Origin of the sequence: Actinomadura luzonensis (assembly GCF_022664455.2) — a bacterium.
GTDB classification, from domain to species: Bacteria; Actinomycetota; Actinomycetes; order Streptosporangiales; family Streptosporangiaceae; genus Nonomuraea; species Nonomuraea luzonensis.
Window position 1 is genome coordinate 2396207 of record NZ_JAKRKC020000001.1, and the last position, 53684, is coordinate 2449890.

A 53684-nucleotide genomic window follows, 5' to 3' on the forward strand; every position below is an offset into this window, starting at 1 on the left:
CTCGTTCGAGTCGCTGCGCGCCGAGCAGAAGAGCATGGGCAAGTCGGTCTCCAAGGCGCAGGGCGAGGAGAAGGCCGCGCTGCTCCAGCGCGCCAAGGACCTCGCGAGCCAGGTCAAGGCCGCCGAGGCGGAGGCGGAGAAGCTCGGCGCCGAGCTCGACGAGCTGATGCAGTCGGTGCCCAACATCGTCGAGGAGGGCGCGCCCGCCGGCGGCGAGGACGACTACGTCGTGCTGGAGACCCACGGGCAGCCGCGGGTGTTCGACTTCGAGCCGAAGGACCACCTGGAGCTGGGCGAGGCGCTCGACGCCATCGACATGGAGCGGGGCGCCAAGGTGTCCGGCTCGCGGTTCTTCTTCCTCAAGGGCGTCGGCGCGCGGCTCCAGCTCGGGCTGCTCAACATGGCGATGCAGCAGGCGATCGAGGCCGGCTTCACCCCCATGATCACGCCCGTGCTGGTCAAGCCCGAGACCATGCAGGGCACCGGCTTCCACGTGGCCCACGACAAGGAGATCTACCGGCTGCCCGAGGACGACCTCTACCTCGTCGGCACCTCCGAGGTCGCGCTGGCCGGCTACCACGCCCAGGAGATCCTCGACGCCGGCGCGCTGCCGCTGCGCTACGCGGGCTGGTCGTCGTGCTTCCGGCGCGAGGCCGGCTCGTACGGCAAGGACACCCGCGGCATCATCCGCGTCCACCAGTTCGACAAGGTCGAGATGTTCTCGTACGTGCGGCCCGAGGAGGCCCACGAGGAGCATCAGCGGCTGCTCGCCTGGGAGAAGGAGATGCTGGCCAGGATCGAGGTGCCCTACCGGGTGATCGACACCGCGGCGGGCGACCTCGGCATGTCGGCGGCCCGCAAGTTCGACTGCGAGGCGTGGATCCCCACCCAGGGCCGCTACCGCGAGCTGACCTCGACCTCCAACTGCACCGAGTTCCAGGCGCGCAGGCTCGCCGTCCGCTACCGCGACCAGGACGGCAAGCCGCGACACCTGGCCACGCTCAACGGCACGCTCGCCACGACCCGGTGGATCGTGGCGATCCTGGAGAACCACCAGCAGGCCGACGGCTCGGTGGTGGTTCCCGAGGCGCTGCGCCCCTACGTGGGCCTGGACGTCCTCACGCCCGCCAGGTGACCCCGGGGTCCGCCCGCCCGTCGGCGGGCGGGCCCGCGGCGGCGGCGTCCCTCCTGATCAGGATCACGTCCACGGCCAGGACGAGCGCCGTCAGCAGGGCGGCCACCGCGACGGCCGTCCAGTATGTCGCGAAGGCGCCGCCCGCCCAGCCCTCGAAGGGCGTGTAGACGGCCAGGTAGACCAGCGGCGCGCTCAGCACGCCCACGGCGACGGGCGCGGGGCGCGCCCGCCCGGCGAAGAGCAGCGCGACGCACACGCTGAGGCCCGCCGGGATCATGAGCACCGCGAGCAGCCTGAGCAGCGTCAGGAGGCCGTCCACGGCGGCCAGCGCGTCCGTGACGGCCGGGTCGTCGGAGAAGGCGACCACCGGCACGCTCAGGCAGGTCGCCGCCGCGAAGCCCAGGTAGGCGCGGTGGTAGCGGCGCAGCCCGGCCCCGGCGGCGCCGAACAGCACGCAGCCGGCCAGGAAGATCGCGGCGGTGAGCTCGGAGCCGAGGTCCAGCGGGGGCGCCTGCTCGCCGGGCCAGCCGAGCCGCCGCCAGGAGCCGTGCTCGTCGCGCAGCAGGATGCCGTCGAGGCCGTTGGCGACGACGATCACGTGCCCGCCGCGCCAGGCCTGCACGGCGAGGCCGCTGGAGGCGAGCGGCCGGTCGCCGAACTGCCGCGACAGGCGGTCGCGGTCGTCGGCGGACGGCGACCACGCGGGGCCCCACGTCCTGCTGCCGTCGTCGGACTGCTCGACCGCGAGCCGGCCGGGCGTGACGCGGTAGCAGCGGGTCGCCTGGTAGGGCACGCACATCGCCGAGCGGGCCCGGCCGGCGTCGTCGGAGGAGCCCGTCCTGGTCCAGGTGGCGCCCCGGTCCGTCGTCTCCCACGCGTACGAGGCGTCGGTGCGCACGACGACGCGCTCGCCGCGGACCTCGACGGAGACGGCCGCGGGCGGGCCGGGGGCGGCCGAGGTGGCGGTGACCGCGAGGACGGCCAGCGGCATGGTCAGCAGGACCCGGGCGCGGGCGGTGGAGGGGGCGGTGGAGGGGGCGGCGAGGCTGCGGCGGCGGACCCACCAGGCGAGGGCGAGCGCCGGCAGTGCCAGGAGGTCCGTGGGATCGTCCAGGACGCGCGAAGGCCCCGCCATGAAGGTCCAGACATGGGAGGCGGCCTCAGCGCCCGTCTCCGTCGTTTTCACGAGCGCGAAGAGGATGCCGGTGACCGCTGTGGCGGCCAGGTCGGCGCGGCGCAGGAAGACCAGGGCCAGCAGCGGGGGCGCGACGAGGAGCCCGGCCACGTCGCTGAGCTTGCCCGTCACGAACCCGGGCCAGACCTGCTTGAGCAGGTGGTCGTTGACCAAGAGCACGATCACCCCGGCAACGGTCACGGGATGACATAACCACGCGTACCTCATGTAGAGGTCGATGACGGGGGGAGCCGGGGGGTTCGGCGGGCGGGCCACCCGTGACCAACCCGGTACATGCGAGAGCCGGAGCCCGCTGGAGGCGGACCCCGGCTCTCTACTTGCTAACTGTCAGGTCAAATGGCGCGGACCTGGGAGGCCTGCGGCCCCTTCTGGCCCTGCGTGATCTCGAACTCGACCCGCTGGCCGTCTTCAAGGCTGCGGTAGCCACTGCCGACGATCTCGGAGAAGTGCACGAACACGTCCGGCGCACCGCCGTCCGGGGCGATGAAGCCGAAGCCCTTCTCGGCGTTGAACCACTTGACGGTTCCCTGAGCCATAAAAGCTCTCCCTCAGGATGTGAATCTATGGGACCCACACCTCGTGGGTCCCGGTGTGTCGTACAGCAAGCACCCGGGGTGGCTCAGACAAAGTCATGCTGGTTTTCACTACGGGATCAGCTAATACAACGCCATCACATCTAACACCATTCTGGCGCGTCGGTGTTCCCGTCCCATCGAAGATTTCTGTCAGGAGGCATCACCGGGCAAACTGGAACCTGTTATGCACAGCCATCCCGCACCCCGTCTTGTGGCCACCGACCTGGACGGGACCGCCCTGCACCGCGACGGAACCGTGTCTCCCCGGACCGTCGCCGCCTTCGCCCGCGTCGAGGAATCCGGCGCCACGCTCGTGTTCGTGACCGGCCGGCCGCCCCGCTGGATGGGGGGTGTGGCGAGTGCGGTACGTCACCGGGGGCTCGCGATCTGTGCGAATGGCGCCCTGATCTACGATCTGCATACCGAGCGGATAGTGGAATCTCACCTGATCGCCGTGGACGTCCTGGAGGAAGTCGTCGCTCAGCTACGAGCGAACGTGTCCGATCTCGTATTTTCGGTCGAGTATGAAGCCGGTTTTGCGCATGAGTCCGATTTCCTGCTGGGCGGCCTGGACCGCCGGGCCGGAGCCGCGCCCCGCGCCGACTCGGTGACCGCCCGCCCCTGCGCCAAGCTGCTCGCCCTGCACCCCCGCATGGGCGCGGACGAGCTGCACGCCCTCGTGCACGACCTGGTCGGCCACCTGGTGACCGCCACCCACTCCAGCAGCCGCGGGCTCATCGAGATGAGCGCCCAGGGTGTGACGAAGGCCACAGCCCTCGCGGCGCTCGCCAAGGAGCAGGGCATCGACGCGGCCGAGGTCGTGGCGTTCGGGGACATGCCGAACGACCTGCCCATGCTGAGCTGGGCAGGCACGTCGTACGCCGTCGCCAACGCGCACCCCGACGTGCTGGCGGCGGTCGATCACGTGACCGCGGCCAACGACGAGGACGGTGTCGCGCAGGTGCTGGAGAAGCTCTTTTAGCCGCTCCCCCTACAGGTAGGGCCCGGAACCGCCGTGCGGCCGGCCGGACTCGTCCAGGTTGGCCTGCGGAACGCCGGGCAGCGCCCTGCGCATCTGCTCCAGCTGCGCCCGGGCGGCCATCTGCTGGGCGAACAGCGTGGTCTGGATGCCGTGGAAGAGCCCTTCGAGCCAGCCGACGAGCTGGGCGTGCGCGATGCGCAGCTCGGCCTCGCTCGGCGGCGTGCCGTTCTCGTCGGTGAACGGCAGGGACAGCCGCTCCAGCTCGTCCACCAGCTCCGGCGCCAGGCCGTCCTCAAGCTCCTTGATCGAGGAGGCGTGGATGTCCTTCAGCCGCTTGCGGCTGGCCTCGTCGAGGGGAGCCGCCCGGACCTCCTCCAGGAGCTGCCTGATCATGCTGCCGATCCGCATCACCTTCGCGGGCTGCTCGACCAGCTGCGTGACCGAGCGGTCCTCTTCGCCGCTATCGCCCTGACCTCCCTGGAAGTCGGGGCCCACCACCACGATGTGGGGGGTGTTGTTGTCCTCAGCATTCATAACACTCACCGTACTAGCAGGATCTTGCCGACGTGCTCGCCCGAATCCAACATACGGTGCGCCTCGGCGGCCTCCGCCATGGGCACCTCCGCGTACACGACGGGACGCACCGCGCCCGCCGACACCAGCGGCCACACGTTGTCGACCACGCTCCGCACGATGACGCCCTTCTCGTCCACCGGGCGCGCCCGCAGGGTGGTGGCGTGGACGGAGGCGCGCTTGGCAATCAGCGCGCCGAGGTCGATCTCGGCCTTGGCGCCGCCCTGCAGCGCGATGATCACCAGCCGGCCGCCGGTGCGCAGCGCCTTGATGTTGCCCGCGAGGTACTTGGCGCCGATGATGTCGAGGATGACGTCGGCCTGGACGTGCTCCGAGAAGTCCTGCTCGCGGTAGTTGACCACCTCGTCGGCGCCGAGCCGCCGCACCTGCTCGGCCTTCTCCTCCGTGCCGACGGTCGCGACCACGTGCGAGCCGAGCGCCTTGGCGAGCTGCACGGCGAACGTGCCGATGCCGCTCGCCCCGCCGTGCACCAGCAGCGTCTCGCCGCGGCGCAGCCGGCCCAGCATGAAGACGTTGGACCACACCGTGCAGGCGACCTCGGGCAGCCCCGCGGCCTCCTTCAGCGGGACGCCCACGGGCGCGGGCATGACCTGCTGCCAGGGCACGGCTACGCGCTCGGCGTAACCCCCGCCGCCGAGCAGCGCGCACACCTCGTCGCCCGGCTTGAACTGCTCGACGTCCGCCCCGACCTCGGCCACCACCCCCGAGACCTCCAGCCCCGGGTACGGCGGCGCGCCGGGCGGCGGATCGTAGTTGCCGTTGCGCTGCAGCACGTCGGCGCGGTTGAGCGCCGAGGCGGTGACGTCGATGAGCACGTCGCCGCGCTCCACCCACGGGTCGGGCACCTCGTGCCACTCCAGCACCTCGGGGCCGCCCGGCCTGGTGATCTCAATGGCTCGCATGCGATCCACGGTAGCCGGGCAAAGAACTTGTGGGTTGCCGGGCTGCGCGGTGACCGAGGGCGTTAATCTGCAAGGTATTTGCTGCCCCTTTAGACCCACCCGAGGGGGAACACGGTGGCAAGACACGATCGAGAGGAATCTCTCGAGGAACAGTTGGCCTGGCTCGACGCGATCAAGGAGACCGACGAGGCCCCGGTCTCCGTCGGGGCCTCCGCCGCGGCGGCCGACGAGCCGGTCTCGCCATACCCCCAGGACCCGTGGTCGCTGGTCCCCGCCCAGCCTGAGGCGCCTGCGCCCACGTTGTTCCGCGCGGCCGCCGACGCGGTGTCGGCCCCCGACGCCGTGACCAGTGACCCCGTGACCGGTGACGCCGTGACCCGTGAGGCCGACGCCGGGTGGCTCGGCGAGGCCGCCACGACGGACATCACGCGGGAGGCGCTGCGGGAGCTCCACCGCGACGAGCCGCCGGCGCCCGTCGCCGAGGACCCGTTCCACGCGCCGCTCAAGCCGCTGCCGCGGCCCGACGACACCGACTCCTACGGCCTGTCGTTCACGTCGCCGCCCGCCGAGCCGGCCGGCACCGCGGAGACCGCCAAGGCCGGAACGGCCGCCGAGACTCCCGAACCGACTCCCGAACCGGACGAGCGCGCCGACGCCACCTGGCCGCCGGCCGAGTGGTCGCGTCCGGCGGAGCTGGGGGGCTGGCGGCGCGGCACGTACGAGGAGCCGGCGCCCGCCGAGGCGCCCGAGGCGGAGGAGGAGCCCGAGCCGTGGGCCGCCACCCAGCCGGGCAACGAGCGCCCGAGCTGGCCCGAGCTCCACCTCGACCTGCCCGGCCGCTCCGGCGACGAGCCCGCCCCGCAGCCGCCCGCACCGTCCAGCCCGCAGTCCGGCCCCCAGCCTGGCCCCCACTCCGGCCCGCAGTCCGGCCCGCAGTCCGGCCCGCAGCCGGGCGCGCCGTCAGCTCCGCACGCGAGCCCGGAGCCCCCGCTTGAGGCCGACCGGCACCGCGCCGGGCTGCCCGAGAGGTCCGGCGAGTCCGCGACGTCCTCGGCGTTCTCGACATCCGCGACGTCTTCGGCGTCCTCGGCGTCCGAGCCGGCCGTCACGTCCGATCTGTCCCGCCGCCCGGAGCCGGCCCAGGAGAGCGACCCGTTCCCCAGGTCCGAGCCCGCCGCCTTCGGCCAGGAGCCGGCCAAGCCCGAGCCGCCGAGGGCGGAGCGCCGGCCGGACCGCCCGCAGTGGACCGAGCAGCAGGAGTGGCGCCCGGCGGAACGTGACATCCCGCCGATCGCCCGCCGCCGCCCGGCCCCCGTGCCGGTGTTCACCGCCCCGCCGCGGCCCCCTGTCGCCGGCCGGCCGACCGCCGACAGTCTCGACCCCGACACCCTGCTGCGCGGCCGGCGCAACGCCCCGTCCAAGGGCTGGCGCCGCCTGGTCTACAAGGCGTCCGGCGGCTGGATCAAGCCGGGCGAGCCGCCGGAGGTGCGCCGCCGCCGCGAGCTGATGAACCGCGCCCGCACCCCGGTCACGACCGGCCACCACCGGGTGGCCGTGCTGAGCCTGAAGGGCGGCGTGGGCAAGACCACGACCACCGTCGGCCTCGGCGCCACGCTGGCCCAGGTGCGCGGCGACCGCGTCATCGCCGTCGACGCCAACCCCGACCGGGGCACGCTGTCCGACAAGCTGGTGCTGGAGACCTCCGCCACCGTCCGCGACCTGCTCAACGAGCGCGACCAGGTCAAGCGGTACGTCGACATCAGGGCGTTCACCTCGCAGGCCCCGTCCCGGCTGGAGGTGCTGGCCTCCGACCGCGACCCGTCGGTGTCGGAGGCGTTCAGCGGCGCCGACTACCAGGCGGTCTCGCAGGTGCTGGAGAGCTTCTACTCCATCTGCATCACCGACTGCGGCACCGGCCTGCTGCACTCCGCGATGGGCGGCGTGCTCGGGCTGGCCGACCAGATCGTGCTGGTCAGCTCCCCGTCGGTGGACGGCGCGAGGGCCGCCTCGGCGACGCTCGACTGGCTGGAGGCCCACCACTACGGCGACCTGGTGAAGAACGCGACCGTGGTGCTGTGCAGCGTCCGGCCGCGCTCGAAGTCGGCGGTGGACATCGGCAAGCTGGAGGCCCACTTCGCGGCCCGCTGCCGGGCCGTGGTGCGGGTGCCCTACGACCCGCACCTGGAGGAGGGCGCGGAGATCGACCTGGACCGGCTCCAGGACGCCACGCGGGAGGCCTACCTGCAGCTCGCCGCGCACGTGGGCGACGGGTTCGCGAGCCTTCGCGACTGAGCGGAGGGTGTGGGATTCGAACCCACGAGGCCATCGCTGACCTGGCCGCTTTCAAGGCGGCTGCACTCGTCCACTATGCGAACCCTCCCGTGCGGGAACCACGATAGCGGCTGTGGTGCGGCCGGTGTACGTTCAGGAGGTGGCGGATCTCGACGTCGAGGTGGAGCGCGGCGGCTCTCGCGCGCTCGTGCGCGTGATCGGCGACCTCGACAAGCTCACCGCGCCGTTGCTGAAGGAGAGCCTGACGGAGCTCTTCGCCGAAGGCCGGATGGATGTCGTGGTCGACGCGTCCCTGCTGGACTTCTGCGATTCGAGCGGCTTATGGGCGTTGGTGGAGCATCAGCGCAGGGTGGCGGCGCACGCCGGCTCGCTCAGCCTGGTCGGCGTGCACGGCGTCCTGCAGCGCGTGCTGGAGGTCACGGGGCTGAAGGCCGCCTTCGACGGGGTGGCGTTAGCCGAGCTGTGACAGCAGCCACTTGGGGCCCATGGTCTCGGCGCCCAGCTCGCCCACCCGGTCCCGCAGCCCCCGGTCGGCGGTGACGACGACCACCCGCTCGCACGTCCTGGCCCGGCGCACGACGTCCACGATCGTGTCGTCGCCGCTCCCCGCGGCGGGCACCACCTCGATGCCGGGCACCTCGGGCACGCCCCTGGCCGCCCCTTCCACGACCGCGACCACCCGCGGGAACCACTGCGCCAGCACCGGGTGCCGCAGCCGGAGCCCGGCCACCTGCTCCAGCAGCCGCGTCGCGGCCCCCGCCCGGTCGCGCCACCAGCCGTGCTCGGCCCGCGCTCCGACGATGTTGGCCACGTCCAGGACGATCGTCTCGGGCCGCAGCGCCGCCTGGATCTCGCCCCACGTGGCGGCGAAGCCGGGGTGCAGCTCGCGCTCGGCGATCTCGGGCAGGGCGAGCCAGCGCAGCTCGGTGCTCTCCCGGTTGGCCGGGGCCGCCGCGAGCCGCTCGCGCGACTCGGCGATCACCGTCTCGAACGCCCATCCGCCGTGGTCGTCGAGGTAGACGCCCTGGACGCGCAGGCCGTCGGCGCCGAGCGCGGCCTCCTCGCGGGCCTCGCGGAGGGCCGTGGTGACGGCGTCCTCGTGGCTGTCGCGGGCGCCGCCGGGCAGCCCCCAGGTGCCGCCGTGGTGGCTCCACCAGACGCGTTTCTGCATGAGCACGTACGGCGTGCCCGCGGGGTCGTGGTGCACCAGGAGAAGCCCGGACGCGCCGTGCAGACCCCAGTGCCGGTGGCCCTGGGCGCACTCGGTCCAGCCGTCGCCGTCCTTGTCCGCCATGGCGTGATTCTCTCAGCCTCCGCCCTTGGAGAAGTGTTGCAGGTCCTTGGTGCCGGACCAGTAGCCGCCCCACTCCCAGCCGACGGCCGCGAATGCCTTGACAACCTTGTCACCAGGATTAATAACACCTTTACCCTTCATTGGGCGCTTGGTGAACTTTTCAGCGTTTTTGTGGGCTGTGCTCCCACTTGCGGTGACATACGGGTTCTGGCGGGGATTGATGTCGATTGCCGCGCCGTACGCGTGATTGGACCAATTGCTGGACCCGGTCGCGTTGCGGCAGTTGAAGGCGGAGGTGTTGTTCGCGTCGATGGAGGCGTAGTCGTCGGCCTTGAACGCGTCGACCAGCTTCATCTGCTGGATGGGCCAGCGCCAGTCGTAGAGCTTCCTGAAGACCGTCGTGATGTCGTCGGTGACGGTCTTGCGCACGACCAGCTCGCCCGTGTGCGGCGCGTCGTCGAACCCCCAGTACGACAGCCGCACCAGCCGCAGGTCCCGGTAGTGGACCGGGCAGCCGGGCCGCCAGGAGTAGGGCAGGCGGTCGCGGGACACCGCGGAGACCTTCGCGCTGAACTCCGGCGGCGCGGTGGGGCTCGGCGTCGCCTCCGGCTCCCCCTGCGCGGGCGGGGAGGTCGCGGGAGGCGCGGAAGTGGGTTCGGCCGAGGACGCCGGCGACGCGGCGGGCTCCGTCGCGCCGCACGAAACGGTCGTGAGCACTGCGAACGCCATGGCGGCAGCACGTCTCATCCCGCCACCATATGCGACGTCACCCCTGGTCAGGGGACTATCAGCACGGTGCGCCGCGCCCGCTTGGCGAGCGTCCCCGCCACCGAGCCGAACCGGCTGTGCCGCGAGCGGCCCACCACGATGGCGTCGGCCATGTACGTGCTGGCCAGCGTCTCCAGCTCCCTGGCCGCGTCGCCCCGGACGCTGACGAACTGCCACGGCACCCCGATGCCCCGCAGCTCGTCCTTCAGGTCCTGGGTGAGGTCGGCCGCGGTGTCGGGGACGATGGGCGAGCCGGCGAAGAACCACAGGGTCTCGCTGGTCAGCGACTCCACGAAGGCGATGAGCAGCGCCGCGTTGTCCCGGCGGGCCAGCCCGGCCGCGTACGCGAGCGCGTTGCGGCTCGGGTCCGACCCGTCGAAGCCCACCACCAGCAGGCCGGCGCCGTCCTTGCCGATCTCGAACTCCCCGGCGGGGAGCCTGCCTTCCAGCGGCTCCCCCTGGGGATCCGTACCACCGCCGAACACGGCAGGTCTCGCGTCAGCTCTCGGCGTGCTTGCCGCGGCGGGCCAGCTCGCGCAGCGCGTCGGCCGCGTAGATCACGAGGGAGACGAACGCGAGCGCGGCGAGCCCGCCGCCGACCCACAGGTCGTTGACGGTCGCGTCGACGTACTCGGCGCCCCTCGGCTGGTAGCCGACCGCGAACGGGGCCGCGACCAGCCACAGGCCGCCCAGGAACAGCAGCACGAGGGCGCTGACGCCCAGCTTTGCCTTCATCGGTTCTCCTCCACTCCCACCAGGGTGGCCTTGCCGTTCTGGCGGTGCTCGCCGCCGGTGCGGTCGGTGCGGTTGATGTCCTCACGAAGGGCCTCGACGAGCGGGGCGAGCAGGGTCGCCAGCTCGGCCGAGGACGCCTGCGGCGCGGCCGCCACGGGCTCGGGCTCCGGCTCGGCCTTGCGCGGCTTGACGACCACGAGGCCGCGGGTCACCAGGTCCTCGTAGATGGCGAGGGCGAAGGTGACGGCGCCGATCAGCCCGACTACGGCCACGCCGAGCCCGGTCCAGAACTCGGTGGTGGTCGGGTCGGTCCAGTCGGCGTTCTCGGGCTGGGTGCCGAGGGCCCAGGGGGCGATCATCAGCCACAGCCCGGCCAGCAGGGCCAGGGCGGAGGCGACGGCGCCCACGAACTTGCGAATCATTGCGAGATTCCTCCTGTGACGAGGTCTTTCTGTGGTGGCGTGGCCTGCGCGAGCAGGGCACGCGAGGTGGGCCGCAGCACCGTCTGCGCGACCGACCTGGCGCGCTCGCGCTCCGGGCGGGCGTCCGGCGGGGCCATCTGGGCGACCGCGGTGAGCAGCGCGGACCGCTCGCCGTTGGCCCGCTCGACCCGCTGCGCCACGAGCTCCAGCAGCAGCCCGGCGAGGACGAGGTCGTCCTTGCTGAGCGGCATCGGCCCCGCGGGCGGCGTGGTGGCGCCGCGGAGCGGGAGCTCCTTGAGGAAGAGCGTGGCGATGAAGCCGAGCAACGCGATGGGCACGCCCACCATGAACACGGTCTCCAGACCGCGGGTGAACGCCTCCAGCACGATGTTCTTGATCGGTGCCGGGAGCTGCTGGATGGCGCTCGGGCTGCCGAGCTTGATGTCGCCGCCGCCGGCCGCCTTGATGTGCGCCTCGGCGAACATCGTGGCGATCTCGTCCTTGAGCCGGTTGGTCAGGATCGCGCCGAAGGCGGCCACGCCGACCGCGCCGCCCAGGGAGCGGAAGAACGACACGCCGGACGTGGTGGAGGCCATGTCCCGCAGCTCGGAGCCGTTCTGCGCGGCCAGGATGAGCATCTGCATGGAAAGGCCCAGGCCGACGCCCAGCACGGCCACGTCGAGGCCGATCAGCCACTCGCTGGAGTCGACGTGCAGCCGCGACAGCAGGAACAGGCCGACGGCCACGATGAGCAGGCCGGCCACCGGGAAGATCTTCCACTTGCCGGTCTGGGTGACGATCTTGCCGGAGATGACGCCGGCCAGGAACAGCGCCACCACCATGGGCAGGGTCATCAGGCCGGAGTTCGTCGGGCTGAGGCCCTTGACGATCTGCAGGTACTGCGGCAGGTAGATCATCGCGCCGAACATCGCCATGCCGACGAAGAGCGAGGCGGCGCTGGTCAGCACGAACGTGCGGTTGCGGAACAGCCGCGGCGGCAGGATCGGGTTCTTGGCCGTCCGCTCGGCCAGCACCGCGAGCGCCAGCATGAGCAGCGCCATCGCGGACAGGAAGTACGTCCAGAACGAGTTCCACTCGAACTCGTTGCCGCCGAGCGTGAGCAGCAGCATGAGCGAGCTCGCGCTCGCCGTGATGGTCGTCGCGCCCCAGATGTCGATCGAGGTGCTGCGCTTGGCCGGCGGCAGCTTCAGCACCTTCTGGATGACGATGAACGCCACCAGCGCGAACGGCACGACCACGTAGAAGCACCACCGCCAGCCGAGCCAGTCGGCGTCCACGATGAACCCGCCGAGCAGCGGTCCGGCGACCGTCGAGATGCCGAAGACGGCTCCCATGTAGCCGGAGTACCGGCCGCGCTCGCGGGGCGAGACGATGTCCCCCAGGATCACCTGGGAGAGCGCCGACAAACCGCCCACACCCAGACCCTGCACGGCACGGGCCGCGATGAGCTGTCCCATGTCCTGCGAGAGGCCCGCCACCAACGAGGCCGACACGAACAACCCCAGCGCCGTCTGGAAGAGCAGCTTGCGCCCGAACAGGTCGGACAGCTTGCCCCACAGCGGCGTGGAGACCGTCATCGTCAGCATGGTGGCGCTCGCCACCCACGAGTACTGGTCCTGACCGCCGAGCTCCCCCACGATCGTCGGCAGAGCCGTGCCCACCACCGAGGTCGAGATCATCGACGTGAGCATCGCGAGCATCAGCCCGGACATGACCTCGAGGATCTCGCGGTGGGTGTAGGTCCGCTTCGCAGGGGGAGCGGCGGCGTGCGCCTGGGCTACCAAGACACCACATCCCCTTCTTACAGTTTTATCCGTGTTGAGTATACGTATGTTTACTAGCCGAGCGGCAAGTGGGGTCCCCTTACCTTCGCTTGAGTAGAGTGCGGGGCATGGAGGCCCAGGTGACTGAGGGCAGGCCGCGCGGGCGCGAGGCCACGCGCGAGCGCATCCTGCAGGCGGCGCGCACGCTGTTCGGCGAGTACGGCTACGAGCAGGTGACCGTGCGCATGATCGCCGCGGCGGCGGAGGCGAACATCGCCCTGGTCGGCCGCTATTTCGGCTCGAAGGCGGGGCTGTTCGGCGCGGTCCTGGAAGGCGAGCCGACGATCAGCTGGCTGCTCGGCGGCGACCGCGAGGGGCTGCCGCGCCGGCTGGCCGAGTACGCCGCGGAACGCATGCAGCACCCGCCGGACAGCCCCATCCTGCGCGCCCTCGAACGCTCGGCCCGCGACCCCGAGATCGCGGACGTGGCCCGCGAACGCCTGATCACCGCCGTGCTCCAGCCGCTGGAGGCCCGGCTCGGCGGCAGCCCCGGCGCGCTCGCCCGGGCCAGGATGGCGACCGCCGTCGTGCTCGGCATCGGCGCCATGCGCCGCCGCCTCGGCCCCGAGACGCCCACCGCCGCCGACGTGGACCGGCTGACCGCCGTCTTCGAGGCCTGCCTCGCCGAGTGACCCGGTGAAAGTTTCACCTGTCGCGGCCGCTCTGGCCTGCGGTGATGCGCGCGTCAGCGATCGGAGGTCTTTGAGCGGGCGGGAAGCGCTCCCTAGCATCCGGAATGCCGGTGGGAGCGCTCCCACATGACCAACGGAGTGATTGCATGTCTCGCAGAAGGCCCGTGTTGACGGCATTCCTCACGGCTGCCGCCGCGGTCGCGGCCGGAGCGGCCGTCCTGTCCACGCCCACCGCCCAGGCCGCCGACTCCGCTTTCTACGTCGATCCCCAGACCAACGCCGCCAAATGGGTCGCCGCGAACCCCGGCGACAGCCGCACCCCCGTCATCAGGGACCGCGTCGCCGCCGTGCCGCAGGGCCGCTGGTTCGCCAGCTACAACCCCTCGACCGTGCGCAGCCAGGTCGACGCCTACGTCGGCGCCGCCGCCTCGGCGGGCAAGATCCCGATCATGGTCGTGTACGCCATGCCGAACCGCGACTGCGGCGGCGCGAGCGCCGGCGGCGCCCCCGACCACGCCTCCTACCGGTCCTGGATCGACCAGATCGCGCTCGGCCTGGCCGGCCGCCCGGCCACCGTCATCCTGGAGCCCGACGCCCTGGCCATCATGACCAACTGCATGAACGCCTCCCAGCAGGCCGAGGTGAAGGCGTCCATGGCGTACGCGGGCAAGAAGCTGCGCGGCCAGGCCAAGGTCTACTTCGACATCGGCCACGACGCCTGGCTGTCGGCCTCCGAGGCCGCCTCCCGGCTCAACGGCGCCGACGTCGCCAACAGCGCCGACGGCATCGCGCTCAACACCTCCAACTACCGCGCCACCTCCGGCCTGGTGTCGTACGCCAAGAACGTGATCTCCGCGACCGGCGTCTCCCGGCTCAAGGCCGTCATCGACACCAGCCGCAACGGCAACGGCCCGGCCGGCAGCGAGTGGTGCGACCCGGCCGGCCGCGCCACCGGCACCTGGAGCACCACCAACACGGGGGACTCGGCCATCGACGCCTTCCTCTGGGTCAAGCCGCCCGGCGAGGCGGACGGCTGCATCGCCACGGCCGGGCAGTTCGTGCCGCAGCGGGCGTACGACCTGGCCATCGCCGCGCCCCCGCCCACGGACGGCCCCACCCCGACCGTCACCCCGACCGTGACGCCCACCGTCACCCCCACCTCCACCCCCACGAGCGGCCCCGACGGCTGCACCGCCACCTACCGGATGACCAGCCAGTGGCAGGGCGGCTTCCAGGGTGAGGTCACCGTCAAGAACACCGGCTCGGCGTCCATCTCCGGCTGGAAGGTCGGCTGGACGGTGCCGAGCGGCCAGACCATCACCCAGCTCTGGAACGGCACCCTGTCCGGCTCCGGCTCCGTCACGGTCACCAACCTGTCCTGGAACGGCAACCTCGCCGCGGGGGCGAGCACCACGTTCGGCTTCCTGGCCAACTCCAGCGGCCAGAACGCCACCCCGTCCCCGGTGACCTGCACCGCGTCCTGACCGTCCTTACCGTCCGAACCGTCCGTCGCCGGGTCCCGCCCAGGGGCCCGGCGAAATATCCGCGCCGTCGTTGCTGTTGCAATCAGCCGGATCACCGACGAAAGGCGCGTACCCATGGCTTTGCCGCTGTCCATCCTTGATCTGGCGCACATCGGCGAGGGCGAGACGGCCGGCGACAGTTTCGCCGCCAGCGTGGCCCTGGCCCAGCGCGCGGAGGAACTTGGGTACAAGCGCGTCTGGTACGCCGAGCACCACAACATGGACAGCATCGCGTCGTCCGCGACCAGCGTGCTCATCGCGCACATCGCCGCCCATACCCGGACGATCCGCCTCGGGGCGGGCGGCGTCATGCTGCCCAACCACTCGCCGCTGACGATCGCCGAGCAGTTCGGCACGCTGGAGACCCTGCACCCGGGACGCATCGACCTCGGCCTCGGCCGCGCGCCCGGCAGCGACCAGAACACCATGCGGGCCCTGCGCCGCACCCCGTCGGCCGCCGACACCTTCCCCCAGGACGTGCTGGAGCTCCAGGGTTACCTGACCGGGGAGACCCGCATCCCCGGCGTGCACGCCACCCCGGGCAAGGGCACCGACGTGCCGCTCTACATCCTCGGCTCGTCCCTGTTCGGCGCGCAGCTCGCCGCCGCGCTCGGGCTGCCGTACGCCTTCGCCTCGCACTTCGCCCCGGCGGCGCTGGAGGAGGCGGTCACGGTGTACCGCACCGAGTTCAAGCCGTCCGCGCAGCTCGACCGGCCGTACGTGATCGCCGCGCTCAACGTCATCGCGGCCGACACCGGCGAGGAGGCGCGCGAGCAGTTCCTCGCCGCCAAGCGGCTGCGGGTGAGCCGGTTCCTCGGGCGGGGGCGCACGTTCACCCCGGAGGAGGCGGACATGATCCTCGACTCGCCGGCCGGGCAGCAGCTCCTGCAGATGATGAAGTACTCGGCGGTCGGCGACCCGGCCGAGGTCAAGGAGTACGTGGACCGCTTCGCCGCGCACGCCCGCGCCGACGAGCTGATCGTCGCCTTCGCCGCGCCCGACCGCAAGGTGTGGCTGCGCTCGGCCGAGCTGCTGGCGCAGGCCTACGGGCTCTGACGTTTGTCGTGCTTGTCCTGCTTGTCGTGCTTGTCATCGGGACGGGGGCGCGTGCCGACCGCGTACGGGCCGGTGGTCTCGGAGATCGGCACCGGTGACAGCCCGGCCGCGACGAGCTGGGTGCGCAACGCGACCACCGTGCGCTCCAGGGCGCGGATCTGCGCCTGGAGCCGGCGGATGTGGTCGCGCATCGCCGTCGAGCTGCTCTGCTCGGCCAGCAGGTCGGCGCTGAGCTGGGACGACTGGGTGTGCACGCGCTCCATCTGCCGTTCGAGCTGGCTGAGCGCGTCCTCGTAGATGCTCTTGGCGCGGAGGAACGCCTCCGCGTCCACTTTCGACCGCTCCAGCTCCGCCTGACGCTCGGCCTGGAGCAGCGCGGTCTGCTGGGTCTTCTTGTTGGCGTCGGTCGCGGACCGGAAGGCCAGGTACGCCACTCCGAGCGGGACCGCGCCGATGGCGATCTGGACGAGCACGTCAGCGATACCGGACATCTCGGCCTCCTCCCAAGGGCCGGATGACGCCGGTGTAGGTGATGCCGTCGTCGGTGTGCCAGGCGTTGATCGTGAGCGAGATCGGGAACTCGGTGCCGTCGCGGCGCAGCCCCACCAGGGGGATGACCTCGCCCGCCAGGTCCGACTTGCCGTTGACGCGTACCCGGATCAGCCCCTCGTCGTGCTGGGAGCGGAAGCGGGCCGGCATGAGGACCGTCAGCGGCTGGCCGACGGCCTCGTCCGTGCTCCACCCGAACAACCTCTTGGCCTGCGGGTTCCACGACAGGATGGTGCCGGAGGCGTCGGCGACGACGACGGCCGCGCCCTCCGCGCCGGGCAGCCGGGTCACGTGCGCCGCCTCCGGCCACGTGGCGATCAACGCGATCCAGCCGCCGAAGGCCAGCCAGACCGCCCCGGCCACCCAGCCGCGCGGATTCTGTCCTGTGAAGGTGGAGGACAGGAAGATCAATCCGTACAGCAGGACCAGGGCGGTGGCGGCGGCGAAGGCGATCCTGTCGGACCGCATGAACGTCTGCACGAGGCATAACACGCCGAGGGCGAACCAGGCGACGGCCCAGACGGCCAGCGGGGCGAGCGAGGCCAGCACGCGGAAGCCCGGTGTGGCGAGCTGCTCGGGGCCGGCGATCACCAGGGAGGCGCCGATCACCAAACTGAGCAGCCCGACGAACGCCAGCGACGCCCCACGCCGCCCGATCCTGCGCAGCCACCGGGCCGCCAGCTCGTCACCCACGGTGGCAAGACTAATGCATTGCGTTAGCGGTCAGCCGGGAGAGAAACAATTTCGCCTTCTTCGTCTTCTTTTCGGGTGACCCTTTAGCCGCGTCATTTCAGCGCTCACGCAAACGTTTGTGGGGTGCGCGACGCGGCCCGGTCGTCGCGCCTGACGACCGGCACGTATCCGCCTCTGGCCCGCCCCTCCCCGGCCATGATCGTGAAGTCGCACGTGGGGAACCGTTTGTCCACGACCGCCACCACGGCGCCGCCCGCCCGCGCCACGAACCCCAGCCACGCGAACCGCCCGTCGGCCTCGTCGCGGTGCCCGATGCCCTCCACCATGAGCCGGAACCGGCCCGGCCCCTCGATGAGGCAGAACGTCACGCCAGGCGTGATCTCATAGCCCGGACAAGCCGCCGGTCTGCCATTTCCGACCAGCCGGAACCGGGGGAGCTGCACGACGGGCTCGGGCGAATACAGCACCATCGCGGGCAGGGCGCCGCCGAAACAGCGGACGTCCTCGCGGGGGATCCAGGACGGCACTCCCCGAGTATGCCATCCGTGACCGGACGGTCACGCTGCGAGAGTAAACGGTTATGGCGGGCCGCCGAGGTCGACCGCGCGGGCCCAGGACGGCGGCCCGTCCGGCACCCGGTCAGGGTCGTCCTCGTCCCATGACCGGCCGGCCCGCCCCCGAGGGAACAGGCCGACGACGGTCCGGCACGGCGGGCGTACCTGGGGCCAGGGCGTCTGCCCGTCGGTGAGCGCCACGACGACGTCCGGCGCCGGCCGGGCGCGCAGCGCCCGCGCGAACCCCCGCCGCAGGTCCGTCCCGCCGCCGCCCACCAGCGTGATCCCCTCGGCCCGGCACAGCGGCCCCACCACCCGGGCCGCCGCGTCGCACGACAACACGCTGACCAGCTCCCGCCGGCCGCCCACGGCGGCGACGATCGCGGCGACCTCCAGCAGCGCGGTGCCCAGCTCGGCGTCACTGACCGAGCCGGAGGTGTCGACGATCACGGCGACCCGGGGCGGCCTCCGGCGCAGGCTCGGCAGCACGACCCCCGGCAGGCAGGCCGACCGCCGCGACGGCCGGCCGTAGGTGTAGTCCTCGCCCGCGCCCGGCCCGGACACGGCCGCCCGGATCGCCGCGCCCAGCAGCTCCCGCCACGGCTGCGGCGGGTGGAACGCCTCCTCCGCCCAGCGGCGCCACCCCTGCGGGACGCTGCCGGGACGGCCGGTGATGCCCTGCGCCACCCGGAACCTGACCGCGTCCCGTTCCTGCTCGGTGAGGCCGTTCGCGCCACCGGGGCCGAGGTCCCACGCCCGTTCCAGCCCGTCGGCGCCGCTGCCGCAGTCCAGCCAGACCAGGCCCTGCGTGTACGGCCCGAGCCGGAACAGCCGCAGGTAGTCCTCCATCAGCTCGCCCTCGGGCAGCCCCAGCGTCGCCGGCTCGACCGCGCCCTCCGGCCGGGCCAGCCCGTCGCCGAACACGTCGTCGTTGATCTCCAGGTCGGCGGCGATGTTCATGCGCAGCCGGTCGCCCCGCCCGGTCAGCCCGCTTTCCCCGGCGACCCGGTCGCTGCGTCCGTGGTGGTCGCGCAGCAGGTGGGAGACCTCGTGGACCCACACCCCCGCCAGCTCCTCGACGGGCGTGCGCGCGACGAAGGCCGGGGAGACGTAGCAGCGCCAGTGCCGGTCCACGGCCATCGTCGGCACCTGCCGCGACTCGACCGGGTGCAGCGCGAACAGCGCGGTGGCCAGGTAGGGCCGGGCCCGGGCGGCGTGCAGCCGCGCGGCGAACAACTTCTCGCTGTCCAGCGTCCCCGCCGTCATCGGCCTCGCCCCGAGGCGGCCACGCGCGCCGCCGCCCGGTCGGCCCGCCTGCTCAGGGACACGATCCCGGCGACCCGCTCGATCGCGGGCGGGATGTCCCAGCCGGCCTGCCGCAGCGCCGCGAGCGTGGACGCGGGCACGACCACCAGGTCCGGCGGACCGCTCTCCAGCGCCCGGCCCAGCAGCACCCACGCCGCGTCCCAGCGGGCCTGGTCGGGCCGCCGCCGCACCGCCTCCACCACGCCGTCGAGCACGGCCTGCCGCAGGTCACCGCGCTCCGGCAGCTCGGCCGCCGCCGGGTCGGCCAGCACCGCCTCAGGGTCGGGCAGGTCCATCCGGTCCATGGCGGCCAGCAGCTCCAGCCCGGGACCGTCCCCCACCGTGCCTCTGACCAGCATGGACAGCACCTCCCGCGATGTGCCCGCCGCCGTCGCGAAGGCGACCAGCCGCAACGCCATCTCCCAGCTCCTCGGCGAGGGCCACGGCCCGCCCCGGCGGGCCTCGTTGTCCGGCAGCAGGTGCACGAGAGCGGGACGCGCGGCGAGCAGCCCGCACACCGCCCGCCGCGCGAACGCCACGGCCTCAGGCACCCGGTCCTGGTCGAGGCGCGGCAGCGAGGCGCGCGGCCAGGTGCCGCCCAGCCCCCGCACCACCACGTCGTGGTCATGCTTCCACTGCAGGTGGACGAAGCGGTTGGCCAGGGGCGGGCTCAGCTCCCAGCCGTCGGCGGCGGACGAGCGCGGGTTGGCCGCCGCGACGATCCGCACCCCGGCGGGCAGCCGCAGGGCGCCGACCCGCCGCTCCAGCACCAGCCGGAGGAGCGCGGCCTGCACCGCCGGCGGCGCCGTGGACAGCTCGTCCAGGAACAGCAGCCCCCGCCCGGCCCGCGCGAGCCGCACCGCCCAGTCCGGCGGGGCCATCGGGACGCCCTGCGCCGCCGGGTCGTCGCCGATCACCGGCAGCCCGGAGAAGTCGGACGGCTCGTGCACGCTCGCGATCACCGTGGTCAGCGGCAGGCCGAGGGAGCCGGCGAGCTGCGTCAGCGCGGCGGTCTTGCCGATCCCCGGCTCGCCCCACAACAACACCGGCAGGTCGGCGGCGACGGCCAGGGTCAGCGCCTCCAGCTGCGGATCGGCGCGCGGCTCGGTCGCGGTGTCGCCGAGCAGGGCGATCAGCTCCGCGGCCACCTCCAGCGGACTTTCGGACACGACGGACACGACGCATACGGACATGGCATCACCTTCAGGGGTCGAGGTTCGTGGTTAGTGGGTTCCGGCGTGGTGACCGGTCAACGGGACATGGCGTGGCGCGGGCGCCCACGGCCGGGGACGCGCTCAGGAGATCGCCGGACGGCGCGGGGGCCCTGCCCGGCGTCGTCCAGCCCCGCACGGAACAGCCCGTGGGCGACCCGCCGCCGCGCCGCCGCCTCCAGCTCGTCCCGCAGCCGGCCGCCGGGCACGGACGCGCCGGGTCCGAGCAGCCGCTCGACGGCCGCCAACGCGCCGTCCACGTCCCCGTGCCGCAGCCGCGCGCGGACGTCGTCGAGCGCGGCGGGATCCCGGTGCGCCTCGTGGATCACCCGCAGGCAGGGCATCGGGACGCCGCCGAGCGCCGCCAGCAGCTCCTCGCGCCGCACCTCGCCGGGGTCGTGGTCGAGCGGTACGAGGACGCCGTCCACCAGGCCGAGGCGGTGCCGCTCGCCCCGGCACTCGACCGTCCACGGCTCGCCGGCGTCCCCGGGCGTCCCGCCGGCCGGGTGGCCGGGCGCCAGCACGGACGCGACCAGCGGATGCAGCCGTTCCACGGGGATCAGCCCGGCCCGCAGCAGCGCCAGGTCGGGCAGCGCCCACGTCGCCGCGTCGGGCAACACCGGCACTCCGGCCGTACCGCGCCCGCCCCGGACGGCGGTGACCCGCACAGCCGGCCCTCCGCCGATCGGCCCTCCGTCGATCGGCCCTCCGCCGGCCGTCCCCTCGCCGGCTGGCTCCAGCACCAGGCGCCGCCGGCCGCCGAGCCGGACGGCGACCGGGCCGTCGTCGTCCCGGCCTTCGGCGCGCAGCAGCAGCCTCGCCTCGGCCGCCCACCGGTCCACGGCCCAGCCGCGGCCGTCGTCCACGTTCCCGGCCCGTTCACGCAGCTCACCGGCCCTGCGGACGTCCCAGAGATGGCGGTGCAGGTCGAGCCGGAAGCACCGGTGCGGACGGGGATGCGGATGCGCCGCCGCGCCCCCGTCCCACAGCGCCACGCTGATCCGCTGCCCGCCGGCCGCCCGCGCCGGAGGCGTACGGGCCACCAGCCACACCCCCGGCAGGTACCGGGCGAGCGGGACGGTCAGCCCCGGCCGCAGCAGCCCGTCGGGCGCGATCCGCGGCAGGTGCCAGCGCAGCAGGTCAGGAGCCAGATGCCGGAGGTCGTCCCGCAGTCGCGCGGCCATCTCGTGCCCGTGGGCGCGGGCCGCGGAACGCGGGTGGAGATCGACGTCGACGCGCGCCGCGGCGCACGCCCCCGCCCAGTCACCGACGGCGCGGCGAGCGGCGGCACGTTCGATCATGGAAGGCGGCACGGCGAACTCGCGCACACGCCGCCAGAACAGAAGGCGGGATTCCTCGTTCGCGGTCATGGAGCGCATCAGCACTCACCTTGCGCGAACGGAACCCCCAATCCACTGCAGGAGTTGTTCATCACGATCAGCATACATCCGACATAGGCTGCCTGCCGTGACCGAAACGACGGTGTCCGAAGTGCTCGCCGAGCTCGCCGCCCTGGAGGACCCGAAGATCCGCCAGGTGAACGAGAAACACGGCGACGACCACGGCGTCAACCTCGGCAAGCTGCGCGCGCTCGCGAAGCGGCTGAAGACGCAGCAGGACCTCGCCCGCCGGCTCTGGCGGACCGGCGACACCGCGGCCCGCCTGCTGTCCCTGCTGATCTGCCGCCCGAAGGCGTTCGAACGCGACGAGCTGGACGCCATGCTGCGCGAGGCCCGCGCGCCCAAGGTGCACGACTGGCTCGTGAACTACGTGGTGAAGAAGAGCCCGCACGCCGAGGCGCTGCGCATGGCCTGGTCGGCCGACCCCGACCCGGTGGTCGCGAGCGCCGGCTGGGCGCTCACCACCGACCGGGTCGCGAAGAAGCCCGACGGCCTCGACCTCGCCGGCCTGCTGGACGTCATCGAGTCGGAGCTGCGAGCCGCTCCTGACCGCCTGCAATGGGCGATGAACCACTGCCTGGCCCAGATCGGCATCGAGCACGCCGCGCACCGCGCCCGGGCGATCGCCATCGGCGAGCGGCTGCAGGTGCTCAAGGACTACCCGACCCCGCCCGGCTGCACGTCCCCGTACGCGCCCACCTGGATCGCCGAGATGGTGCGCCGCCAGGACGACAAGGGGAGCTGACCCCGCCGCCTGACGTCGCAGTGCTCGCCGATCGGGGTCTTTCGGCCCTGCTCGGCGGGCGGCGGCAGGCGTACACCGGGGGCATGGCCGGTCCGCCCCGGCGGCAGGAGGAGATCACGATGACCGTCCACGACCAGGCCGCGCGCCACCACCTGATGACGGAGTGCGGACGCGAGATCGTCGTCGGCCGGTTGCCCTTCGGCGGCGGCGCGCACCCGGCCGGCCGGGTGACGCTCGACGTCGGCCTCCGCGACTACGACCGCGACGAGGCGTGGCTCAGCCTCACGGCGGCCGAGAGCCGCCGCCTCGCCGCGCACCTGCTGGCCCAGGCCGCCGCCGTCGAGCGCCGGGCCACGCCGCCGGCGGAGGTCATCGAGGTCGCCCACGCCGGGGGCGAGGCGTACGCGATCGCCGTCCGGCAGCACCCCCTGCTCTGCGACCAGGGCCCCGACCTCGACGGCGACGACAGCGCCGGCACGCCGACCGAGCTGTTCGTGGCCTCGCTGGCCGCCTGCGCGGCCTTCTACGCGGGCCGCTACCTGGACCGGCACGGGCTGCCGCGCGACGGCCTGCGGGTGACGGCCGGCTACATCCTGGCCGCCGACCGGCCCGCCCGCGTGGCCGAGATCCGCCTGCGGGTGTCCGCGCCGGGGGTGCCGGAGCAGCGCCGGGCGGGCCTGCTGGCGGTCGCCTCGCACTGCACGGTGCACAACTCGTTGCGGCAGCCGCCCGAGGTCACCGTCGAGCTGGCCTGACCGGCAGGGGAAAAGGGACGATCGCCCGAAAGCTCCGGGACCTTTCCCGCTGCTCCACAAGGCGGGCGCGAGCGAGGCTGGAGGGTGGCCGTCTGGAGCGAGCGGCCCCGGGCCGGCCTGCCGGCGGAAGGCGCACGACGACCGACGGCCGTCACGCCCCGCCGGCGGCCGCTACCGGCGCCGCGACTGCGCCCTTACGGAGGCTGCCATGTCCGAACGTACGGAACTGTCCTTCGACTCCGGCGGCGTCCGCTGCGCCGCCGACCTCTACCTGCCCGCCGAGGCCGCCGCCGGGCCGGTGCCGTGCGTGGTGATCGCCCAGGTGCCGATGATCGACGGCCTGCGCCGCGGCCGCACCCTGCGCCGGCGGCTGAGCCCGGAGGTCACCGCACGCACGCTCGGCTTCACCGCCGCGGCCGTCCGCGACCTGCTGCGGGCCCGGCGCGGCGAGCCGCCGTACTACGTGCCGGTCGTCGCCCCGCCCGGCCGGGTGGCGGTCTTCACCGAGCCGGACGCCCGGGCCGCCTTCGAGGCGCTGGGCGGCGAGGCGTGCGGCTGGCGCAACCAGCTCGCTCCCCGCTTCGTCCTCGACCTGCCCCGCTACGTCCGGGGCACCGCCGAACGCCTGGCCATGCCGCTGCTCATGATCGTGGCCGACCGCGACCTGCAGGCCTCACCCCGCTTCGCCGCCGCCGTCGCCGCCCGCGCCCCGTACGCCGACCTCCGTCACTACCCGCTCGGCCACTTCGACGTCTACACCGGCACGCCCTTCGAGCAGATCAGCGCCGTGCAGGCCGCCTTCCTCCGCACCCACCTGCTCACCGGCACACCACGCCCCGCGCCGGAACCGCTCACACCGATGCCCGGTGCCGCATGAGCCCCGGAAACGCCGAAGGCCCGTCATCAGTGTTCCCACTGGTGACGGGCCTTCGCGTGGTGCGCGGCCGGAGGTACTCGAAACCCCAACCTTCTGATCCGTAGTCAGATGCTCTATCCATTGAGCTACGGCCGCTCGCTGCGTAAGCAAGCATAGCGGGTTTTGGGTAGTGCCTCGAACCATAAACGCGATCTCGGCGGCGGCGGGCGGGTCGTCGCAGGTCAGCGCGGGTGTACGGGCCGATTCACGGGGTGGGGTACGCCGAAGGGTGTAGGGGGAGGCCGGTCTTGTGGAGGAGGGTGGGCGGGGGGTGAGGTGGTGGGATGGGGGCATGAGGCGGGCGGCGTTGGGGGCCGGGCTGGCGTTCGTGGTGGGGGTGTTGCTCATCGCGGGCGGGGCGCGGCTGGAGCGGGGGGTGCCGGACTGGGTGCTGGCCGGGCCGCTGGCCGTCGCGTGCGCCGGGGTGGTGGTGCGGCGGCGGGCGCCGGTCGGGTCGCTGGGGCTCGGGGTCGTCGCGGTCGGGCTGGACGCGGTCGTGGGGCCGTCGCTGGGGACGGTGCTGGTGTTCACCGACAACCTGTACGCGGCCGCGCTCTACGGGCCGGCGCGGCTGGCGCGCGGGCTGCTCATGGCGACGGCGGTGCTGGCGGTCGCCGGCGGGGCCGGGGCCGGGTTCTGGGCGGCGGACTGGCGGCGGCCGGCGGTCATCGGGGTGCAGGCGGCGCTGGTGCTGGTGACGCCGGTCATGACGGCGCTCGTGGTGCGGGAGCAGCGGGACCGGGCGGGGGCGGAGCGGCTACGGGCCGAGCAGGTGGCGCGGCTGGCGGAGCTGGACCGGCGGGCGGCCATCAGCGCGGAGCGGACGCGGATGGCCCGGGAGCTGCATGACATGATCGCGAACCACTTCAGCGCCATCGCCATCCAGTCCACGGCCGCTTTGTCGCGGGCGGACCTGGATCCGGGGACGGTGCGGAAGGTCATGGAGTCCGTGCGGGAGAACAGCGTCAAGGGGATGGCGGAGATGCGGGCCATGATCGGGCTGCTGCGGCAGGAGGACGGCGAGCCGGATCAGGGGGACGGCGGCCCCGGGCAGGGCGATGGCGGCTTCCGCGGGGAGGTCGGGGAGGGGGAGGCGACGCGGCCCCGGCTCGCCGACGTGGAGACGCTGGTCGAGCGGGTGACGGCGGCCGGCATGGAGGCCGGGCTGCGGGTCGAGGGGGTGGCGCGGGAGGTGCCGGCGGCGGTGGATCTGGCGGGGTACCGGATCGTGCAGGAGGCGCTGACCAACGCGCTCAAGCACGGCCGGTCGCCGGTGGAGGTCGTGGTCGCGTACGAGCCGGATCGGGTGGTGCTGCGGGTGTGGAACGCCCTGGGCGGGAAGCGGACGGGCCTGCCGGGGGCGGGGGCCGGGCTGGTGGGGATGCGGGAGCGGGCGGCCCTGGTGGGCGGCGACGTGCAAGCCGGTGAGGACGCAGAGCGGGGAGGGTGGCGGGTGGTGGCGGCGTTGCCGACCGAGGACGAGCGCGCCGACACCAGCCCGGGCGGGCCGGGCGGGCCGGGCGGGCTGGGCGGGTTCTCGTCCCAGGTCGTCGGCCTGATGTTCCCGAGGGAGACGGGCTCGTGAGCGGGCGGCCGCGGATCCGGGTGCTGGTGGCCGACGACCACGCGGCCGTCCGGGCCGGGATCGTGCTGATCCTCGGCGGCGTCCCCGACGTCGAGGTCGTCGGCGAGGCCGCGGACGGCGAGCAGGCCGTGACCATGGCCCGCGAGCTGCGCCCCGACGTCGTGCTCATGGACGTCCGGATGCCGCGGCTCGACGGCATCTCGGCGGCCCGCGAGCTGGCGGGCGTCAGCGACGTGCTGATCCTGACGACGTTCGACCTCGACGAGTACGTCTTCGGCGCCCTCCGCGCCGGCGCCGCCGGGTTCCTGCTGAAGAACACCGACGCCGAGTCCCTGGTCGAGGCGGTGCGCCTGGTCGCCCGCGGGGACGGCCTGATCTCGCCGTCCGTCACCCGCAAGCTGATCGCCGCGTTCGCGACCCGGCCGGAGCCGCGGCCCAGGGACCGCGAGCCGGAGGGGCTGACGCCCCGCGAGCGCGAGGTGCTGGCCTGCATCGGCCGCGGCCTGTCGAACGCCGAGATCGCCAAGGAGCTGGACATGGCCGAGGCGACGACCAAGACGCACGTCAGCCGCGTCCTCGGCAAGCTGGGGCTGAAGAGCCGTGTCCAGGCGGCCATTTACTACTCAGAGGGCACTTAGGACCGTAATGTGTCCGGGGTGAGCAACCCACCACCGCCGTTCCCGCCGCCACCGCCGCCGGGGCGGGAGCCGCGGAACACGGGACTGATCGTCGGGCTGGCGTTCGCCGGCGTCTTCGGCTACCTCCTCGTCAACCTGATCGTCGGCATCGTCGCGCTCAGCGTGCAGCACACCGCCGCGATCGTGGTGGCGGCGGTGTTCCTGGCGTCGCTGGGGCTGGGCGCGGGGGTGACGTTCCTGCTGCTGCGCAAGTCGTGGTCGATCGGGCTCGGGCTCGGGCTGATGCTGGGGTGGGCGCTCGCGTCGATCGTGTCGGCGGGCTTCTGCACGGGGCTCAACCCGGGCCTGTACTCCTGACCCGCGCCGACCGCGATGCCCCCCTACCATGAGATCTTCGTCGGGCTCGGCGTGCTCGCCGCCTCCGTCGTCTTCGTCCGCGAGGCGCGCCGCCGCGGCGCGCTCAACGAGCACTCCCTGATGGCCGTGACCGGCGCGCTGGTCGGCGGCGCCATCGGCATGCGGCTCGCGGGCTGGCTGGAGACCCTGGACCTCAAGGACCTCTGGCTGTACGGCTCCCGCAGCATCCTCGGCGGCCTGACCGGCGCGTACGCGGGCGTCCTGGTCGCGAAGAAGCTCAGCGGCTACCGCGAGCGCACCGGCGACCTGTTCGCCCCCGCGGTCGCCCTCGGCATGGCGATCGGCCGCATCGGCTGCCACCTCACGGAGGCGCCGGGCCGTCCCACCGGCCTGCCCTGGGGCGTGCACGCCTCGCCGGCGACCCCCGAGTGCCCCGGCTGCCTGACCGGCCAGGCCATGCACCCGTCGTTCCTGTACGAGGTCGCCTTCCAGCTCGCCGCCTTCGCCGCGCTCATGTGGGCGCGCCGGCGGCTCACCCAGCCGGGCGAGCTGTTCACCCTCTACCTGGCCGGGTACGCCGCCTTCCGCTTCCTCGTGGAGTTCACCCGCGCGAACGAGATCCTGTGGCTCGGCCTGACCGGGCCCCAGTGGTTCCTGGCGGCCGGGCTGCCGCTGCTCGCGGCCCGGGTGACGATCGGCTGGCGGCGCGGCTACTACACACCCCTGATCCGTCGAAAGGTCATGACATGAGCGCAGGGATGGGTCTGCGGGGCGACCGCATCCTCAGGTACGTCAACGCCTTCTGCCCGCACTGCCACGACGACGGCCGCGACCTCGACCGCGTCGAACGGCTCAGCGGCTACCTGGCCGAGCGCGACGGCCGCGTGTGGCTGGAGCGCGGCTGCCGGGCGCACGGCCTGGTCCGCACCCTGTACGACGAGGACCCGGAGATCCTCGCGTACCTGGAGGAATGGACCGCTCCCACCAAGCAGCACGTCCCGGACGTCCGCGGCAACTTCGCGCCGATCCCGCTCGCCTACCTCGACGGCCTCCCCGAGCTGCAGACCCAGCACACCTGCATCCTCCTGGAGGACATCGCCGAGACCTGCAACCTGCGCTGCCCCACCTGCTTCGCCGACAGTTCGCCCGACCTGTCCGGCGTCGTCCCCGTCCCCGACGTCCTCGCCAACGTCGACCAGCGCCTGGAACGGGAGAACGGCAGGCTCGACGTCCTGATGCTGAGCGGCGGCGAGCCCACCCTGCACCCCGAGCTGAAGACGCTGCTCGCCGAGCTGTCCGCGCGGCCGGTCACCCGCATCCTCATCAACACCAACGGCGTGCTGATCGCCAGGGACGACTCCCTCCTCGACCTGCTCACCGAGCACCGCGAGCGGGTGGAGGTCTACCTCCAGTACGACGGCGTCTCGGCCGCGGCCTCCAAGCACCACCGCGGCGGCGACCTGCGCCACCTCAAGGCCCAGGCCCTGACCCGGCTGTCGGAGCGGGAGATCTTCACCACGCTGGTCATGACGGCCGCGCTGGGCGTCAACGACGGCGAGATCGGCGACGTCGTCCGCCTCGCCCTGGACACGCCCTACGTGGGCGGGGTGTCCATCCAGCCCCAGTTCGGCTCGGGCCGCTCGGCCGCCATCGACCCCATGGACCGGCTCACCCACACCGGCGTGCTCAAACGCCTCGGCCCGCAGACCGGCGGCCTCGTGACCTGGCGCGACCTCACCGCGCTGCCCTGCTCCCACCCGCACTGCTGCTCGGTCGGCTACCTCCTGCGCGACGACGCGGAGCAGTGGCGCTCGCTGACGGCGCTCATCGGCCACGACCGGCTCAAGGCCAACCTGGGCCTGGTCTCCAACCGCATCGCCGACAGCGAGATCCCGCGCGAGCTGCGCCTGGCCGTCCAGGAGTCGCTGCTCGGGCTGCTGTCTGAGCAGTCGTCGCTGTCCCACCCGCAGGTCGGCGACCTGTGGCGGAACATCTGCGAGAACTGCGACCTCGGCATCTCCACCCTGCTCACCCTCGCCTCCTCGGCGTTGCCCGGCCGCCGCAGGAAGCTGCGCAGGATGCTGGCCGAGCGGGTGGTGCGGATCACCGTGAAACCGTTCATGGACGTCCACACGATGATCGAGGAACGCCTCACGCAGTGCTGCGTGCACGTCGGCACCCGCGAGGGCGAGCGGGACCAGTGCGCGCCGTTCTGCGCCGTCCAGGCCTGGCCCCAGCTCTCCCGCCAGCGGCTGTCGGCGGTGGCGCGATGAGCGGCAAGGCCGAGCCGTACGACCCGCTGCGGCTGTGCGTGTACGCGACCGTCGCGCTGCTGGCGTGGCTGCTCGGGCCGTGGGCGGTGCTGGGGTTCGCGGCGCTGGGCTTCACCGGGTACTGGAGGGCGCGGCGGGCCGGGCTGACCCGGAGCAAGTGCCTGCTCCGGGACACCCGGCTGGTGCTCGGCTACCTCGCGCTGCTGGCGATCGTGGCGGCGGTCGCGATCATCCGGTGACGGCGAGCAGGTCGAGCACCGTCCACTCCTTCTTCGGCGGATCCGCGTCCCCCCAGAACAGGGCGGTCACGGTCGCCGTCACCGACAGGAGGCTGCCGGTCACCGGCCTGGCGGCCGTCGCGGACGTGCGCGTGCCGAGCCCGGCCCTGGTGCCGGTCTCCAGGTCGTAGAGGACGGCGAGCGGCCCGCCCGCCTCGGGCTCGCCGGTCGGGGCCGTCAGCGCGTACCGGCCGGCGTACGGCGGCCGCACCGAGTACATCCTCAGGTCGGGTAGCACGTGGCGGCCGGTGCCGTCCGGCCGTTGCGCCACCAGCCGGCCCTTCAGGTCGCCGACGCACCAGCGCCCGTCACAGCGCAGGAAGCGCGTGCCCTCCGGCGCCCGGACGTCGTACGAACGGCCGCTCGCCAGGTCGGCGACCCGATCGTCGTTGGCGAACGTGTTCCGGTCCCGGTGCGTCGCCCAGGGCCAGGCGGTCAGCGTGAGCCCGTCGCCGCCGGGCACCCGCGCAGGCTTCCCGCCGGTCAGCGGCATCCGGTAGACGCCGCCTCCTTGGGGCGACCACACCAGGGCGTCGGCCGTGACGTCGAAGGCCGCGACCGGGCCGGGCACCGTCGCCACCCGGGTGGCGGTCCCGCCGGCTCGCGGCGCGATCCAGAACGTGGTGGACTTGTCCGTGCCGCCGTACCAGGCGACGTGCCGGGGGCCCACCGCGACGCCTCCCAGGCGGGTCGCGCCCTTGATCGCCGACAGCTCGGCGATCGTCGCCGTCGTCGCGCGGCGCGCGATGTCGTAGACGTCGAGCCGCGCGGGCTCGCCCGGCACGAACAGCAGCAGCTCGGTCGGGCTCAGCGCGGTGACCGGGAGGATCAGCGCCCCCGTGGCGCGTCGCGCGGCGACCGTGGCCATCGCCCTCGGCCACAGCTCCTCCGCCGGGCGCGAAGCCTGCGGGGAAGGGCTGGACGACGGGCTGACGGTCGTGGCGGGCTGGACGCGCCGCGCCTCCCCGGACAGCGCCGCCGTCGTCCCTCCCGCCACCGCCACCACCGCGGCCGCCGCGAGCGCCACCGTCGCCCGCCGCCGGCCGCGCCGGGCCCGGCGGCGGGCCGCCACGCCCCCCGTGAGGTCGAGCGGCTCCACCTGGTCGGCGGCCGCCCGCAGGGTGCGGACCAGGTCCTGTTCGCCTCTCATCGTGCCTCCTGCAGCACTCGCCGGATCCGGAGCTTGTCCAGGGCGCGGGCGGCCTGGCTGCGCACGGTGCCGCGGGAGACGCCGAGGATGTCGGCGATCTCCTGGTCGGGCAGGTCCTCGTAGTAGCGCAGCACGAGCACGGCCCGCTGCCTGCGGGGCAGCCGCTGGAGCTCGGCCCACAGGTCGGCGTCGCCGTAACGGTCGGGGGCGCCGCGGTCGGGCACGTCGGCGACCAGGCTCTCGCGGCGCCGCCGGCGCCAGGACCTGATGTGGAGCCGGACCATCGTGGTGCGCACGTACCCCTCGGGGTCGTGTTTGTTGCGCACCCGGTGCCAGGCGTCGCCGAGGCGGGCCAGGGCCTCCTGCACGAGGTCGGCCGCGTCCTCGGGGTCGCCGGACAGCACGTAGCCGTACCGGAGGAGGGCGTCGCCCCTGGCCCGGACGAACTCGTCGAAATCTTCCACGAACCCAGGGAGCGACGGGGGAACGCTACTGTTGCACGGGCTACTCGGCGGGGACGTACAGGGAGAGGGTCTCGGCGACGCAGGCGGGCCGCTTCTCGCCCTCGATCTCGATCGTCATCTTCAGGTTGGACAGGTAGCCGGCCGGGGTGCCCTTGACGTCGGTCAGCTCGCCGACGGCCCTGATGCGCGCGCCCACCGGCACCGGCCGCGGGAAGCGGACCTTGTTGAGGCCGTAGTTGACGCCCATCGCGATGCCCTCGACCTTGACCAGCGAGAACATGAACGACGGCAGCAGCGACAGCGTCAGGTAGCCGTGCGCGATCGTGCCGCCGAACGGCCCCTCCTTGGCCCGCTCCACGTCCACGTGGATCCACTGGTGGTCGTCGGTGGCGTCGGCGAAGGTGTTGACCTGGTCCTGGGTGACGGTGCGCCACTCGGTGGGCCCGAAGGTCTCGCCGACGGCCGCCTTGAGCTCCTGTACGTTCGCGAAGGTCCGCATGGTCCGAACGCTATTGCCCGCCCGGCGCGGCTGCCAAGTCGGCCGTCACCGGCGGGGATCGGACACCGGTGCAAAGATCTTTTACCCGAAACCATCGCATGAGTGTTCGAGTCCGCGCTACAGTCTTAGGAGCGGCAATCGAACAAGGGTTCGGCCTGGTGAGAGGGGGTGTGTCCGATGACGGTGCTCGCGCCCGCCCCTGCTCGGACACGCCGTAGCACTTTCTTCCCAAATCTAAGACGGCCGCTATATCCGGCAATAAAGTCCGAGAGCGTGGACCCTGTGCGAAACCCCTACGCTCCCGGCGCGGGACAGCGTCCCCCGGAGCTCGCCGGCCGTGACCGAGAGCTGCAGCAGTTCGAGGTCGTGCTCGAACGCGTCGCGCGCGGCCGTCCCGAGCGCAGCATGGTCGTCACCGGCCTGCGGGGCGTCGGCAAGACCGTCCTGCTCAACACGTTCAAGTCCATGGCCATGCAACGGCTGTGGGGCACGGGCAAGATCGAGGCCCGCCCCGACCAGTCGATCCGGCGGCCCGTCGCGGCCGCGCTGCACATGGCCATCCGCGAGCTCGCGCCGCGGCACCGCGCGCCCGAGCGCATCGAGGAGTTCCTCGGGGTGCTGAAGGCGTTCGCGATGCGCGACCCGTCCGCGGCCAAGGGCACCTCGCACTGGTCGCCCGGGATCGAGGTGCCCGCCAGCCGCGGGCGCGCCGACTCGGGCGACCTGGAGATCGACCTCACCGAGCTGTTCGTCGACGCGGCGAGCGTGGCGACCGACCTCGCCGTCGGCATCGCGCTGTTCATCGACGAGATGCAGGACGTCCCGGCCGCCGACGTCTCGGCGCTCTGCGCCGCCTGCCACGAGCTGTCGCAGTCGGGCGGGCCGCTGATCGTCGTGGGCGCGGGGCTGCCGCACCTGCCGAGCGTGCTGTCGGCCAGCAAGAGCTACTCCGAACGGCTCTTCCGCTACGCGCGCATCGACAAGCTCGACCGCGACGCCGCCGACCTGGCGCTCATCCTGCCCGCGCGCGAGGAGGAGGTGGAGTTCACCCAGGAGGCCCTCGACGCGCTGTACGAGGCCGCCGACGGCTACCCCTACTTCGTGCAGGCGTACGGGAAGGTCGCCTGGGACCTCGCGCCGCGCAGCCCGATCACGCTCGACGACGTCAAGGTGTCCGCGCCGGAGGCGGAGGAGGAGCTGGCGGTCGGCTTCTTCGGCAGCCGCTACGAGCGCGCCACCCCCGCCGAGCGCGACTACATGCACGCCATGGCCCAGATCGGCGACGAGCCGGTCGCCACCGCCGAGGTCGCCGAGGCCCTCGGCCGCAAGCCGTCCAGCCTGTCGCCCGCCCGCGACAGCCTGATCAAGAAGGGGCTGATCTACAGCGCCGAGCGCGGCCTGATCGCGTTCACGGTGCCGCACTTCGGCAAGTTCCTGCGCGCCCAGCCGGTGTGAGCCGGGCACGCTCCTAGACCTCTATTGGGCTGTCTAGAGGGGAAGCTAGATAGCCCAATAGAGCTATATCCAGCCGCCCTTCGACCGGTGTCGAGGGGAATCTAAGGCTGTCTAGCGTCACGCCGATACGGGGGTATATTCCGGCAGAGACGTCCCGCTGTCCTCCCCGCCGCTCACCACCGCCATGCGCACGGCCGGCCGGCGGCCGCTCAGGTAGACCGCGAACACCACGTCGTCCTGCCGGTGGTTGCGGAAGGCGTAGAAGCGCCAGCACAGCTCGCGCCAGCTGTCGTACGGCTCGGCCGAGACCAGCTCGTGCCGGTGCGCCCGCCAGGTGCCGCTGGCCCGCAGCCGGGCGAGGGTCACCGACTCGGCCGGGCCGGGGCGCTGCTCGCAGGGGGCGCGGTAGCGGACGCGGTCGATCATCTCCTCGATCTCCGGCGACAGCAGGGCGAGCACCAGCAGCCCCGCCGCCGTCAGCCACGACGGATGCGTCACGGCCGTCCAGCCCGGCACCGGCGACCACACCGACACGCCCGCCATGCCGGTCAGCGCCACCGTCCGGCCGATCGAGCGCAGCCCGACCGGGGACGAGCTCACCTCGCCGAAGCACCCGCAGCCCGCGTCGGGCCGCCGCCTGCGCAGCTCCAGCAGCACGTACGTGGACAGCGCGAAGAACGCCACCGTGCCCCACCGGAAGAAGGGATGGGTGGTCAGCAGCAGCCCGGCCGCCAGCACCACCTCACCGGCCGCGCACACCAGCAACGACGGCGCCTGCAGCCGGCCCGGCATGAGCACGGCGGGCCCGAGCCGGGACAACGCACCCGGCTCGCCCCCGGAGCCCACCGTGCCGACCTTGGCCACCGTGCCCAGGCAGAGCAGCGCGATGAGGATCGGCAGCTGCGATTCCAGCACGCGGGTCACCCCAATCCGATCTGAGCGTTGAAGCAGCCATTCACCAGATCGCCACCGAGCTCCACGTACGAGTACGGCGACAGCTCCGCGACGCGGCCGCGCGGCGAGGTGTCGCACTCGACGCACCGGTCGCAGAACCGCCCCGCCAGGCACCCGCAGGCCACCACGGGGACGTTGGCCGAGCGGCCCGAGCACACGTTCCTGATCTGCAGCAGCGAGCCGAGGGCCAGGTACGGCAGGCCCGCGCAGGACACGCCGGCGTCGGCGCAGCCGGTGTCAGAACGTTCCAGCATGGGGTAGGCGGCGCCGCGTTCCTCCTCGTCGAAGGTGTCCGACCAGGTGGCGGTGCCGGAGATGCGCTGCTGCACGCCGGCGTACGCGGGCGGCGGGGGCGGCACCGAGCGGGCCGGGTAGGGCGGCTGCGAGGTCGCCGGCAGCAGCGCGAGCCCCGCGCCGTCCTGCCGCACGCCGATCGCGTCGAACAGGTAGCCGGGCTCGAACTTGGGATGCCGCACCTGCAGCCGTCCCGACGCCCGGTAGGGGATGACGACGGTGCGGTGGCCGCGGTGCGGCCCGCAGTCGAGCTCGACGGTGAGGTCCCTGCGTCCGGTGATGGACCGGATCGTGCCGGTGATGCGGGTCGTGTCGGCCCAGATGCGCTCCACGACGCGGCCCTCGCGCAGGGTGCGCATCATGACCATGGCGCCCACGGGCAGCTCGGCGGGCGGCACCTCGGCGCCGTGCCACGCCGTCGCCCAGGGCGCGATCACCAGGCGCTCCTGGGCGCCCTCGGGCGTCTCGATGATGACGAGGTGCGGGCTCACGTCGAGGATCTCGCCGGCGACGGCCCGCAGCGGCTGCTCCCCGGCGGGGCCGCCGGAGCCGTCGGGTCCAGGCACGCCGGGGTCACGGCCGAGCGCGGCCGCGGCCAGCACCCGGCGGCGCTCAACGCTCGGCTGTCCCATCCGCCCTCCCTCGCTCGTTACTAGGTTCACACGACTCGGGAGTGGGTCACGCCGAGCGGCACATAGGAGAGCAAAATACGCATCCCCGGGGAAGTGGCCTGACATCCGGCGGGGGAAGAACCGCCACCGACCTTGACGGACCTTTGTCGTCGGCGGGCCGAAACCTGAATTGCAGTTCAGCCCGAATAGGGCATCCGGCTGCGATTCTGGCCACGATGCAGACCACGGACTGGGAAGAAGAGTTCCGCGAGTACGTCACGACCCGCGGTCCTGCCCTGCTGCGCGCCGCCAACCAGCTCACCGGGCACCCCCTGGACGCCGAGGACCTGTTGCAGAGCGCGCTCACCAAGACGTACCTGGCGTGGGAGCGCATCGAGGACCGCGGCGCGCTGGACGGCTACGTGCGGCGGGCGATGGTCAACATCAACATCTCGCAGTGGCGGCGGCGCAAGCTGGAGGAGTACCCGTCGGGGGACGACCTGCCGGAGATCGTCTCGCGCGAGACCGTGGCCTGCGGCGAGGTGGGCGAGGTGCACGAGCGGCTGGAGCAGGCGCTCGACGCGCTGCCCGAGCGGATGCGGGCGGCCATCGTGCTGCGCTACTACGAGGACATGACCGAGCCGGAGATCGCGAGGACGCTGGGGATCAGCGTGGGGACGGTGAAGAGCACCGTCTCACGCGCGATGGGCAAGCTCCGCGCCGCCCTGGGCCTGTCCGCCGACGACTAACACCCCGGAACGGGCTCCACGTCCCCTGAGGTGGCCCCGGCGGTGGCGCACGGCCGTACGACGGCTCTGATCTTCCGCAGGCTGCCAAGGAACGCCTCCAGCTCCTTCGCCTCCAGCAACCCGGTGAAGCAGTCCTCGATGTCCTGGACGTGCTGCGGCAGCACCGACTCCAGCCGCTCCCGCCCGGCGTCGGTCAGCACCGCGTAGGAGGCCCGGCGGTCGTGGGCGCACGCCTGCCGCGCGACCAGCCCCTCGCGTTCGAGCCGGTCGACCACCCGGGTGACGCCGCTGGTGGACAGCCCGGTCTGCGCGGCCAGGTCGCTCATCCGCAGCCGCTGCTCGGGGGAGCGGGCCAGCCGGATGACGGTCTCGAAGTCGACCTCCGACAAGCCCGCCGCGGCCAGCGCGGGCTGCAGCCGGGCCATGAGGCCGGCGTGCACCTCGGCCAGCAGTCCCACGGCCGTCAGTCGGGCATCGTCAAAGTTCGTCACGTTCATACCTTAGCGGACGATAGTTGACGCGCGGAATATTCCTCGTGTAGACATTTGTTGCCGCAGACATCCGCACAGCAAGCGTTACTCGTAGCGAGGGAGAACCCCATGAGCACCCGTACCTGGGAGAGCCTGACCATCCCGGCCGCCGGCACCTACAACCTCGACGCCGCGCACACGCGCATCGGCTTCGTGGTCAAGCACATGATGGTCAGCAAGGTCCGCGGCCACTTCGACACCTTCAACGGCTCGGTCACCATCGCCGAGAACCCGCTGGAGTCGTCCGCCGAGCTGACCATCAAGACCGAGAGCATCAACACCGGCGCTCCCGACCGCGACGGCCACCTGCGCAGCGACGACTTCCTGTCGGCCGACAAGTTCCCGGACATCACCTTCAGGAGCACCCGCGTGGTGGGCCACTCCGGCGACGAGTTCACGGTCGTCGGCGACCTGACCATCCGTGACGTCACCAAGGAGGTCGAGCTCACCGTCGAGTACGGCGGCGCCGGCACCAACCCCTGGGGCGCCGCGGTATGGGGCTTCTCCATCACCACCGAGTTCGACCGCGAGGACTTCGGCCTGACCTGGAACCAGGCCCTGGAGACCGGCGGCGTCCTCGTGGGCAAGAAGGTCAAGATCGAGATCGAGGGCGAGGCCAACCCGGCCGCTTGATCCCCCGCCGCGCTACGGTTATCCACAGCCCCGAAGCCCGCCCACGCTCTGGGCGGGCTTCATCCACAGCAGGTTACCCACAGGCTGTTGATAACTCTTGGTGAAGGCGGGCGGCGGATTCGCTTTGCCGCCTCGCCAGAAGGCCGGTACGCTGTGCTGAGCCGCACCGGCTACCAGGAGGATTCGCCTAGTCAGGTCTATGGCGCCGCACTGCTAATGCGGTTTGGGTTTACCGCCCATCCGGGGTTCAAATCCCCGATCCTCCGCAGGCGAAAGCCCTTCCCCGAGACTTCGGGGAAGGGCTTTTGACTTGGGTACATCTCTCCGCAGTGGTGGTCTGGTGCGTGTCGTGCTTGATAGCCGTGATGACCCAGCTTCCTCGTAGGACGCAGCTCGCTCGGTAGAGTCCCGGCATGGTGTTGACCATGCCCAGGTCCCGGGCCGACTCAGATTGTTCAAGACGCGCGACTGACCTACCAGGATGGGCGTAGCGTCTTCGTCGCTCGTATCAGCGTCGACATCGGGTCGGCCTGGAAGGGCACGAGCCTGCCGCTGGTCGCGAACTGATCGAGGCCGTCGAGGCCGAAGGGTGGCGACTGGATCAGATGGCGAACGCCGTCTTCGGCCGCGGCTTGGACTACGAGAACATCACGTGCCTGTTCCGGCGCGTCGACCGAGCCGAGAGCGCTCCGCGGGTCTTTCGCCCGCCGGCACATCCCGAAGCGATCGACCCGTCCTGCCCGCCGTCCAGGTGTGCGGCCTGGGGGCCCGGGCCCGGCCGGCAGCGCACACCGGACCCGCCGCGACACGGACAGGAAAGCCCGTGTCGTCGCCGGAGAAGCGCGCCATGTGACGATCACCGAGGGCGGCACGACGGTCTCGACGGCGAAGAGCGTTGCGTGCCTGCACTGTCGCCAACACCCTCGACCGCCGCAAGTGCCTGGACGATTTGGCCGAGGACATGGCGAAGGCGGGCTGACGGCTCGTGCGTCCGGCGTCACCAGGGCCGGCAGCGTAGCGAAGTCAGATCGATCAGGTCGCCGCCGACGGCCGGGAGTTCCGTGCCCAGTTCGTCGTACAGCTCGTCCCAGTCGCTCAGGCCGAATCGCGGGTTCGGCGGTGGTGGCACGAGTGCGATCAGGCGGTCCAGAGCGCGTTGATCAGTCACGCGCCGACTGTAGCGGGGCGATCGGGCTTCGTCAGCGGAGGTGGTTCCGGAGCAGTCGCCGGTGGTGAGGGGGCAGGTGGCAGGCGGTTGTGGCGCGGTGGAGGAGGGCGGGGTCGAAGCCGTGGGTGCTTAGGTGGCGGAGGAGGGGGAGGTAGCGGTCGGGGCGGTCGCGGAGGAGTTCCGTGGCGAGCCGGAGTTCGAGGCGGACCACGGGGACCTGGTGGGGGCCGCAGCCGATCAGGACGTGGTGCTGCCAGGGGCCGGTGCCCGCGCATTCCAGGGCGTCCGCGTCGGTGGGGCGTTCGACGGTGCTGAGTTCGACCCTGACGCCGTTCACCGCGAAGCCGGCGAAGTACTGCGACGACTCCGGGAGCCAGGAGGCGGGGCGGAGGCAGGGGAACGGGGCGAGGGCCGCGGCGAAGGCATCCAGGTCGGCGCGGGTGGCGAGCAGGAGGTCGAGGTCCCCGGCGGGCAGCGGGACGCCTTGCAGGAGGGCGGCGCTCGTGCCGCACACGCGGTACGCGGGGGCGGTGGCCAGGCGGGCGAGGGCGTCGAGGGTCGTGGTCAGGGCGGTGGTCACGTCCGTGAGGTGCAGGGGCGGGTTGTTCATGCGGGGTCGACCTTTTCAGGGGGCGGTGGGTGGCGTGTCAGCGGTGGTGTCAGTGCGATGGCGGGGCGGTGTCAGGGGGGTCGGCGAGAGTTGTCGGCATGAGCGGTCGGGCGGACGGGGCCCGGCCGGTCGACCGGATCGCCTTCGCACGATGACCTGAACGGAGCACACCACCATGAACAACACCCTCACCGACCAGGACCAGCTCACCCTCCGGATCGCCGCCTGGGGCGCGGTGTCGCTGATGTCCGCCGCCGGTGCCGCCGGCTCGGCGCACAAGGCGGCCACCGAGGGCTCGATCGCCCTGGCCTCCGCGACCGGACCGATCGGGCACGTGCTGGCCAAGGCGCCCAAGGGCGTGAAGTACGGCAAGACCGTGGCCGCGCTCGCCGACCAGGTGCTGCCCGCCCTGACCGCGTCCATGACGCTGCTCAAGCGGCAGGACCCGGCCGAGGCCGACAACTTCCGCAACACCGTCGTCGTCGCCGTCCAGGCGGCCGGCCGGGTCCACCAGGGGCCGCTCAGCCCCACCATGGCCGACATGGCCCGGAAGATCACCGGGGCGCTCGACGCCGCCTGATGGGACGGCCGCGCGTGTCGCCCGAGCGAGGCCCTCTTCCCGGCGCGGGAAGAGGGCCTTCCGCTGTTCGTACGGCGTTCAGCAGGGGGTGAAGAAGACCTTCAGCGTGCCGTCCAGGGTTCCCCACTGGCCGGCGGGCTGGCCGCAGCCGAACCAGCGCTGCCCGACGACCTGGTCGCCGCTGTAGTAGGTGTAGACGATGAGGAGGTCGCCTCCCGGCGGAGGCGGCGGGATGGCGTGGGCGGGGGTCGCGCCGAGAGCGAGCACGCCGGCGGCCAGCACCGCCGCCAGAACTCCTCGCTTGACCTTCATGGAGGCTCCTCCTGCCTGTCGGGCGGCCCGGCCGAAGCGGAGGCCGCGGCCCTGGTCATGATCGAATATCAGGCCGGCCCGTCGCGCAAGACGCTGTCCGATCGCGTCCGTTCAACAGTTCGGGGGGCTCGGCCCGTCTACAGGGGGACGGACGAGGAGAGGGTGGCGGGTCTTGGCGGACGACTCCGGGGGGTTCGAGAGCTTCGTGGCGGATCGGGCCGACGCGTTGCTGCGCTACGGGTACGTGCTCAGCGGCAACGCCCACGACGCGGCCGACCTGGTTCAGGAGGCGTTGATCCGGTTGCACCGGGCCTGGCCCCGCGTACGGCGCAAGGAGGATCCCGAGGCGTACACCCGCACGATCATGGCCAGGCTGCACATCAGCGTCTGGCGGCGGCGCCGGCGCGAGCACCTGATCTGGGACCTGCCGGACAAACGCGACCATCGCGACCTGCTGCCGTCCGGCACCGAGCAGGAGCTGTGGAAGGCGCTGGAGGGGCTGCCGCGCAAGCAGCGGGCCGTGCTCGTCCTCCGCTACTACGAGGACCTGGCGGACGAGGAGATCGCCAGGGTGCTCGGGATCTCGCGCGGGACCGTGCGCAGTCACGCGTCCCTGGGCCTGGGGAAACTGCGCTCGGCTCTCGCGCCGGGCCGGTCCGATCGGGGTACGGCCGCCGCGGCCGAGGAGGGCATCGCATGACCGAGGACAAGTGGGTGGAGGGTCACCTGCGGAGCACGCTGCGGCACGCGGCGGCCGGGGGCGCGCCGCAGGCGCCGGTGGGGTTGCCGGGGCGGGTCGCGGCGCGGGCGCGGGCGCGGCGGCGTAACCGGGGACGGCTCGGGCTGGCGCTGGCGGGGGTGGCGGCGGCCGTGGTCGTCGTCCCGGTCGCCGCCGTGGGCACGGGGCCGGGCTTCGGGGGAGGGCTGGGCGGCGACGGGCCGGGCGGCGACGGGCGGGGCGTGAGCACCGGGAGGCTCGAATCCGGTCCGCCCGCCCCGAGTCCGGGCCTGGAGAGCCGGCGGCCCCTCGGCGAGCGGCTGATCGTGGACAACCCGTCGGAGAACCGGCCCCTGCAGTTGTGGTTCGCCAGGCGGGAGGACGGCTCGGTGGCCTTCTGCCGCCGATACGAGAGCCGGACGGGGGGCTCCACGTCCTCCTGCGGCGACGCGCCGGTCGCCGGGACCGCGTCCCTGGAGGGGTCCACCGAGTCGTGGCCGCCGCCGGAGCGGGTGATGTACTTCGGCGCAGCCGGGGACCGGGTCGCCGGGGTGTCCGCCGTCACGGCCGAGGGACGCCGGACGGCGGGGCGGGTCACGCACCCGGCGGGCGCGCCCCTGTCCATCTGGAGGGTCAGCACGGCGAGCGCGGCCCGCGTGGACTTCTTCGAGTTCGTCGACGCGGAGGGGAAGGTGGTGGCCAGGGTGGACAACACGCCCCTGATGGTGCCGGAGGCGACCGCCGAGCCGGTCGGCGAGGTGCTGCGGCTGGGCGACGGGCTGAGCGCCAACGTGTACGACGTCCCGGACCGGACCCTGATCTGGCGGCTGGACGGCGAGCCGGTCGGCTCCGACCTCGTACGGGCGAAGGATCTCATGCGCGACCTGGGCGGCCGCAGGCTGCCGGTGCTGCTGCACGAGCGGGACCGGCGATGGTTCGGCGTGGTCGCGGACGTGCGCACGGCCGAGGTCGAGCTGGTCTTCGCCGACGGGCGCAAGGTGAGGGCACCGGCCAGGAAGGACCCTTGGGGGATCGGCGTCCGGCTGTTCGGGGGCGCGCACGAGCGCGACGGGGACATCTACCTGAAGGGGTTCCAGGTGGTGGGGCGGGACGCCGAGGGGCGAGAGCTCTGGCGTGACGCGCAGCCCGCGCGGACGAGCGGCGGATAGGAGAAGCTTGACGGGCGGGCACCGGCGGGCCGCCCGCCACCGGTGCCGTCCGCGGACCTGTCAGTCGAGGATGTGCTGGGTGGCGCGGGCGTAGCGGGCGCGGATCTCCGGGATCGCCTCGCCCTCGTACGTCACCGTGTCCCCCGCCCCCCACTCCGGCTTCGTCACCAGCGTCGCCGCCTGGTAGGCGGCCCCGTCCGCGACGTACTCGGCAGGCGGCGGGACGGTGATCGGGACGCCGAAGACGGTCGGGGCGATGCGGCGGACCGCTTCCGAGCGGGCCGCGCCCCCGATCAGCAGCACCCGCTCCGGCTCCAGCCGCAGCGCGTCGAGGGCGTCGGCGAGGCCGCACAGCATGCCCTCGACGGCGGCGCGGGCCAGGTGGGCGGGGGTGGCGGTGGCGAGCGTCAGGCCGTGGACGGAGCCGGTGGCGGTGGGCCGGTTGGGGGTGCGCTCACCCTCCAGGTAGGGCACCAGGGTGAGCCCGCCGGCCCCGGCGGGCGCCTGGAGCGCGAGGTCGCTCAGCTCGGCGAGGCCGACCCCGGCGATGCGGGCGGCGGCGTCGAGGACGCGGGCGGCGTTGAGCGTGCACACCAGCGGCAGGAAGCGGCCGGTCGCGTCGGCGAACCCCGCCACCGCCCCCGAGGCGTCGGCGCTCGGCTGCTCGGCGACCGCGAAGACGGTGCCGGAGGTGCCGAGGGAGACCACGACGTCGCCGGAGCGGGCGCCGACGCCGAGCGCGGCGGCCATGTTGTCGCCGGTGCCGGGGGCGAGCAGGATCGTGCCGCCGGGCGCGCCGGGGTGGGCGCCTTCGTAGGCCCGCTCGGCGGGACCGAGCACCCGGGGGAGCAGCGGCGTCGCGCCGAAGGCGGTCTTGAGCAGGTCGGTGCGGTAGGAGCCGGTGAACGGCGACCAGTAGCCGGTGCCCGAGGCGTCGCCCCGGTCGGTGGTGAGCGTGTCGAGGGGCGCGAGCGGCGCGTCGGCCCAGCCGGCGCGCGAGAACGGCACGCCCGAGGCGAGCGCGCCGGCCAGCCGCCAGGTCAGCCAGTCGTGCGGCAGGCACACGGCGGCGGTGCGGCGGGCGTGCTCGGGCTCGTGCCGGGCCAGCCACCGCAGCTTGGTGACCGTGAACGAGGCGACCGGCACCGAGCCGACCGCGTCGGCCCACGCCTGCGCGCCGCCCAGCTCGGCGATGAGGTCGGCGGCGGCCTGGGCGGAGCGGGTGTCGTTCCACAACAGGGCGTCACGCACGACATTTCCGGACTCGTCCAGGCAGACCATGCCATGCTGCTGCCCGCCCACGCTGACGGCCGTCACGCCGTCGAGCCCGCCGGCGGCCTCCAGGGCCTCCAGCAGCGCCGCCCACCAGTGGGACGGGTGAACCTCCGTGCCCTCCGGATGCCGGGCCCGGCCCTCGCGGACCAGCGCTCCCGTCTCCGCGTCACGAATGACGACCTTGCAACTCTGCGTCGAAGAATCGACCCCAGCGACCAGCGTCACCCACGGACTCCTAACAAGTGCTCCAGCGCAAGCTGGTTCAGACGGGAGAAATGGTATCCGCGCCGTGCCGTTTTGTCCGGGTCGAAGGTGTCGTGAGCGAGATCGGCCAGCGTCTCGCCCCGGTTGAGGGTCGGCAGGCCGAGCTCGTCCACCCGCGCGGCCCGCTGCGCCTCGCGCACCTCCGGGTCGGCGCGGAAGACCCGGGCGCGCTCGCGCAGGACGAGGTAGGTGCGCATGTCGGCGGCGACCGAGACCCGGACGTCGTCGGCGTCGTCGGTGCGCGGCGGCTTGTGGCCGAAGTGGCGGGGGCCGTCGTAGCCGCCGGTCTCCAGCAGGTCGACCAGGAAGAACGCGCTCAGCACGTCGCCGTGGCCGGCCAGGCGGTGCACGGTCTCGACGGGGTCGAGGGGAGCGCGGGTGGCGGCTCCGAAGGGATCACGCGCCTGCCGGCCGACCGTCAACAGACCGAAGGTGAACCGGTCGTCAGGGGCGGGCTCGTACATGTACCCGATGCTCCCCTCGCGATCAGTTGTTCACAAGCCCGAGGGGTCGCGGCCGACGCTGATCTCCTCGGCGATCTTGCGGATCTCCGACACCTCGAGGCCGGGGGCCTTGGGCAGGCCGCGCAACAGCGCCTCCATGACCACGGGCACGGGCTGGCCGGCGAACCGCCCCGCGATGCCGTGGACCGCCCGGAACAGCGCCTCGTCGGTGTCGTGCATCGGCCTCTCCTCGCTCGGGTACGCGCAGCACGCTACGGCCTCCGGCCGACACTTTTCTCGCTACCCGGCAGTGTGTCCCCGCCGGGACCGCCGGGGACCGACAGGACGGCCGCGCAGATCTCCTCAAGAGCCTCGACCTGGTCGGGCTTCAGCACGTCGAAGAGGCTGCGCCGCACCTCCTCCACGTGGCCGGGCGCGGCGGCGGCGAGCGCGGCGTGCCCCTCGGCGGTGAGGACGGCGAGGTTGCCCCGGCCGTCGGCCGGGCACCGCTCGCGGCGCACCCAGCCGCGCTCCTCCAGCCGGGCCACGGCGTGCGACAGGCGGCTCTGCGAGCTGTGCGCCCGGGCGGCCAGCTCGCTCATGCGCAGCGCCCGCCCGGGGGCCTCCGACAGGCGCACGAGGATCTCGTAGTAGGCGTGCGGCATGCCCGCGTCGCGCTGGAGCTGGCGGTCCAGCGACTCCTGGACGAGCCGGGTGGCGGCCAGGAAAACCCGCCAGGTGCGCTGCTCGTCGTCGTCCAGCCATCGGGTCGTTCTCACCCTGCCAATCTAGTTGAACTCTCATATACTTCGGGCTGGACACCTCGGAAAGGGGATCACCATGCCGGTCCAGCGGCTCAACCACGCGGTCCTGTACGTCCGCGACGTCGAGCGCAGCGTCGCCTTCTACCGCGAGGCCCTCGGCTTCGAGGTCGTGATGGGCATGCGCGGCGCCGCCTTCCTCCAGGCGCCCGGCTCCACCAACGACCACGACCTCGGCCTGTTCCAGATCGGCGAGGACGCCGCCCCCTCGGCCGCCGGGCGCACCTCGGTCGGGCTCTACCACCTGGCCTGGGAGGTGGACACGCTGGAGGAGCTGGAACGGGTCGCGGGCAAGCTGGCCGAGCTGGACGCGCTGGTGGGCGCCTCCGACCACGGCACCACCAAGGCGCTGTACGCCAAGGACCCCGACGGGCTGGAGTTCGAGGTGTCGTGGCTGGTGCCGGCCTCGCTGCTGACCGAGGAGATCCTGGAGGCCCGCAAGAGCATCAAGCCGCTCGACCTCGGCGCGGACAAGGAGCGCTACGGCGCCCGCACGCGCGGTGGCGTGGGAGTGTCCATCCCCGCGTGAGAGGCGTGTCCGATCCCGTCTGGGTTACCGTGGTATCGACCCCTTTTTTCCGCGGACGCCGCAGGGAGCGGTCATGCCAAGCGACCCTGATCATGTGCTCGACGCCATCGACGGTGTCGTCGACGAGTGGGAGACGCTGAGCGCCGACGCCATGCGCTGGGCGCCTCCCGAGAACAAGAGCCCCGATCTGATGTCCGAGGTGTCCGAGATCTTCGGGCCGCTCGTCAACGCGTTCTCGCAGGCGCTGCGACCGGTCGGCGACGCGTTCGAACGGGTGCTGCACGCCGCCTTCCTCGACGAGGACGCCGACGCCGACGACGACGCCGACCACGACGGCGACGACGACCACGACGCGGACGCCGGCGAGCAGGCCCGCTGACCGGGCAAGAGCTCAGGCCCGGCGCCGCCGGGCGCGCCGCGGGTAGGCCTTGGCCGTCTCGGCCAGCCGCGCGGAGTGCTCGGCCTGCTTGCGCCAGTGCCCGTAGGCGTCGCCGCGCTGGGCCAGCCGGTCGAGCTCGCTCATCGTCGCGAGCGGGATGAAGGCCGGCTCGGCGTCGCGCCACGGCGTGCCGGGCAGCGGCATGAACGTGTGCGTGTGGATGCGGGCGCCCAGCTCGGCGAGGTCGGCGGCGAGCCGGAGCGAGGCGGCCTGGTCGCTCTCGTCCTCGCCGGGCATGCCGAAGATGAAGTCGACGTTGGGCCGGAAGCCGTGCTCGACCGCGATCCTGACCGCGTCGCGCACCGGCGAGGTGTCGTGGCCGCGCCCGGAGGCGGCCAGCACCCGGTCGGAGCCCGACTGGGCGCCGATGATCAGGTTGTCGTTGGCGACGTACCGCTTGAGCAGGCGCATCGCCTCCGGCGTGACGTGCTCGGGCCGCACCTCCGACGGGAAGCTGCCGAAGAAGACCCGGCCGTGCGGCGGCAGCTCCTCCTTGACCCCGGCCAGCAGCTCCTCCACCGCGCCGAGGTCGGGGTCGGGGCCGGGCGAGCCGTACGAGAGCGAGGTCGGCGTGATGAAGCGGATGTCCTTCAGCCCCCGCTCGGCCATGGCGCGCACGTGCTCGCGCACGCTCGCCACCGACCGGTGCCGGAACTGGCCGCCGAACATGAACGGCGTCTGGCAGAACCGGCAGGTGTAGCGGCAGCCGCGGGTGATCTCGATGGGGCCGTTGCGGCCGACGAAGGACGGGAACGCGTCCAGCGGGAGCTGCGGGGCCGGCCGGGTGCGGAGGGCGACCCCGTCGGCGTCCCTGACGGCCAGGCCGGGCACGGTGGTGAGCGGCGCGTCCTCGCGCAGCGCCCGGACCAGCGCGATGATCGTCGACTCGCCCTCGCCGATGCCGGCGAGGTCCCAGCCCGCGTCGATGACCTGCTGCGGCTCGGCGGTGGCGTGCACGCCGCCCGCGATGTGCAGCCCGCGCCCGCCGCTCAGCTCCTTGACGACGGCCAGCTCGGCGGCCATGGCCTCGGCGTCGGGCGAGTAGAACGACCACAGCGTCAGCACCCGGTCGGCCCCGGTGTCGGCGATGTGCGCGGCGGTCTCCTCCGGGGTGGTGCCGAGCCGCAGCTCGTGCTCGACCTCCGCGGTCTCCAGGGCGGCGAGCAGCGCGTGCACGCCGTACGTCACCGCCTTGCGGTACCGGACCACCACACACACTGCCTGGGCCACGTCCGGCAGCGTAGCAGGCATGTGCAACAGGGCTGTTAGATTGAGCCGCATGACCGGACTGGGGACGCTGCTGCGGCACGTCCACGAGCTGATGGACGGTGCGGTCGCGGAGATCTACGCGGAGCACGGCCTGCCCGGATACCGGCCCCGTTTCTCCCCTTACGTCCGGACGTTGGTGGCGGAGGGGCCGATGGCCATCCGCGACCTCGCGAGCGCGGTCGGCGTGACCCACTCGGCGGCCAGCCAGACGGTGGTGCAGATGCGCCGCTGCGAGCTGGTCACGCTGGAGAAGGGCGCCGACGCCCGGCAGCGGATCGTGCACCTCACCGAGCGGGCGCGGGCCGCGCTGCCGCTGATCGAGGCCGAGTGGGCGGCCACCGAGCGGGCGGTCGGCGAGCTGGACGGCGAGCTGCCGGTGCCGCTGACGGAGGTGCTGCGGGCGACCGTGGCGGCCCTCGAACGCCGCCCCTTCCGGGCCCGGGTCGAGGCCGCGCGGGCCCTGGGTCCGGCGGCCCGCGCCGAGGCGGGCGGGGCGCTAGACTCGCGGGCATGACCCGACGACATTGATGACCGACGGCCGCAGGCCCCGCCAGGGCGCGCGGACCTCCGGGGCGACCAGCTCCCGGAGATCCCCTTCGTCCTGCTGGAAGGCCTCATGTTCGTCGCACGACTGTACGCCTACGCATTCCTGGGCGAGTTCATCCTCATCTACCCGGTCTACACGCTGCTGTTCGCCGACGCCGGGTTGTCCGTCGCCGAGACCTCGTCCCTGTTCGTCATCTGGTCGGTGACGGGCCTGGTGCTCGAGGTGCCGTCCGGGGCCTGGGCCGACGCCGTGTCCAGGCGCCTGCTGCTGTTCCTCGGCCCGCTGCTGGCCGGGGCCGGGTACGCCCTGTGGGTCCTGATCCCGTCCTACTGGGCCTTCGCCGCCGGGTTCGTGTTGTGGGGCGCGCAGGGCGCCCTCGTCTCCGGCGCGTACGAAGCCCTCGCCTACGAGGAGCTGGCCCGCCGGGGCCGCGAGAGCCGCTACGCCGCCGTCATGGGGCGCGCGGAGGCCGCGGGGCTGGTGGCCAACGCCCTGGCCATCGGGCTCGCGGTGCCGGTGTTCGCGGCCGGCGGCTATCCCGTCGTGGGCGCGGCCAGCGTGCTGGCCTGCGTGCTCGGCGCGGTCACGGCCCTGACGCTGCCCGAGCGCCGCGGCGCGCGCGAGGCCGGCGAGGGCGGCTACCTCGCGGTCCTGCGGGCCGGGATCGCCGAGGCCCGCTCCGATCCCGGCGTGCTGCGGGCGCTGCTGCTGGTCGCCTTCGTCACGGCGATCTGGGGCGCGCTGGAGGAGTACGTCCCGTTCCTGGGCGTCGAGACCGGCGTCGCGAGGACCGCGGTGCCGGTGCTGGTGCTCGTCGTCTGGGTCGGGGCCACGGCCGGCGGGCTGCTGGCGGGAGCCGCGCGCCGGATGCCGGGCCGGGGCTACGCCCTGACCGTCGCGGCGGCGGCCGTCGCGCTCGCGGCCGGGGCGCTGTCCGGGCACCCGGCCGGGTTCGTGCTGATCGCCGTGGCGTTCGGGGCGTTCCAGCTGGCCGGGGTGGTGGCCGACGCGCGGCTGCAGGAGCGGATCACCGGCCCGGCCAGGGCCACCGTGACGTCGGTCGCCGGGCTCGGCGTGAACGTCGTCACGCTCGGCGTCTACGCCGCGTACGGGGCGATGTCCGGGGTGGTGTCGAACGGGGTCGCGTTCGCGCTGCTCGCGGCGCCGTACGCGGTGATCGCCGTGCTGGCGGCCCGCCCGGAGCGCGTCACCGCTCAGTAGCGGGACGGGATCCGCTTCGGCAGCGGCGGCGGCGCCGGGGTCTCCTCCTCCGTCACCGGCGGAGGAGGGGGCTCCTCGGCCGCCGGCACCGCCCGGGGCCGGCCGCGCCACCGCGACGGGAAGAGGGAGGCGGCCAGCAGCGCGCACCCGGCGACCGGCGCCCCGAGGTGGACCAGCAGCTGGTAGTTCGCCAGGTACCCGTCGGGCACCAGGCCGGTGTAGTACGCGTCGAGGCCGGCGGTCGCCGCCGCGGCGAGGGCGGTCAGGACGAGGCCGGGCAGCAGCGAGGCGAGCGGCGACAGCCGCGATCCGGCGAGGACGCCGGCGAGCAGCGCCGTCGCGGCGAAGAGGGCGACCGGCGGCCAGTCAAGTGCGGAGCGGAGCTGGGTGTGGCCGAACATGAATCCGGCCGCGAGGAGCGGGGTGGCCAGCAGTCCCGCGCCGGCGCCGAGCATATGACGAACACCATTACGCACAGAGAACACCTCCAGCACCGGGACCTTACCGTCCTACCTCGACGTTCGCCTTTAAGGCGAGAAATGTCCGATTCTGGGCATAGGCCAAAAACCCCTCCATAACACCGAAATAGGGGTCCATTGGTATCTCAACGCCGCCCCTACCAGCCGTTAACTTGACAGCACCCCCACCCGAGGAGTGCACATGTTGAGTAAACGCTGTGCGCTGGCCGGCGGCATCATCCTCGCCGTCAGCCTGGCCACCCCCCTCAGCCCAGCGGCAGCAGCAGAACCCGCGCCTCAATCCGCCTCCCCGTCCGTTCCCCCGGCCGTGATCGACGCCATGGAGCGCGACCTCGGCCTCACCGAGGCGCAGGTCGTCACCCGGCTCGCCAACGAGGAACGCGCCGCGGCCACCGAATCGGCGCTGAGCGGCCAGCTCGGCGGCTCGTACGGCGGCGCCTGGCTGAACGCCGACGCCTCCAGGCTCAACGTCGCCACGACCGACGCCAGTGCCGCCCCCGCCATCGAGGCGCGCGGCGCCCAGCCGGTCGTCGTCCAGCGCTCGCTGGCCGACCTCGACGCGATCATGAAGAAGCTGGACAAGGCCCCGAACCGGGCCAGGGCCGGCGCCTCCCTCTGGTACGTGGACGTGGCCGCCAACACCGTCTCCGTCCAGGCTCCCACCGTCGAGGCCGCGGAGGCGCTGGTCGCCGCCGCGGGCGTGGACCGGAGCCAGGTGAGCGTCGCGGCGACCGCCGAGCGGCCGACGACGTTCATCAACATCATCGGCGGCTCCGCGTACTACATCGGCTCCAGCCGGTGCAGCGTCGGCTTCGCCGTCACCCGGGGCACCACCCAGGGCTTCGTCACCGCCGGCCACTGCGGCCGCGCCGGCTCCCGGACCTCGAACCCGTCCGGCACCTTCCAGGGCTCGTCCTTCCCGGGCAACGACTACGCGTGGGTGGCCGCGGACGCCGGCAACACCGCCACGCCGTACGTGCGCGGCTCCGGCGGCGCGATGGTGACCGTCCGCGGCTCGACGCAGGCGTCCGTGGGCGCCTCCATCTGCCGCTCCGGCTCCACCACCGGCTGGCGCTGCGGCGTCATCCAGCAGCACAACGCCACCGTCCGGTACGCGCAGGGCACGGTCACCGGCCTGACCAGGACCAGCGCGTGCGCCGAGCCGGGCGACTCCGGCGGCTCGTTCATCTCGGGCAGCCAGGCCCAGGGCACCACCTCGGGCGGCTCGGGCAACTGCACGACCGGCGGCACGACGTACCACCAGCCGGTCAATGAGCCCCTGAGCGTGTACGGCCTCACACTCCGCACCGGCTGACCCGCACGCGGGTCCTCACGACGCCGCGCAGCGCGCCCACCAGACCCGGGCACGCTGCGCGGTCTTCTCATGCCCCGGACCCTGACCCCGTCAGGGTCGGCTCAGGGACGGCTCGGGGGCGCCGCCGGATGCCGGGGAGGGGGCGGCGGCGGGAGGGTGGTGACATGACCGCAGCAAAGAAGCTCCTCCCGGCCGTCGCCTGTGGCTCGATCGTGTTCGCGGTGATCGCGGTGGTGGCCGGGCAGTTCGGCCCCGACCCCTACCTCGACCCGATGAACGTGACCGTCAGCGAGTACGCCGTGTCCGACCGCGGGGGCGTCACGGAGGTCGCGATGGCGGTGCTCGGGCTCGGGTCGCTGGCCCTGCTGGCGGGGCTTCGCGCGGCGGGCGCTCCGGTCCGGGGGATGCCGGAGCGCCTGCTGCTGCTCTGGTCGGGAGCGCTGGTGGTGGCGGCGGTCATCCCGACCACCCCGATCGGCCAGGACCTCGACCTGGCCGCGCAGATCCACCGGTACGTGTCCGTCGCGGCCTTCGTGAGCCTGCCGGCCGCCGGGGCGCTGCTGGTGCCCCGCCTGGGCGCGCACGCCGACTGGAAGCCGGTGGCGCGGGCCGTGGAGTGGGTGTCGCTGGCCGGGGGGTTCGGGCTGCTGGCGATCACGTACGTGGCCCTGCCGGGGGAGCGGGTCATGATCGGGCTGGTGGAGCGGCTGCTGCTGGGCGCCGAGGTCGCGTTGCTGGGCGTGCTGGCGTTCTGGCTGGCCCGGCTGGCGTGGGGACGGCGGCCCGCGCTGGCGTCCCGGATGGCCGGCGGGCTGCCCGGCCGGGTGCGCGGCGACCTCACCACGGCGGCCTGAGCCCGGGGCGGGCAGGAGCGGGGAGCGGGGGCGGAAGTACGGTTCCGGACGGCCGAAAGGCCGGGACACCAGTGCTCCGAAGCCGCAGATTTCCCGACATATCACAGAATTATCGCTAGTCGATCTTAAAACCATGCGTTTCGGTGCTATTCTCTCCCGCGATCTTCTATCCGGGAGCAGGTGTCATGGCATCGGGCAGATCCATCCGATTCAAGATCTCGACGCTGCTCGTCATCCCCTTGATCTCCCTGGTCGCGCTCTGGGGCTTCGCCGCGAGCACCACCTCGGGAGAGGCGCTAAACCTGCTCAAGGTCGAGACGATCTGGACCGGCGTCATCAACAACGCCGACGGACTGGTGGGCAACCTGCAGACCGAGCGCCTGGCCTCCGCCGAGCGCATCGGGAACAACGTCACGGACCCCGGCGCCCTCGCCGAGGCCCGCGCCAAGGTGGACGCGAGCAGGAAGCGCCTCACACAGACCGCCTCGGCCGAGGACGTGCAGGCGGCGCTCACGCCGGACATGAAGAACCAGCTCCAGACCGTCTTCGCGGCCATCGACCGCATCCCGGACATCCGCCGCAAGGTGGACGAGCGGCGGCTCACCCCCGGCTCGCTCGTCACCGAGTTCGCCCGGATCTCCGACGAGGTCCACCTCCTCTACTCGCGGCTCAACATGAGCACCGACGTGGAGCTGTCGCTCCAGGCCCAGGGCGTGATCAGCGCCGACGAGGTGCGCGAGCTGCTGAGCCGCGAGCACGCCCTGATCATCGCCTCCGACGGCCGGGCCACCATGCACGACCTGCACATGCTGGCCGGCATCGACGGGTCCCGCACGTACCTGTTCCCGAAGGCCCTCGCCAACCTCGACACCGAGCTTCGCGCCCCCTTCGAGAAGATCTACTACTCCCCCAGGTACGTCACGATGGAGAACCTGGTCGAGAGCTACGTCTCCGGCCAGCCCCTCGACATCCAGCTCTGGCGGGGCGTCGCCGACCAGGTGCAGAAGGAGTACCAGGAGGCCATCTGGCGCACCGGCGACAAGCTGCTGGCCCGCATGGAGCCGGCCGGCGTCGCCATCGTCGTGCGGGCCGCCGTCGCGGGCGCGCTCGGCCTGGTCGCGGTCATCTTCTCGATCTTCATCTCGGTGCGGTTCGGCCGCCGCATCACCCGCGAGCTGGCGACGCTCCGCCGCACCGCGCTGGACCTGGCCGAGATCCGGCTGCCCGACGTCGTCGCCAAGCTGCGCAAGGGCGAGCAGGTGGACATCGCGGCCGAGGCCCCGCCCATCAGGGTGGGCAAGAACGCCACCAGCGAGATCGGCGACCTCGCCGCCGCCTTCGACAGCGTGCAGAGCACGGCCGTGGACGCGGCCGTCGAGCAGGCCAGGCTGCGCGAGGGCCTGTCCGAGGCGCTGCGCAACCTGGCCCGCCGCAGCCAGTCGCTGCTCCAGCGCCAGCTCCGCCTCCTCGACGAGATGCAGCGCCAGACGGAGGAGCCCGAGGCGCTGGAGCGGCTGTTCAAGCTCGACCACCTGACCACCCGCATGCGCCGCCACGCCGAGGGCCTGGTGCTGCTGTCGGGCGGCTCGGCCGGGCGCAGGTGGCGCGGCGTCATCCCGATGGAGGACGTGCTCAGCGGCGCGGCCGCCCAGGTCGAGGAGTACACCAGGGTCCGGGTCTACCCGATGCCCGAGGCCGGCGTCTCCGGGGCCGCGGTCGCCGACCTCATGCACCTGTTCGCCGAGCTCATCGAGAACGCCGCCGCCTTCTCCTCGCCCAGCAACGAGGTCTCGGTCCGGGGCGAGATGGTGGGCAGGGGCTTCGCCGTCGAGATCGAGGACCGCGGGCTCGGCATGGACGAGACCACCCGGCAGGCCATCAACTGCCGTCTGGCCCGCCCGCCGGAGTTCGACGCCGCCCAGACCGAGCGGCTGGGGTTCGCCGTGGTCGGCATGCTCGCCGCCAGGCACGGCGTCAAGGTGACGCTCAAGCCCTCGCCGTACGGCGGCACGACCGTCATCGTGCTCGTGCCGGGCTCGCTGGTGGAGCCGCTGGTGTCGCCGGCGCAGGCGCTGGGGTTCGAGCCGGTGCCGGTCTCGGTCGTCCGGCAGGAGAGCCCGGGGCCGGAGAGCGTCAGGAACGGCCACCTGCCGCGGCGCGTGCACACCAGCAGGCGCACCGGCACGCCGGCCCTCCCGCAGCCCGCGCAGCCCATGGACGACGAGCTCGGCCCGCCGCCGGCCCCCGCCGAGCCCCCGGCGCTCTTCCAGCCCCGCCACGAGGCCCCGGCGCCGGGCCCAGCGCCGGGCGGCCCCACGCTCAACTCCACGTCGGGCCCGGCCAAGGGCCCGACGACGCGCCGCGGCGCGACCGCGCGGGCGGGCCGCGCCGCCCCGCCGAGCACCAGGACCAGGCCCGGGCCGACCGGCCGGCCGGTCCCACTCCGATCGAGCGGCCGACGGGCCTGACCCCGCCCGAGCGCCCGCCGACCAGCCTGCCCCGCCGCCAGCGCCAGAACGGCCTGCCGCCGCGGTTGCGGGAGGCGCCGCCGCCCGAGCCCGCGCGTGAGACGCCGCCCGCCGGGGAACGTTCGCCGGAGGAGGCCCGGGCGCTGCTCACCTCGCTCCAGTCCGGTTGGCAGCGCGGGCGCCAGGAGAGCGGGCAGGACAGCGACCAGGACGGGGGATCTCAGCCGTGAGCCGCGAGCACGAGTGGGTCGATGAGGAGGCCGGGCCGGTCGTGCGGCCCTACGCGGTCGCGCGCGGCCGCACCAGGCCCGCGTCCTCCGCGCTGGACCTGCTGGCGAACGTCGTCTCCACGGGGCTGCCCGCCCCGGCCCACGCCGAGCTGAGCGCCCAGCACCGGCGGGTGCTCGGCTGCCTGTCCGGCGGGTCCAGGCCGGTGGTCGAGCTGGCCTCGGAGGTGGGCCTGCCGGTCGGCGTGCTGCGGGTGCTGCTCGGCGACCTGCTGGAGTACGGCCTGGTCTCGGTGCGCCCGCAGCGCGACCGGGCGTCCTCGCCCACGGAGAGCCTGCTGCGTGAGGTGATCAACGGCCTGAGGGCGCTGTAGGCGGCCCTCAGGGAGTCCGTCAGCCCGTGCCCGGGGCTAGTTCGCCGAGGTGAGC

62 protein-coding genes and 3 tRNA genes (2 of these 65 running past the window's edge) are annotated in these 53684 nt (G+C 73.0%); 31 read left to right on the plus strand and 34 right to left on the minus strand.

From position 1 onward, the window contains the following. Positions 1–1135, plus strand: the 3' portion of a protein-coding gene (gene serS, locus MF672_RS11495) for a serine--tRNA ligase (RefSeq protein WP_242374096.1). The gene continues 128 nt to the left of window position 1, outside the view; only the last 1135 of its 1263 coding nucleotides appear in the window; the start codon falls outside the window, past its left edge; its stop codon occupies positions 1133–1135. On the opposite strand, the gene MF672_RS11500 is transcribed toward serS, so the two are convergent. Together MF672_RS11500 and MF672_RS11505 are read right to left on the minus strand one after the other, a co-directional pair. After that, positions 1119–2495, minus strand: coding sequence for a hypothetical protein (locus tag MF672_RS11500; protein WP_242374095.1), 1377 nt, complete (start codon positions 2493–2495; stop codon positions 1119–1121). The two genes, serS and MF672_RS11500, sit on opposite strands and share 17 nt — an antisense overlap. 167 nt (positions 2496–2662) lie before the next feature. Continuing rightward, positions 2663–2866: a cold-shock protein gene (locus MF672_RS11505; protein ID WP_091081014.1), complete on the minus strand. Its 204-nt coding sequence runs from the start codon at positions 2864–2866 to the stop codon at positions 2663–2665. A 250-nt stretch (positions 2867–3116) separates the two neighbouring features. Between MF672_RS11505 and MF672_RS11510 the strand changes: the two genes are divergently transcribed. Further along, a complete protein-coding gene (locus MF672_RS11510) occupies positions 3117–3887 on the plus strand; it encodes a Cof-type HAD-IIB family hydrolase (RefSeq protein ID WP_308210479.1) in 771 nt (256 codons plus the stop codon). 9 nt (positions 3888–3896) lie between these two features. Here MF672_RS11510 and MF672_RS11515 read toward each other — a convergent pair whose 3' ends face one another. Both MF672_RS11515 and MF672_RS11520 read right to left on the minus strand, forming a co-directional pair. Beyond that, positions 3897–4421, minus strand: coding sequence for a bacterial proteasome activator family protein (locus tag MF672_RS11515; RefSeq protein ID WP_242374093.1), 525 nt, complete (start codon positions 4419–4421; stop codon positions 3897–3899). Between the two features lie 5 nt (positions 4422–4426). Then, positions 4427–5383: an NAD(P)H-quinone oxidoreductase gene (locus tag MF672_RS11520; RefSeq protein ID WP_242374092.1), complete on the minus strand. Its 957-nt coding sequence runs from the start codon at positions 5381–5383 to the stop codon at positions 4427–4429. A 153-nt stretch (positions 5384–5536) separates the two neighbouring features. Here MF672_RS11520 and MF672_RS11525 point away from each other — a divergent pair, with 153 nt between their 5' ends. Then, positions 5537–7675, plus strand: a complete 2139-nt coding sequence (locus MF672_RS11525; protein ID WP_242374091.1) for a MinD/ParA family ATP-binding protein — start codon at positions 5537–5539, stop codon at positions 7673–7675. Position 7676: 1 nt separating this feature from the next. On the opposite strand, the gene MF672_RS11530 is transcribed toward MF672_RS11525, so the two are convergent. Beyond that, positions 7677–7763: transfer RNA gene (locus MF672_RS11530), tRNA-Ser, on the minus strand. 51 nt (positions 7764–7814) lie between these two features. Between MF672_RS11530 and MF672_RS11535 the strand changes: the two genes are divergently transcribed. After that, positions 7815–8141, plus strand: coding sequence for an STAS domain-containing protein (locus MF672_RS11535; protein WP_242374090.1), 327 nt, complete (start codon positions 7815–7817; stop codon positions 8139–8141). Here the strand turns inward: MF672_RS11535 and MF672_RS11540 are convergent. From MF672_RS11540 to MF672_RS11565, 6 genes are read right to left on the minus strand one after another with little or no spacing between them, the layout of a single operon-like run. Then, entirely contained in the window at positions 8127–8969 is an 843-nt protein-coding gene (locus MF672_RS11540) for an NUDIX hydrolase (protein ID WP_242374089.1), read from the minus strand. The genes MF672_RS11535 and MF672_RS11540 overlap by 15 nt on opposite strands. Positions 8970–8981: 12 nt before the next feature. Then, positions 8982–9698 (minus strand): M15 family metallopeptidase, encoded by a 717-nt coding sequence (locus tag MF672_RS11545; RefSeq protein WP_242374088.1) that lies wholly within the window; start codon positions 9696–9698, stop codon positions 8982–8984. Between the two features lie 47 nt (positions 9699–9745). Continuing rightward, positions 9746–10222, minus strand: a complete 477-nt coding sequence (locus tag MF672_RS11550; RefSeq protein ID WP_242374087.1) for a universal stress protein — start codon at positions 10220–10222, stop codon at positions 9746–9748. A gap of 13 nt (positions 10223–10235) precedes the next feature. Continuing rightward, positions 10236–10472: a hypothetical protein gene (locus tag MF672_RS11555; protein WP_242374086.1), complete on the minus strand. Its 237-nt coding sequence runs from the start codon at positions 10470–10472 to the stop codon at positions 10236–10238. Further along, complete coding sequence (locus MF672_RS11560; protein ID WP_242374085.1) at positions 10469–10894, minus strand: hypothetical protein; 426 nt, start codon at positions 10892–10894, stop codon at positions 10469–10471. The genes MF672_RS11555 and MF672_RS11560 overlap by 4 nt, the downstream gene beginning before the upstream one ends. Continuing rightward, positions 10891–12699 carry an MDR family MFS transporter gene (locus MF672_RS11565; RefSeq protein ID WP_302893193.1) on the minus strand — a complete coding sequence of 603 codons (1809 nt, stop codon included), beginning with the start codon at positions 12697–12699 and terminating at the stop codon, positions 10891–10893. The genes MF672_RS11560 and MF672_RS11565 overlap by 4 nt, the downstream gene beginning before the upstream one ends. Positions 12700–12806: 107 nt before the next feature. Between MF672_RS11565 and MF672_RS11570 the strand changes: the two genes are divergently transcribed. The 3 genes from MF672_RS11570 (at position 12807) to MF672_RS11580 (ending at position 15949) form a co-directional block, all read left to right on the plus strand. Beyond that, the gene (locus MF672_RS11570) at positions 12807–13370 is read left to right on the plus strand and encodes a TetR/AcrR family transcriptional regulator (RefSeq protein ID WP_247815225.1); all 564 of its coding nucleotides are present in this window, start codon (positions 12807–12809) and stop codon (positions 13368–13370) included. A 146-nt stretch (positions 13371–13516) separates the two neighbouring features. Beyond that, the gene (locus tag MF672_RS11575) at positions 13517–14854 is read left to right on the plus strand and encodes a glycoside hydrolase family 6 protein (RefSeq protein ID WP_242374082.1); all 1338 of its coding nucleotides are present in this window, start codon (positions 13517–13519) and stop codon (positions 14852–14854) included. A gap of 114 nt (positions 14855–14968) precedes the next feature. After that, a complete protein-coding gene (locus MF672_RS11580; RefSeq protein ID WP_242374081.1) occupies positions 14969–15949 on the plus strand; it encodes an LLM class flavin-dependent oxidoreductase in 981 nt (326 codons plus the stop codon). On the opposite strand, the gene MF672_RS11585 is transcribed toward MF672_RS11580, so the two are convergent. From MF672_RS11585 to MF672_RS11610, 6 genes are all read right to left on the minus strand, one after another. Further along, entirely contained in the window at positions 15937–16440 is a 504-nt protein-coding gene (locus MF672_RS11585) for a hypothetical protein (RefSeq protein ID WP_242374080.1), read from the minus strand. The two genes, MF672_RS11580 and MF672_RS11585, sit on opposite strands and share 13 nt — an antisense overlap. Continuing rightward, entirely contained in the window at positions 16424–17191 is a 768-nt protein-coding gene (locus tag MF672_RS11590) for a PAS domain S-box protein (RefSeq protein WP_242374079.1), read from the minus strand. Before MF672_RS11590 ends, MF672_RS11585 begins: the two co-directional genes overlap by 17 nt. A 104-nt stretch (positions 17192–17295) precedes the next feature. Then, positions 17296–17718, minus strand: a complete 423-nt coding sequence (locus MF672_RS11595; protein WP_242374078.1) for a hypothetical protein — start codon at positions 17716–17718, stop codon at positions 17296–17298. Between the two features lie 51 nt (positions 17719–17769). Then, positions 17770–19011 (minus strand): vWA domain-containing protein, encoded by a 1242-nt coding sequence (locus MF672_RS11600; protein WP_242374077.1) that lies wholly within the window; start codon positions 19009–19011, stop codon positions 17770–17772. Then, positions 19008–20219 (minus strand): AAA family ATPase, encoded by a 1212-nt coding sequence (locus tag MF672_RS11605; RefSeq protein WP_242374076.1) that lies wholly within the window; start codon positions 20217–20219, stop codon positions 19008–19010. Before MF672_RS11605 ends, MF672_RS11600 begins: the two co-directional genes overlap by 4 nt. Before the next feature lie 80 nt (positions 20220–20299). Further along, complete coding sequence (locus MF672_RS11610) at positions 20300–21640, minus strand: hypothetical protein (protein WP_242374075.1); 1341 nt, start codon at positions 21638–21640, stop codon at positions 20300–20302. A gap of 88 nt (positions 21641–21728) precedes the next feature. On the opposite strand from MF672_RS11610, the gene MF672_RS11615 reads away from it, so the two are divergent. The 3 genes from MF672_RS11615 (at position 21729) to MF672_RS11625 (ending at position 24038) form a co-directional block, all read left to right on the plus strand. Beyond that, complete coding sequence (locus MF672_RS11615) at positions 21729–22406, plus strand: DNA alkylation repair protein (protein WP_242374074.1); 678 nt, start codon at positions 21729–21731, stop codon at positions 22404–22406. Positions 22407–22489: 83 nt separating this feature from the next. Continuing rightward, positions 22490–23161 (plus strand): OsmC family protein, encoded by a 672-nt coding sequence (locus tag MF672_RS11620; RefSeq protein ID WP_242374073.1) that lies wholly within the window; start codon positions 22490–22492, stop codon positions 23159–23161. 208 nt (positions 23162–23369) lie between these two features. Beyond that, positions 23370–24038 carry a hypothetical protein gene (locus MF672_RS11625; protein ID WP_242374072.1) on the plus strand — a complete coding sequence of 223 codons (669 nt, stop codon included), beginning with the start codon at positions 23370–23372 and terminating at the stop codon, positions 24036–24038. Positions 24039–24100: 62 nt separating this feature from the next. Here the strand turns inward: MF672_RS11625 and MF672_RS11630 are convergent. Then, a tRNA-Arg gene (locus MF672_RS11630) sits at positions 24101–24173 on the minus strand. A gap of 196 nt (positions 24174–24369) precedes the next feature. On the opposite strand from MF672_RS11630, the gene MF672_RS11635 reads away from it, so the two are divergent. Genes MF672_RS11635 through MF672_RS11660 form a run of 6 tightly spaced genes read left to right on the plus strand, consistent with a single transcriptional unit; the run spans position 24370 to position 29169 of the window. Next, positions 24370–25662 (plus strand): sensor histidine kinase, encoded by a 1293-nt coding sequence (locus MF672_RS11635; RefSeq protein WP_242374071.1) that lies wholly within the window; start codon positions 24370–24372, stop codon positions 25660–25662. Beyond that, complete coding sequence (locus MF672_RS11640) at positions 25659–26300, plus strand: response regulator (RefSeq protein WP_242374070.1); 642 nt, start codon at positions 25659–25661, stop codon at positions 26298–26300. Before MF672_RS11635 ends, MF672_RS11640 begins: the two co-directional genes overlap by 4 nt. Positions 26301–26318: 18 nt before the next feature. Beyond that, positions 26319–26657, plus strand: a complete 339-nt coding sequence (locus MF672_RS11645) for a hypothetical protein (RefSeq protein WP_242374069.1) — start codon at positions 26319–26321, stop codon at positions 26655–26657. Between the two features lie 15 nt (positions 26658–26672). Then, positions 26673–27407, plus strand: coding sequence for a prolipoprotein diacylglyceryl transferase (locus tag MF672_RS11650; protein WP_242374068.1), 735 nt, complete (start codon positions 26673–26675; stop codon positions 27405–27407). Further along, a complete protein-coding gene (locus MF672_RS11655; RefSeq protein ID WP_242374067.1) occupies positions 27404–28930 on the plus strand; it encodes a radical SAM protein in 1527 nt (508 codons plus the stop codon). The genes MF672_RS11650 and MF672_RS11655 overlap by 4 nt, the downstream gene beginning before the upstream one ends. Beyond that, a complete protein-coding gene (locus tag MF672_RS11660; protein WP_242374066.1) occupies positions 28927–29169 on the plus strand; it encodes a hypothetical protein in 243 nt (80 codons plus the stop codon). The genes MF672_RS11655 and MF672_RS11660 overlap by 4 nt, the downstream gene beginning before the upstream one ends. Here the strand turns inward: MF672_RS11660 and MF672_RS11665 are convergent. From MF672_RS11665 to MF672_RS11675, 3 genes are read right to left on the minus strand one after another with little or no spacing between them, the layout of a single operon-like run. After that, the gene (locus MF672_RS11665; RefSeq protein WP_242374065.1) at positions 29159–30358 is read right to left on the minus strand and encodes a TolB-like translocation protein; all 1200 of its coding nucleotides are present in this window, start codon (positions 30356–30358) and stop codon (positions 29159–29161) included. The genes MF672_RS11660 and MF672_RS11665 overlap by 11 nt on opposite strands. Beyond that, positions 30355–30822, minus strand: a complete 468-nt coding sequence (locus tag MF672_RS11670; RefSeq protein ID WP_242374064.1) for a SigE family RNA polymerase sigma factor — start codon at positions 30820–30822, stop codon at positions 30355–30357. The genes MF672_RS11665 and MF672_RS11670 overlap by 4 nt, the downstream gene beginning before the upstream one ends. Before the next feature lie 40 nt (positions 30823–30862). Then, positions 30863–31321 (minus strand): MaoC family dehydratase, encoded by a 459-nt coding sequence (locus MF672_RS11675; RefSeq protein ID WP_242374063.1) that lies wholly within the window; start codon positions 31319–31321, stop codon positions 30863–30865. A gap of 273 nt (positions 31322–31594) precedes the next feature. On the opposite strand from MF672_RS11675, the gene MF672_RS11680 reads away from it, so the two are divergent. Next, positions 31595–32776 carry an ATP-binding protein gene (locus MF672_RS11680; RefSeq protein ID WP_242374062.1) on the plus strand — a complete coding sequence of 394 codons (1182 nt, stop codon included), beginning with the start codon at positions 31595–31597 and terminating at the stop codon, positions 32774–32776. 117 nt (positions 32777–32893) lie between these two features. On the opposite strand, the gene MF672_RS11685 is transcribed toward MF672_RS11680, so the two are convergent. Then, on the minus strand, positions 32894–33691 hold the full coding sequence (locus MF672_RS11685; RefSeq protein WP_242374061.1) for a MauE/DoxX family redox-associated membrane protein: 798 nt from the start codon (positions 33689–33691) through the stop codon (positions 32894–32896). Positions 33692–33696: 5 nt separating this feature from the next. Continuing rightward, entirely contained in the window at positions 33697–34656 is a 960-nt protein-coding gene (locus MF672_RS11690; RefSeq protein ID WP_242374060.1) for a hypothetical protein, read from the minus strand. Between the two features lie 215 nt (positions 34657–34871). Here MF672_RS11690 and MF672_RS11695 point away from each other — a divergent pair, with 215 nt between their 5' ends. After that, complete coding sequence (locus tag MF672_RS11695) at positions 34872–35384, plus strand: SigE family RNA polymerase sigma factor (protein WP_242374059.1); 513 nt, start codon at positions 34872–34874, stop codon at positions 35382–35384. On the opposite strand, the gene MF672_RS11700 is transcribed toward MF672_RS11695, so the two are convergent. Further along, entirely contained in the window at positions 35381–35881 is a 501-nt protein-coding gene (locus MF672_RS11700; RefSeq protein ID WP_242374058.1) for a MarR family winged helix-turn-helix transcriptional regulator, read from the minus strand. The genes MF672_RS11695 and MF672_RS11700 overlap by 4 nt on opposite strands. A gap of 102 nt (positions 35882–35983) precedes the next feature. On the opposite strand from MF672_RS11700, the gene MF672_RS11705 reads away from it, so the two are divergent. Continuing rightward, positions 35984–36547 carry a YceI family protein gene (locus tag MF672_RS11705; RefSeq protein ID WP_242374057.1) on the plus strand — a complete coding sequence of 188 codons (564 nt, stop codon included), beginning with the start codon at positions 35984–35986 and terminating at the stop codon, positions 36545–36547. 176 nt (positions 36548–36723) lie between these two features. Continuing rightward, positions 36724–36813: transfer RNA gene (locus MF672_RS11710), tRNA-Ser, on the plus strand. Positions 36814–37544: 731 nt separating this feature from the next. On the opposite strand, the gene MF672_RS11715 is transcribed toward MF672_RS11710, so the two are convergent. Both MF672_RS11715 and MF672_RS11720 read right to left on the minus strand, forming a co-directional pair. After that, positions 37545–37715 carry a hypothetical protein gene (locus tag MF672_RS11715; protein ID WP_242374056.1) on the minus strand — a complete coding sequence of 57 codons (171 nt, stop codon included), beginning with the start codon at positions 37713–37715 and terminating at the stop codon, positions 37545–37547. Between the two features lie 31 nt (positions 37716–37746). Beyond that, on the minus strand, positions 37747–38325 hold the full coding sequence (locus MF672_RS11720) for a hypothetical protein (protein WP_242374055.1): 579 nt from the start codon (positions 38323–38325) through the stop codon (positions 37747–37749). 175 nt (positions 38326–38500) lie between these two features. Between MF672_RS11720 and MF672_RS11725 the strand changes: the two genes are divergently transcribed. Next, positions 38501–38905: a hypothetical protein gene (locus tag MF672_RS11725; protein WP_242374054.1), complete on the plus strand. Its 405-nt coding sequence runs from the start codon at positions 38501–38503 to the stop codon at positions 38903–38905. A gap of 78 nt (positions 38906–38983) precedes the next feature. On the opposite strand, the gene MF672_RS11730 is transcribed toward MF672_RS11725, so the two are convergent. Next, positions 38984–39217 (minus strand): DUF6289 family protein, encoded by a 234-nt coding sequence (locus tag MF672_RS11730; protein ID WP_242374053.1) that lies wholly within the window; start codon positions 39215–39217, stop codon positions 38984–38986. Between the two features lie 172 nt (positions 39218–39389). Here MF672_RS11730 and MF672_RS11735 point away from each other — a divergent pair, with 172 nt between their 5' ends. Together MF672_RS11735 and MF672_RS11740 are read left to right on the plus strand one after the other, a co-directional pair. After that, complete coding sequence (locus MF672_RS11735) at positions 39390–39917, plus strand: SigE family RNA polymerase sigma factor (protein ID WP_242374052.1); 528 nt, start codon at positions 39390–39392, stop codon at positions 39915–39917. Beyond that, positions 39914–41104: a hypothetical protein gene (locus tag MF672_RS11740; RefSeq protein ID WP_242374051.1), complete on the plus strand. Its 1191-nt coding sequence runs from the start codon at positions 39914–39916 to the stop codon at positions 41102–41104. Before MF672_RS11735 ends, MF672_RS11740 begins: the two co-directional genes overlap by 4 nt. 60 nt (positions 41105–41164) lie before the next feature. On the opposite strand, the gene MF672_RS11745 is transcribed toward MF672_RS11740, so the two are convergent. From MF672_RS11745 to MF672_RS11760, 4 genes are read right to left on the minus strand one after another with little or no spacing between them, the layout of a single operon-like run. After that, the gene (locus tag MF672_RS11745; RefSeq protein ID WP_242374050.1) at positions 41165–42604 is read right to left on the minus strand and encodes a xylulokinase; all 1440 of its coding nucleotides are present in this window, start codon (positions 42602–42604) and stop codon (positions 41165–41167) included. After that, positions 42601–43107, minus strand: a complete 507-nt coding sequence (locus MF672_RS11750) for a hypothetical protein (RefSeq protein WP_308210480.1) — start codon at positions 43105–43107, stop codon at positions 42601–42603. The genes MF672_RS11745 and MF672_RS11750 overlap by 4 nt, the downstream gene beginning before the upstream one ends. A 30-nt stretch (positions 43108–43137) precedes the next feature. Then, positions 43138–43326 carry a hypothetical protein gene (locus MF672_RS11755; protein WP_242374049.1) on the minus strand — a complete coding sequence of 63 codons (189 nt, stop codon included), beginning with the start codon at positions 43324–43326 and terminating at the stop codon, positions 43138–43140. 32 nt (positions 43327–43358) lie between these two features. Beyond that, complete coding sequence (locus MF672_RS11760; RefSeq protein ID WP_242374048.1) at positions 43359–43865, minus strand: MarR family winged helix-turn-helix transcriptional regulator; 507 nt, start codon at positions 43863–43865, stop codon at positions 43359–43361. Positions 43866–43926: 61 nt separating this feature from the next. Between MF672_RS11760 and MF672_RS11765 the strand changes: the two genes are divergently transcribed. Both MF672_RS11765 and MF672_RS11770 read left to right on the plus strand, forming a co-directional pair. Beyond that, the gene (locus MF672_RS11765; protein WP_242374047.1) at positions 43927–44436 is read left to right on the plus strand and encodes a VOC family protein; all 510 of its coding nucleotides are present in this window, start codon (positions 43927–43929) and stop codon (positions 44434–44436) included. A 73-nt stretch (positions 44437–44509) separates the two neighbouring features. Further along, positions 44510–44815, plus strand: a complete 306-nt coding sequence (locus MF672_RS11770) for a hypothetical protein (protein ID WP_242374046.1) — start codon at positions 44510–44512, stop codon at positions 44813–44815. A gap of 12 nt (positions 44816–44827) precedes the next feature. On the opposite strand, the gene MF672_RS11775 is transcribed toward MF672_RS11770, so the two are convergent. After that, complete coding sequence (locus MF672_RS11775; RefSeq protein ID WP_242374045.1) at positions 44828–46105, minus strand: TIGR04013 family B12-binding domain/radical SAM domain-containing protein; 1278 nt, start codon at positions 46103–46105, stop codon at positions 44828–44830. Between the two features lie 49 nt (positions 46106–46154). Between MF672_RS11775 and MF672_RS11780 the strand changes: the two genes are divergently transcribed. Together MF672_RS11780 and MF672_RS11785 are read left to right on the plus strand one after the other, a co-directional pair. Further along, positions 46155–46658 carry a MarR family winged helix-turn-helix transcriptional regulator gene (locus MF672_RS11780; RefSeq protein ID WP_242374044.1) on the plus strand — a complete coding sequence of 168 codons (504 nt, stop codon included), beginning with the start codon at positions 46155–46157 and terminating at the stop codon, positions 46656–46658. A gap of 102 nt (positions 46659–46760) precedes the next feature. Then, complete coding sequence (locus tag MF672_RS11785; protein WP_242374043.1) at positions 46761–47912, plus strand: MFS transporter; 1152 nt, start codon at positions 46761–46763, stop codon at positions 47910–47912. On the opposite strand, the gene MF672_RS11790 is transcribed toward MF672_RS11785, so the two are convergent. Next, positions 47906–48367: a hypothetical protein gene (locus MF672_RS11790; RefSeq protein WP_242374042.1), complete on the minus strand. Its 462-nt coding sequence runs from the start codon at positions 48365–48367 to the stop codon at positions 47906–47908. The two genes, MF672_RS11785 and MF672_RS11790, sit on opposite strands and share 7 nt — an antisense overlap. A 205-nt stretch (positions 48368–48572) precedes the next feature. Here MF672_RS11790 and MF672_RS11795 point away from each other — a divergent pair, with 205 nt between their 5' ends. The 4 genes from MF672_RS11795 (at position 48573) to MF672_RS11810 (ending at position 53629) form a co-directional block, all read left to right on the plus strand. Continuing rightward, entirely contained in the window at positions 48573–49706 is a 1134-nt protein-coding gene (locus MF672_RS11795) for a S1 family peptidase (protein WP_242374041.1), read from the plus strand. 164 nt (positions 49707–49870) lie between these two features. Continuing rightward, positions 49871–50560, plus strand: a complete 690-nt coding sequence (locus tag MF672_RS11800; protein ID WP_242374040.1) for a DUF998 domain-containing protein — start codon at positions 49871–49873, stop codon at positions 50558–50560. A gap of 185 nt (positions 50561–50745) precedes the next feature. Next, positions 50746–53028, plus strand: a complete 2283-nt coding sequence (locus MF672_RS11805; RefSeq protein ID WP_247815226.1) for a sensor histidine kinase — start codon at positions 50746–50748, stop codon at positions 53026–53028. A gap of 226 nt (positions 53029–53254) precedes the next feature. Then, the gene (locus tag MF672_RS11810) at positions 53255–53629 is read left to right on the plus strand and encodes a DUF742 domain-containing protein (RefSeq protein ID WP_242380009.1); all 375 of its coding nucleotides are present in this window, start codon (positions 53255–53257) and stop codon (positions 53627–53629) included. Positions 53630–53665: 36 nt separating this feature from the next. Here the strand turns inward: MF672_RS11810 and MF672_RS11815 are convergent, their stop codons facing one another. Next, positions 53666–53684: the 3' portion of a GTP-binding protein gene (locus MF672_RS11815; RefSeq protein ID WP_242380012.1), read on the minus strand. 554 nt of this gene lie beyond the right edge of the window; the window shows 19 of its 573 coding nt (coding positions 555–573); its start codon lies beyond the right edge, outside the window; the stop codon is at positions 53666–53668.

What these genes read in the sequence shown, in the direction of transcription:
- MF672_RS11505 (WP_091081014.1), bottom strand. Translation starts at nt 2,866, where the DNA reads ATGGCTCAGGGAACCGTCAAGTGGTTCAACGCCGAGAAGGGCTTCGGC.
- MF672_RS11515 (WP_242374093.1), bottom strand. Translation starts at nt 4,421, where the DNA reads ATGAATGCTGAGGACAACAACACCCCCCACATCGTGGTGGTGGGCCCC.
- MF672_RS11520 (WP_242374092.1), bottom strand. Translation starts at nt 5,383, where the DNA reads ATGCGAGCCATTGAGATCACCAGGCCGGGCGGCCCCGAGGTGCTGGAG.
- MF672_RS11540 (WP_242374089.1), bottom strand. Translation starts at nt 8,969, where the DNA reads ATGGCGGACAAGGACGGCGACGGCTGGACCGAGTGCGCCCAGGGCCAC.
- MF672_RS11545 (WP_242374088.1), bottom strand. Translation starts at nt 9,698, where the DNA reads ATGGCGTTCGCAGTGCTCACGACCGTTTCGTGCGGCGCGACGGAGCCC.
- MF672_RS11555 (WP_242374086.1), bottom strand. Translation starts at nt 10,472, where the DNA reads ATGAAGGCAAAGCTGGGCGTCAGCGCCCTCGTGCTGCTGTTCCTGGGC.
- MF672_RS11560 (WP_242374085.1), bottom strand. Translation starts at nt 10,894, where the DNA reads ATGATTCGCAAGTTCGTGGGCGCCGTCGCCTCCGCCCTGGCCCTGCTG.
- MF672_RS11570 (WP_247815225.1), top strand. Translation starts at nt 12,807, where the DNA reads ATGGAGGCCCAGGTGACTGAGGGCAGGCCGCGCGGGCGCGAGGCCACG.
- MF672_RS11575 (WP_242374082.1), top strand. Translation starts at nt 13,517, where the DNA reads ATGTCTCGCAGAAGGCCCGTGTTGACGGCATTCCTCACGGCTGCCGCC.
- MF672_RS11580 (WP_242374081.1), top strand. Translation starts at nt 14,969, where the DNA reads ATGGCTTTGCCGCTGTCCATCCTTGATCTGGCGCACATCGGCGAGGGC.
- MF672_RS11585 (WP_242374080.1), bottom strand. Translation starts at nt 16,440, where the DNA reads ATGTCCGGTATCGCTGACGTGCTCGTCCAGATCGCCATCGGCGCGGTC.
- MF672_RS11600 (WP_242374077.1), bottom strand. Translation starts at nt 19,011, where the DNA reads ATGACGGCGGGGACGCTGGACAGCGAGAAGTTGTTCGCCGCGCGGCTG.
- MF672_RS11610 (WP_242374075.1), bottom strand. Translation starts at nt 21,640, where the DNA reads ATGCGCTCCATGACCGCGAACGAGGAATCCCGCCTTCTGTTCTGGCGG.
- MF672_RS11620 (WP_242374073.1), top strand. Translation starts at nt 22,490, where the DNA reads ATGGCCGGTCCGCCCCGGCGGCAGGAGGAGATCACGATGACCGTCCAC.
- MF672_RS11625 (WP_242374072.1), top strand. Translation starts at nt 23,370, where the DNA reads ATGTCCGAACGTACGGAACTGTCCTTCGACTCCGGCGGCGTCCGCTGC.
- MF672_RS11635 (WP_242374071.1), top strand. Translation starts at nt 24,370, where the DNA reads ATGAGGCGGGCGGCGTTGGGGGCCGGGCTGGCGTTCGTGGTGGGGGTG.
- MF672_RS11650 (WP_242374068.1), top strand. Translation starts at nt 26,673, where the DNA reads ATGCCCCCCTACCATGAGATCTTCGTCGGGCTCGGCGTGCTCGCCGCC.
- MF672_RS11655 (WP_242374067.1), top strand. Translation starts at nt 27,404, where the DNA reads ATGAGCGCAGGGATGGGTCTGCGGGGCGACCGCATCCTCAGGTACGTC.
- MF672_RS11660 (WP_242374066.1), top strand. Translation starts at nt 28,927, where the DNA reads ATGAGCGGCAAGGCCGAGCCGTACGACCCGCTGCGGCTGTGCGTGTAC.
- MF672_RS11665 (WP_242374065.1), bottom strand. Translation starts at nt 30,358, where the DNA reads ATGAGAGGCGAACAGGACCTGGTCCGCACCCTGCGGGCGGCCGCCGAC.
- MF672_RS11675 (WP_242374063.1), bottom strand. Translation starts at nt 31,321, where the DNA reads ATGCGGACCTTCGCGAACGTACAGGAGCTCAAGGCGGCCGTCGGCGAG.
- MF672_RS11690 (WP_242374060.1), bottom strand. Translation starts at nt 34,656, where the DNA reads ATGGGACAGCCGAGCGTTGAGCGCCGCCGGGTGCTGGCCGCGGCCGCG.
- MF672_RS11695 (WP_242374059.1), top strand. Translation starts at nt 34,872, where the DNA reads ATGCAGACCACGGACTGGGAAGAAGAGTTCCGCGAGTACGTCACGACC.
- MF672_RS11700 (WP_242374058.1), bottom strand. Translation starts at nt 35,881, where the DNA reads ATGAACGTGACGAACTTTGACGATGCCCGACTGACGGCCGTGGGACTG.
- MF672_RS11705 (WP_242374057.1), top strand. Translation starts at nt 35,984, where the DNA reads ATGAGCACCCGTACCTGGGAGAGCCTGACCATCCCGGCCGCCGGCACC.
- MF672_RS11720 (WP_242374055.1), bottom strand. Translation starts at nt 38,325, where the DNA reads ATGAACAACCCGCCCCTGCACCTCACGGACGTGACCACCGCCCTGACC.
- MF672_RS11725 (WP_242374054.1), top strand. Translation starts at nt 38,501, where the DNA reads ATGAACAACACCCTCACCGACCAGGACCAGCTCACCCTCCGGATCGCC.
- MF672_RS11730 (WP_242374053.1), bottom strand. Translation starts at nt 39,217, where the DNA reads ATGAAGGTCAAGCGAGGAGTTCTGGCGGCGGTGCTGGCCGCCGGCGTG.
- MF672_RS11740 (WP_242374051.1), top strand. Translation starts at nt 39,914, where the DNA reads ATGACCGAGGACAAGTGGGTGGAGGGTCACCTGCGGAGCACGCTGCGG.
- MF672_RS11750 (WP_308210480.1), bottom strand. Translation starts at nt 43,107, where the DNA reads ATGTACGAGCCCGCCCCTGACGACCGGTTCACCTTCGGTCTGTTGACG.
- MF672_RS11755 (WP_242374049.1), bottom strand. Translation starts at nt 43,326, where the DNA reads ATGCACGACACCGACGAGGCGCTGTTCCGGGCGGTCCACGGCATCGCG.
- MF672_RS11765 (WP_242374047.1), top strand. Translation starts at nt 43,927, where the DNA reads ATGCCGGTCCAGCGGCTCAACCACGCGGTCCTGTACGTCCGCGACGTC.
- MF672_RS11770 (WP_242374046.1), top strand. Translation starts at nt 44,510, where the DNA reads ATGCCAAGCGACCCTGATCATGTGCTCGACGCCATCGACGGTGTCGTC.
- MF672_RS11780 (WP_242374044.1), top strand. Translation starts at nt 46,155, where the DNA reads ATGACCGGACTGGGGACGCTGCTGCGGCACGTCCACGAGCTGATGGAC.
- MF672_RS11785 (WP_242374043.1), top strand. Translation starts at nt 46,761, where the DNA reads ATGTTCGTCGCACGACTGTACGCCTACGCATTCCTGGGCGAGTTCATC.
- MF672_RS11790 (WP_242374042.1), bottom strand. Translation starts at nt 48,367, where the DNA reads ATGCTCGGCGCCGGCGCGGGACTGCTGGCCACCCCGCTCCTCGCGGCC.
- MF672_RS11795 (WP_242374041.1), top strand. Translation starts at nt 48,573, where the DNA reads ATGTTGAGTAAACGCTGTGCGCTGGCCGGCGGCATCATCCTCGCCGTC.
- MF672_RS11800 (WP_242374040.1), top strand. Translation starts at nt 49,871, where the DNA reads ATGACCGCAGCAAAGAAGCTCCTCCCGGCCGTCGCCTGTGGCTCGATC.
- MF672_RS11805 (WP_247815226.1), top strand. Translation starts at nt 50,746, where the DNA reads ATGGCATCGGGCAGATCCATCCGATTCAAGATCTCGACGCTGCTCGTC.